This window comes from Myxococcus sp. MxC21-1 (assembly GCF_032612255.1).
Lineage (GTDB): Bacteria > Myxococcota > Myxococcia > Myxococcales > Myxococcaceae > Myxococcus > Myxococcus virescens.
The window spans coordinates 8,266,338-8,322,524 of record NZ_CP123278.1 but is presented as its reverse complement, the minus strand read 5'-3'; the positions used below and the strand labels follow the sequence as shown (position 1 = coordinate 8,322,524).

55 protein-coding genes and 5 pseudogenes (2 of these 60 running past the window's edge) are annotated in these 56,187 nt (G+C 69.8%); 36 read left to right on the top strand and 24 right to left on the bottom strand.

Annotation, left to right across the window (positions count from 1 at the left end):
• Positions 1-567, bottom strand: partial view of a glycosyltransferase family 2 protein gene (locus QEG98_RS37320; RefSeq protein ID WP_090487873.1) — the 5' portion only. 153 nt of this gene lie to the left of the window's left edge; only the first 567 of its 720 coding nucleotides appear in the window; the start codon lies at positions 565-567; its stop codon lies off the left edge, out of view.
• Positions 568-648: 81 nt separating this feature from the next.
• On the bottom strand, positions 649-2,091 hold the full coding sequence (locus tag QEG98_RS37315) for a pyridoxal phosphate-dependent decarboxylase family protein (RefSeq protein WP_316564712.1): 1,443 nt from the start codon (positions 2,089-2,091) through the stop codon (positions 649-651).
• A gap of 188 nt (positions 2,092-2,279) precedes the next feature.
• Here QEG98_RS37315 and QEG98_RS37310 point away from each other — a divergent pair, with 188 nt between their 5' ends.
• From QEG98_RS37310 to QEG98_RS37275, 8 genes and pseudogenes are all read left to right on the top strand, one after another.
• Positions 2,280-2,516, top strand: coding sequence for a SelT/SelW/SelH family protein (locus tag QEG98_RS37310; protein ID WP_238539988.1), 237 nt, complete (start codon positions 2,280-2,282; stop codon positions 2,514-2,516).
• Positions 2,517-3,096: 580 nt separating this feature from the next.
• Positions 3,097-3,561: a hypothetical protein gene (locus tag QEG98_RS37305; protein ID WP_316564711.1), complete on the top strand. Its 465-nt coding sequence runs from the start codon at positions 3,097-3,099 to the stop codon at positions 3,559-3,561.
• A gap of 71 nt (positions 3,562-3,632) precedes the next feature.
• Complete coding sequence (locus QEG98_RS37300) at positions 3,633-3,986, top strand: hypothetical protein (RefSeq protein WP_316564710.1); 354 nt, start codon at positions 3,633-3,635, stop codon at positions 3,984-3,986.
• A gap of 444 nt (positions 3,987-4,430) precedes the next feature.
• Positions 4,431-4,748, top strand: a complete 318-nt coding sequence (locus tag QEG98_RS37295; RefSeq protein WP_244171522.1) for a hypothetical protein — start codon at positions 4,431-4,433, stop codon at positions 4,746-4,748.
• 53 nt (positions 4,749-4,801) lie between these two features.
• Complete coding sequence (locus QEG98_RS37290; protein ID WP_140868529.1) at positions 4,802-5,626, top strand: 2,3,4,5-tetrahydropyridine-2,6-dicarboxylate N-succinyltransferase; 825 nt, start codon at positions 4,802-4,804, stop codon at positions 5,624-5,626.
• 40 nt (positions 5,627-5,666) lie between these two features.
• On the top strand, positions 5,667-6,317 hold the full coding sequence (locus tag QEG98_RS37285; protein WP_316564709.1) for a cupin domain-containing protein: 651 nt from the start codon (positions 5,667-5,669) through the stop codon (positions 6,315-6,317).
• A gap of 25 nt (positions 6,318-6,342) precedes the next feature.
• Positions 6,343-7,430: pseudogene (gene dapE / locus QEG98_RS37280) on the top strand (succinyl-diaminopimelate desuccinylase).
• A gap of 167 nt (positions 7,431-7,597) precedes the next feature.
• A complete protein-coding gene (locus QEG98_RS37275) occupies positions 7,598-7,999 on the top strand; it encodes a cell envelope biogenesis protein TolA (RefSeq protein ID WP_316564708.1) in 402 nt (133 codons plus the stop codon).
• 73 nt (positions 8,000-8,072) lie between these two features.
• Here the strand turns inward: QEG98_RS37275 and QEG98_RS37270 are convergent, their stop codons facing one another.
• The 16 genes and pseudogenes from QEG98_RS37270 to QEG98_RS37190 form a co-directional block, all read right to left on the bottom strand.
• Complete coding sequence (locus tag QEG98_RS37270) at positions 8,073-8,777, bottom strand: hypothetical protein (RefSeq protein ID WP_316564707.1); 705 nt, start codon at positions 8,775-8,777, stop codon at positions 8,073-8,075.
• 64 nt (positions 8,778-8,841) lie between these two features.
• Positions 8,842-9,354: a hypothetical protein gene (locus QEG98_RS37265; protein ID WP_316564706.1), complete on the bottom strand. Its 513-nt coding sequence runs from the start codon at positions 9,352-9,354 to the stop codon at positions 8,842-8,844.
• A 453-nt stretch (positions 9,355-9,807) separates the two neighbouring features.
• Positions 9,808-9,996, bottom strand: a complete 189-nt coding sequence (locus QEG98_RS37260; RefSeq protein WP_316564705.1) for a hypothetical protein — start codon at positions 9,994-9,996, stop codon at positions 9,808-9,810.
• Complete coding sequence (locus tag QEG98_RS37255; RefSeq protein ID WP_316564704.1) at positions 9,993-10,748, bottom strand: hypothetical protein; 756 nt, start codon at positions 10,746-10,748, stop codon at positions 9,993-9,995. Before QEG98_RS37255 ends, QEG98_RS37260 begins: the two co-directional genes overlap by 4 nt.
• 344 nt (positions 10,749-11,092) lie before the next feature.
• A complete protein-coding gene (locus QEG98_RS37250; RefSeq protein WP_090487889.1) occupies positions 11,093-11,404 on the bottom strand; it encodes a 4a-hydroxytetrahydrobiopterin dehydratase in 312 nt (103 codons plus the stop codon).
• 53 nt (positions 11,405-11,457) lie between these two features.
• Positions 11,458-11,985: a hypothetical protein gene (locus tag QEG98_RS37245; protein ID WP_316564703.1), complete on the bottom strand. Its 528-nt coding sequence runs from the start codon at positions 11,983-11,985 to the stop codon at positions 11,458-11,460.
• Positions 11,985-12,818: a hypothetical protein gene (locus QEG98_RS37240; protein WP_316564702.1), complete on the bottom strand. Its 834-nt coding sequence runs from the start codon at positions 12,816-12,818 to the stop codon at positions 11,985-11,987. The genes QEG98_RS37245 and QEG98_RS37240 overlap by 1 nt, the downstream gene beginning before the upstream one ends.
• Positions 12,815-14,303 (bottom strand): annotated as a pseudogene (gene glpK, locus QEG98_RS37235) (glycerol kinase GlpK). The gene QEG98_RS37240 and the pseudogene glpK overlap by 4 nt, the downstream one beginning before the upstream one ends.
• Positions 14,304-14,395: 92 nt before the next feature.
• Positions 14,396-14,620: a hypothetical protein gene (locus QEG98_RS37230; protein ID WP_090487895.1), complete on the bottom strand. Its 225-nt coding sequence runs from the start codon at positions 14,618-14,620 to the stop codon at positions 14,396-14,398.
• 168 nt (positions 14,621-14,788) lie between these two features.
• The gene (locus QEG98_RS37225; RefSeq protein ID WP_316564700.1) at positions 14,789-15,898 is read right to left on the bottom strand and encodes a hypothetical protein; all 1,110 of its coding nucleotides are present in this window, start codon (positions 15,896-15,898) and stop codon (positions 14,789-14,791) included.
• A gap of 682 nt (positions 15,899-16,580) precedes the next feature.
• Positions 16,581-17,456 (bottom strand): hypothetical protein, encoded by an 876-nt coding sequence (locus QEG98_RS37220; RefSeq protein ID WP_316564699.1) that lies wholly within the window; start codon positions 17,454-17,456, stop codon positions 16,581-16,583.
• A gap of 188 nt (positions 17,457-17,644) precedes the next feature.
• Positions 17,645-18,064, bottom strand: a complete 420-nt coding sequence (locus QEG98_RS37215; protein ID WP_410478095.1) for a lipocalin family protein — start codon at positions 18,062-18,064, stop codon at positions 17,645-17,647.
• Positions 18,065-18,193: 129 nt separating this feature from the next.
• Positions 18,194-18,745 (bottom strand): annotated as a pseudogene (locus tag QEG98_RS42490) (lipocalin-like domain-containing protein); the annotation flags it as partial.
• A gap of 138 nt (positions 18,746-18,883) precedes the next feature.
• Positions 18,884-21,424 carry an ABC transporter permease gene (locus QEG98_RS37200; protein ID WP_316564697.1) on the bottom strand — a complete coding sequence of 847 codons (2,541 nt, stop codon included), beginning with the start codon at positions 21,422-21,424 and terminating at the stop codon, positions 18,884-18,886.
• Positions 21,421-22,149 carry an ABC transporter ATP-binding protein gene (locus QEG98_RS37195; RefSeq protein WP_316564696.1) on the bottom strand — a complete coding sequence of 243 codons (729 nt, stop codon included), beginning with the start codon at positions 22,147-22,149 and terminating at the stop codon, positions 21,421-21,423. The genes QEG98_RS37200 and QEG98_RS37195 overlap by 4 nt, the downstream gene beginning before the upstream one ends.
• 65 nt (positions 22,150-22,214) lie before the next feature.
• Entirely contained in the window at positions 22,215-22,970 is a 756-nt protein-coding gene (locus QEG98_RS37190; protein WP_316564695.1) for an alpha/beta hydrolase, read from the bottom strand.
• A gap of 125 nt (positions 22,971-23,095) precedes the next feature.
• Between QEG98_RS37190 and QEG98_RS37185 the strand changes: the two genes are divergently transcribed.
• The 8 genes from QEG98_RS37185 (at position 23,096) to QEG98_RS37150 (ending at position 28,631) form a co-directional block, all read left to right on the top strand.
• The gene (locus tag QEG98_RS37185; protein WP_011556689.1) at positions 23,096-23,386 is read left to right on the top strand and encodes a DUF3467 domain-containing protein; all 291 of its coding nucleotides are present in this window, start codon (positions 23,096-23,098) and stop codon (positions 23,384-23,386) included.
• A gap of 90 nt (positions 23,387-23,476) precedes the next feature.
• Positions 23,477-24,235: a hypothetical protein gene (locus QEG98_RS37180; protein ID WP_090487910.1), complete on the top strand. Its 759-nt coding sequence runs from the start codon at positions 23,477-23,479 to the stop codon at positions 24,233-24,235.
• An 83-nt stretch (positions 24,236-24,318) separates the two neighbouring features.
• Positions 24,319-25,224, top strand: a complete 906-nt coding sequence (hemF, locus tag QEG98_RS37175) for an oxygen-dependent coproporphyrinogen oxidase (protein ID WP_316564694.1) — start codon at positions 24,319-24,321, stop codon at positions 25,222-25,224.
• Position 25,225: 1 nt separating this feature from the next.
• Entirely contained in the window at positions 25,226-25,756 is a 531-nt protein-coding gene (locus QEG98_RS37170; RefSeq protein WP_316564693.1) for a hypothetical protein, read from the top strand.
• A 266-nt stretch (positions 25,757-26,022) separates the two neighbouring features.
• Positions 26,023-26,766, top strand: coding sequence for an Immediate early protein ICP0 (locus tag QEG98_RS37165; protein ID WP_316564692.1), 744 nt, complete (start codon positions 26,023-26,025; stop codon positions 26,764-26,766).
• A gap of 81 nt (positions 26,767-26,847) precedes the next feature.
• On the top strand, positions 26,848-27,462 hold the full coding sequence (locus QEG98_RS37160) for an RNA polymerase sigma factor (protein ID WP_186817864.1): 615 nt from the start codon (positions 26,848-26,850) through the stop codon (positions 27,460-27,462).
• Between the two features lie 72 nt (positions 27,463-27,534).
• The gene (locus QEG98_RS37155) at positions 27,535-28,179 is read left to right on the top strand and encodes an anti-sigma factor family protein (RefSeq protein WP_090487919.1); all 645 of its coding nucleotides are present in this window, start codon (positions 27,535-27,537) and stop codon (positions 28,177-28,179) included.
• A gap of 23 nt (positions 28,180-28,202) precedes the next feature.
• Positions 28,203-28,631, top strand: a complete 429-nt coding sequence (locus tag QEG98_RS37150) for a hypothetical protein (RefSeq protein ID WP_090487921.1) — start codon at positions 28,203-28,205, stop codon at positions 28,629-28,631.
• A gap of 16 nt (positions 28,632-28,647) precedes the next feature.
• Here QEG98_RS37150 and QEG98_RS37145 read toward each other — a convergent pair whose 3' ends face one another.
• The gene (locus QEG98_RS37145) at positions 28,648-29,433 is read right to left on the bottom strand and encodes a hypothetical protein (protein ID WP_316564691.1); all 786 of its coding nucleotides are present in this window, start codon (positions 29,431-29,433) and stop codon (positions 28,648-28,650) included.
• Between the two features lie 59 nt (positions 29,434-29,492).
• Positions 29,493-30,020, bottom strand: a complete 528-nt coding sequence (locus QEG98_RS37140) for a hypothetical protein (protein ID WP_316564690.1) — start codon at positions 30,018-30,020, stop codon at positions 29,493-29,495.
• A 623-nt stretch (positions 30,021-30,643) separates the two neighbouring features.
• Between QEG98_RS37140 and QEG98_RS37135 the strand changes: the two genes are divergently transcribed.
• From QEG98_RS37135 to QEG98_RS37075, 13 genes and pseudogenes are all read left to right on the top strand, one after another.
• Positions 30,644-30,772 carry a hypothetical protein gene (locus QEG98_RS37135; protein ID WP_316564689.1) on the top strand — a complete coding sequence of 43 codons (129 nt, stop codon included), beginning with the start codon at positions 30,644-30,646 and terminating at the stop codon, positions 30,770-30,772.
• A 20-nt stretch (positions 30,773-30,792) separates the two neighbouring features.
• Positions 30,793-32,454, top strand: a complete 1,662-nt coding sequence (locus QEG98_RS37130; protein ID WP_316564688.1) for a phospholipase D-like domain-containing protein — start codon at positions 30,793-30,795, stop codon at positions 32,452-32,454.
• 152 nt (positions 32,455-32,606) lie between these two features.
• Positions 32,607-33,101, top strand: coding sequence for a hypothetical protein (locus QEG98_RS37125; protein ID WP_090487931.1), 495 nt, complete (start codon positions 32,607-32,609; stop codon positions 33,099-33,101).
• Between the two features lie 133 nt (positions 33,102-33,234).
• The gene (locus QEG98_RS37120; protein WP_316564687.1) at positions 33,235-34,650 is read left to right on the top strand and encodes a hypothetical protein; all 1,416 of its coding nucleotides are present in this window, start codon (positions 33,235-33,237) and stop codon (positions 34,648-34,650) included.
• Positions 34,651-34,777: 127 nt separating this feature from the next.
• On the top strand, positions 34,778-35,191 hold the full coding sequence (locus tag QEG98_RS37115; RefSeq protein WP_316564686.1) for a BlaI/MecI/CopY family transcriptional regulator: 414 nt from the start codon (positions 34,778-34,780) through the stop codon (positions 35,189-35,191).
• Entirely contained in the window at positions 35,164-35,772 is a 609-nt protein-coding gene (locus QEG98_RS37110) for a hypothetical protein (RefSeq protein WP_316564685.1), read from the top strand. Before QEG98_RS37115 ends, QEG98_RS37110 begins: the two co-directional genes overlap by 28 nt.
• Entirely contained in the window at positions 35,745-36,959 is a 1,215-nt protein-coding gene (locus QEG98_RS37105) for a M56 family metallopeptidase (RefSeq protein WP_316564684.1), read from the top strand. The genes QEG98_RS37110 and QEG98_RS37105 overlap by 28 nt, the downstream gene beginning before the upstream one ends.
• On the top strand, positions 36,950-37,594 hold the full coding sequence (locus tag QEG98_RS37100) for a hypothetical protein (RefSeq protein WP_316564683.1): 645 nt from the start codon (positions 36,950-36,952) through the stop codon (positions 37,592-37,594). Before QEG98_RS37105 ends, QEG98_RS37100 begins: the two co-directional genes overlap by 10 nt.
• Positions 37,595-37,818: 224 nt before the next feature.
• Positions 37,819-37,992: pseudogene (locus QEG98_RS37095) on the top strand (tetratricopeptide repeat protein); the annotation flags it as partial.
• Positions 37,929-38,267: pseudogene (locus tag QEG98_RS37090) on the top strand (hypothetical protein); the annotation flags it as partial. The pseudogenes QEG98_RS37095 and QEG98_RS37090, both read left to right, overlap by 64 nt.
• A 63-nt stretch (positions 38,268-38,330) precedes the next feature.
• Positions 38,331-38,702: a hypothetical protein gene (locus tag QEG98_RS37085; RefSeq protein ID WP_316568029.1), complete on the top strand. Its 372-nt coding sequence runs from the start codon at positions 38,331-38,333 to the stop codon at positions 38,700-38,702.
• Positions 38,699-38,986: a hypothetical protein gene (locus tag QEG98_RS37080; RefSeq protein WP_316564682.1), complete on the top strand. Its 288-nt coding sequence runs from the start codon at positions 38,699-38,701 to the stop codon at positions 38,984-38,986. The genes QEG98_RS37085 and QEG98_RS37080 overlap by 4 nt, the downstream gene beginning before the upstream one ends.
• 260 nt (positions 38,987-39,246) lie before the next feature.
• Entirely contained in the window at positions 39,247-40,017 is a 771-nt protein-coding gene (locus tag QEG98_RS37075; protein ID WP_090487941.1) for an SDR family NAD(P)-dependent oxidoreductase, read from the top strand.
• 52 nt (positions 40,018-40,069) lie between these two features.
• Here the strand turns inward: QEG98_RS37075 and QEG98_RS37070 are convergent, their stop codons facing one another.
• Both QEG98_RS37070 and QEG98_RS37065 read right to left on the bottom strand, forming a co-directional pair.
• Positions 40,070-41,233 (bottom strand): PQQ-dependent sugar dehydrogenase, encoded by a 1,164-nt coding sequence (locus QEG98_RS37070; protein ID WP_316564681.1) that lies wholly within the window; start codon positions 41,231-41,233, stop codon positions 40,070-40,072.
• Positions 41,234-41,346: 113 nt separating this feature from the next.
• Complete coding sequence (locus QEG98_RS37065; protein WP_316564680.1) at positions 41,347-42,249, bottom strand: DUF1684 domain-containing protein; 903 nt, start codon at positions 42,247-42,249, stop codon at positions 41,347-41,349.
• An 84-nt stretch (positions 42,250-42,333) separates the two neighbouring features.
• Between QEG98_RS37065 and QEG98_RS37060 the strand changes: the two genes are divergently transcribed.
• From QEG98_RS37060 to QEG98_RS37045, 4 genes are all read left to right on the top strand, one after another.
• Entirely contained in the window at positions 42,334-43,224 is an 891-nt protein-coding gene (locus QEG98_RS37060; RefSeq protein ID WP_316564679.1) for a 2-oxo acid dehydrogenase subunit E2, read from the top strand.
• A gap of 30 nt (positions 43,225-43,254) precedes the next feature.
• Positions 43,255-43,482 (top strand): hypothetical protein, encoded by a 228-nt coding sequence (locus QEG98_RS37055; RefSeq protein ID WP_090487959.1) that lies wholly within the window; start codon positions 43,255-43,257, stop codon positions 43,480-43,482.
• Between the two features lie 79 nt (positions 43,483-43,561).
• Positions 43,562-43,909, top strand: a complete 348-nt coding sequence (locus QEG98_RS37050) for a TipAS antibiotic-recognition domain-containing protein (RefSeq protein WP_316564678.1) — start codon at positions 43,562-43,564, stop codon at positions 43,907-43,909.
• Between the two features lie 105 nt (positions 43,910-44,014).
• On the top strand, positions 44,015-44,293 hold the full coding sequence (locus tag QEG98_RS37045; RefSeq protein ID WP_316564677.1) for a cyclic-phosphate processing receiver domain-containing protein: 279 nt from the start codon (positions 44,015-44,017) through the stop codon (positions 44,291-44,293).
• Positions 44,294-44,321: 28 nt separating this feature from the next.
• On the opposite strand, the gene QEG98_RS37040 is transcribed toward QEG98_RS37045, so the two are convergent.
• Together QEG98_RS37040 and QEG98_RS37035 are read right to left on the bottom strand one after the other, a co-directional pair.
• Entirely contained in the window at positions 44,322-44,849 is a 528-nt protein-coding gene (locus QEG98_RS37040) for a bZIP transcription factor (RefSeq protein ID WP_316564676.1), read from the bottom strand.
• A 1,013-nt stretch (positions 44,850-45,862) separates the two neighbouring features.
• Positions 45,863-48,142: a TonB-dependent receptor gene (locus QEG98_RS37035; protein WP_316564675.1), complete on the bottom strand. Its 2,280-nt coding sequence runs from the start codon at positions 48,140-48,142 to the stop codon at positions 45,863-45,865.
• 581 nt (positions 48,143-48,723) lie between these two features.
• On the opposite strand from QEG98_RS37035, the gene QEG98_RS37030 reads away from it, so the two are divergent.
• The 3 genes from QEG98_RS37030 to QEG98_RS37020 all read left to right on the top strand — a co-directional run.
• Positions 48,724-49,176, top strand: a complete 453-nt coding sequence (locus QEG98_RS37030; RefSeq protein WP_316564674.1) for a hypothetical protein — start codon at positions 48,724-48,726, stop codon at positions 49,174-49,176.
• Between the two features lie 199 nt (positions 49,177-49,375).
• Positions 49,376-55,591, top strand: coding sequence for a HAMP domain-containing protein (locus QEG98_RS37025; protein ID WP_316564673.1), 6,216 nt, complete (start codon positions 49,376-49,378; stop codon positions 55,589-55,591).
• Positions 55,531-56,187 carry the 5' portion of a response regulator gene (locus QEG98_RS37020; RefSeq protein ID WP_316564672.1) on the top strand. It continues 624 nt past the right edge of the window, so only the first 657 of its 1,281 coding nucleotides appear in the window; its start codon is at positions 55,531-55,533; the stop codon falls past the right edge of the window. The genes QEG98_RS37025 and QEG98_RS37020 overlap by 61 nt, the downstream gene beginning before the upstream one ends.

Below are 56,187 nucleotides of genomic sequence, written 5' to 3'. Positions count from 1 at the left end.
CGGCTCGAAGCCGAAGCGGTCCTCCTCCACCTGCACGGAGCGCAGCACCTCGGCGCGGAAGGCCTTGTAGCAGGTCTCCATGTCGGTGAGGTTCAGGCCGCTGGTCATGTTGGACAGCGTGGTGAGCACGTTGTTCAGCACGGTGTGCCAGTAATAGAGGACGCGCCGGGGCGTGCCGGTGAAGCGGCTGCCGAAGACGACGTCCGCAACCCCGTCGATGATGGGCTGGATGACGTTGGGGATGTCGCGCGGGTCGTATTCCAGGTCCGCGTCCTGGACGATGATGATGTCACCCGTGGCTTCGGTGAAGCCTCGCCGCAGCGCCGCGCCCTTGCCCTGGTTCTTCTCCTGGAAGAGGACGCGCACCTCGTTGCGGTTGCGCGGTGTACCGCCCAACAGGCCCACGCCCTGCTCCTGAAGCTGGCGCAGGAATTCGCGGCTGCCGTCCTTGGAGCAGTCGTCGATGAGGACGAGCTCCTTCGGGAAGTCGACGGCGACGCAGCGGCGCAGCAGTTCGGCGAGGGTGGGAATCTCGTTGTAGACGGGGATGACGAGTGAGACGAGCATGGCGTTTTGCGGCTGTACCGCATTTTGCGTCACGGGGCGACCTTCTGGCACGGAAGGTGTGGGCCGGGTGGGGCGCGGCGTTCAGCGGAGCGCCGCGGCCCGGAGCGTGTCCATGAGGGCGTCCAGGTCCGCGTCGGTGGTGAGCGGGTTGATGAGGGTGACACGGAGATAGACGCCTCGGGGCAGCTTTGTCTGCACCAGGTAGAAATCTCCGCGAGTCACCAGGCGCTCGCGCAGCTTCGTCTGGAGGGTGTCCCACTGCTCGGCGGGGATGTGCGCGGGCGTGTGGCGGAAGCAGAGGATGTTGCACTCGGGCGGCACGGCGACCTCGAAGTCGCTGGCGGCGGCGAGGCGCTGGGCGAAGCGGCGGGTCTGCCCGTAGGACTCCGTCACCGCGTCGGAGAAGAGCCGGGTGCCCAGCACGGCGAGGCAGGCGTACACCTTGAGGGCCATCATCTCCTTGGTGCACTCCAGGGTGCGCAGGGCCACGTCGCTCCAGGGGCGCTCCGCGTCGCCGTGGAAGATGTAGCTGGCCTCCTGGGAGAAGGACTCGAAGGAGCGGGCGCCGTCGCGGAAGAGGACGGCCGTCACCAGCGCGGGCATCAGCAGCCCCTTGTGGGCGTCCCACACCACGGAGTCCGCCCGGTCGATGCCGCGCACGAGGTGCCGGTGGGCGGGGCTGAGGACGGCGGAGGCGCCGTGCGCGCCGTCGACGTGGAACCAGAGGCCGTGGCGCTCGCAGAAGTCGGCCACGGGTTCCAGTGGGTCGAAGGCGCCGGTGGCGGTGGAGCCGGCGTTGGCCACCACGGCGATGGGCTTGCGTCCCGCGCGCGTGGCGGAATCGAGCGCGGCGTCGAGTGCCTCGGGGCGCAGGCGGAAGTGTTCGTCCACGGGGACGGGCGTCACGCCGCCTTCGCCGAAGCCCATGATGCGGGTGGCGCGGGCGAGGCTGTAGTGCGTCGTCTGGGCGGCCAGCACGGTGAGGGGCGGGCCGGCGTGGGCGCCGCTGTTCCATGCGTCGTAGCCGGCCTTGGCCTGCCGCGCGGCGAGCAGGGCGGTGAGGTTGCCCAGGGAGCCGCCGGAGGTGAGCACGCCGTCGGTTGTTTCGGGCAGGCCGAGCCGCGCGGCCATCCAGCGCAGGACGTTGCGCTCCATGGCGGTGGAGACGGGGCCCATCTCGTATACGGCCATGCCGTTGTTGAGCAGGGAGGACACCGCGTCGCACAGGGCGGCCAGCGGCACGGGGGCCGTCACCTGGTGTCCCACGTAGCGTGGGTGGTGCAGGTGGTTGGAGCCGGAGAGGACGCGGGTGATGAGGTCCGCGAAGTCGCCCGTGGGCGCTTCGGGGAAGGCCGCGGCGAAGCGGTCCACGTTCACCGCGGGAGCGGCCCAGGGGAGCACGGGACCTTCGGCGCGGGTGGTGCGCGCGAGGTAGTCGGAGAGCATGTCCATCAGCCGGTGGGATTCACGGCGGAAGGCATCAGCGTCGTAGGTGGCGGCGATTCGCGCTCGAAAGTCCGTCATGGCGCGGCGGAACGTAACCGTCCCGGTGCGAGGGCGGAATGGTCCCTTCGTCCGTTGCCGGGTGTACGGAGAACCCTTGGCAAGAAGGGGCGAGTGAGCAGGCGGGGTGGCGTGTGGTGGCGGCGCGCACTAAGTCTGGCGCATGGGGCGCGCATGCCGTGTGCCCTGCTCACGTGAGGAGGATGGCCATGGCCGACCCGAAGGTGACGATTACCTACTGTACCGCTTGAGGCTACAGGCCTCGGGCCGCCCGTGCGGCGGCCGCATTGAAGGATGAGCTGGAGGTAGAGGCGGAGCTGTTGCCGGGCCCTTCGGGAAGCTACGAGGTCGCCGTGGATGGCAAGGTCGTCATCCGGAAGGCGTCGCTCGCATTTCCCACGGACCACGAGGTGGTGGACGCGGTGGCGAAGGTGCTGGGGCGGTAGCGGGCAGGATGCCTTGGCCGCTTCGTGCGATGCTGGGCGCGCGTGAGGTGCGGGGCGGCCCCGCGACGCGCCCAGGTTGTGCAGACAGCGCACACTGGTTTGGGGTGGGCGCAATGTCCGCTTGGAGCGCGGCATCTTATTGCCTGAGCGTTGGCGCTCTGCTGATGGGGGCGACGCTGTATGCTGAAGAAAAGTTCGTTCGGCAGAAGAGATTGAGTTGGTGTGCGCAGGATTCGGAGTTGTGAGCTTGTTTGTCGTTGTTTCGAGCCGAGGTGTCCGAGAGGAATGCGGTGTATTGGTTCGGCGCATGGTGTCCCAAGTGTCTGTCTTCCTGAATGACCCATCGTACTTCCTGACGGTGGGATCGTAGGCATGAGCCGATCAGTTGGATGGGGCCAGCTAGCGTATGGGGACTTCAATGAAGCGTTGGGCCGGGATGCTTCTTGCGATGATGTCTGCATGTGGCAGCGGTGATTGGTACACCCGGAAAGGGGACGGCAATTTCTATGGACGGCGCGCAGGGGACGTCTGGGTCCGCGGGCCGTGGGAGGAAATACGCCCGTCGCAGGACGTGGATGACGTGATTGACCAACTGTGCCCGGCCATCATGAAGTTGCCTCGCGCAAGCGCAGGGGTCTATGGCCAGGAGTATTGTGGGGTCATCTACAGCGTCAACGGTGTCTACTATGCGAGCTATGGCTCGCCGCTCGGGAAGACCATCCTGATGTACCCGGAGACGCGCAAGCAGTGCTATTCACCGCGTTTCGTGGTCGACGAGAGAGGGCGCACCTCCATCATCGCGGACTACCACAGTCATCCATGGCAGCCGTCGCCGATGTCTGACCGGGACTTATGGAGTCACAGTCAGCGTTGGTTGCTGCGAATCCAATTCGACACCGCGTGTCGTGTCATGAAGCTCATCCCGTACGTGGGGGAGAGCCGGCCCGGCGAGGTTTTCGCGAGAGAAGGGCAGCGGTGGAAACTGGTCGGGTACATCCTTCCCGAAGACAAGCCGTTCGGAATTGTTACCAAGGTCGAGCCATGAAACGCGTGGTATGGTTGGTGTTTTGCGTTGGTCTCTCGGGGTGCTCGCTGCTCCAGCGTCCCTTCCGTCCCGTGCGGGCTCCACCTGAGGAAGCCGCGAAGGTCACCTTTCCATTCGCACTGTCGGAAGAGGAGAAGCAGGGGCTGATGCGAGTCCCGGGCCCCGTCGCCGCGGCGATCGAACTCGCCATGGATGACTTCCGGCCCCGCGACGTCAAGCCCCACCGAGGTGCCACGGTAGATGAAGTCTGCATGTATCAGCGAGAGTCGTTCGACGTGACGACCATTCCCGGGCCAGAGGGGATTTTGTTCGTCCGCTTCACGCTCCGCCCGGGCGCTTGCGAGCAGGAAGGCGCCATCAATGACGCGGGCGCCACCTACGCGGTGGACACCCGAGGATGGCGCATCCTGGCGGTCCAGCACTGACGGCGCCCCCGCCTACCGCTTGATGTACGTCAGCGCGGGCCGGTCATGTCATCGCGCTGGTCCGACTACCCCTGGTTGCTCATGATGAAGCGCCTGTCTCGGTGCGTGTCGAACAAGCGCAGGCTGCGGTTCTCGATGAAGAACCCGATGGACCGGCCCTTCGTCATCAACTCGTACGACATCAACGCCTGGACGTTGGTATTGGGCGTCTCCTTCGACGGGGGGAAGCGCTCATGTGCCCTCCGTGGGGGACGGGGGGATGAGACAAGCGGCCACGAACATCCGGTGGTCAACCAGCAGGTTGCTGAAAATCCAAGAAAGGAAGGAAAAATCGAGTGCTGCGCGGGGCAGGCGGCCGGGCAGGCGGGCGGCAATCAGGCCCCGGTGGACCGCTCCCGGACATGGCGGGGGGCACCCAGCTTTAGAGCACAGGAGGTGACACTCATGGCGTGGCCGACAGTCGCGTCGCCCTACGAGCGGCGCTCCCTCACCAGTGGACTGCGGGTTCGGGACGAAAGCGGGGCGATGCTGGGCTACGTGGCCCTCATTGGCCGCGAGCACCTCTATGCGCGGCGCTGGCCCTTCAGCCGGCAGTGGACGGAGTTCCCGCTGGCCCGCGTGCGGCATGTCTCCCGGGGTTCGGTGTTCCTGGAGGGGCAGATGCCGGGCCGGGTGGTGGCGGCCGACAAGGGCGCACACGCGGAGATTCCCACGCAGACCCTGCCGCTGGCCGAACTGGACGAGGCGTCCACTCCCGTCTGAGCCCTTCAACCAGGTGCGGCGCGGCGCGGGGTTTTGTGCTTCAAGGAGGCGCCATGGCCCCTATCGAAGAGCTGTCCCAGAGGGTGTCCGCCGCGTTCGCGGATCGGACGTTGTTGAAGGACGCGGCCCACGTGGCCGCCGTGCGCGAGACGCTGGCGCGGTTGGACTCGGGGGAGCTCCGCGTGGCGGAGAAGGGCGTGGACGGCTGGAAGGTGAACGCCTGGGTGAAGGAGGCCATCCTCCTGTTCTTCGCGGTGTCGGAGATGAAGGTGATGGAGGTGGGGCCCTTCGAGTTCTACGACAAGGTGCCGCTGAAGAAGGGCTTGGAGGCGGCGGGCGTGCGCGTGGTGCCCCCGGGCACGGTGCGCTACGGCGCCTTCGTGGAGAAGGGCGCGGTGGTGATGCCGGGCTATGTGAACATCGGCGCGCGCGTGGGCGCGGGCACCATGGTGGACACGTGGGCCACGGTGGGCAGCTGCGCCCAGGTGGGCAAGCACGTCCACCTGTCCGGCGGCGTAGGGCTGGGCGGGGTGCTGGAGCCGCCTTCCGCGTCGCCCGTCATCATCGAGGACGGTGCCTTCCTGGGCAGCCGCTCCATCGTCGTGGAGGGCGTGGTGGTGGAGGAGGAGGCGGTGCTGGGCGCCAACGTGGTGCTCACCGCGTCCACGCCCATCATCGATGTCACCGGCCCCGAGGAGCGTGTCTTCAAGGGCCGCGTCCCCGCGCGCAGCGTGGTGATTCCCGGCATGCGAGAGAAGCAGTTCCCGGCCGGCAAGTACATGGTGCCGTGCGCGCTCATCATCGGTCAGCGGACGAAGTCCACCGACCAGAAGACCAGCCTCAATGCGGCGCTGCGCGACTTCGCGGTGGCGGTGTAACGGCTGAAATCCAGCAGCCCGCGCGCGCCGTAGAAGGCGTGTGACGGCACGGAACGTGACGATGGCGCACCATCTGGACGACATCCTGCCCGAATGGGCACTGGGGATGCTGGAGGCCCCAGTCCGGGCGTCCGTCGAGCAGCACCTCGCGGAGTGCGCGCGGTGCCGCGAGGTGGCGGACCGGCTGGTGTCCACGCACGCGGCGCTGGCGTCGCTGGTGGTGCCGCCGCCCGCGGTGCTGGCGCGGTTGATGGACCAGATGGAGGGTCCGGGGCGGCTTGCCCGCTTCGCGGACCGGGTGGCGGCCTTCTTCGACCTGTCGCCCGAGCGGGCGCTGGCGCTGCTGGACGCCGTGAGCGACCCGGCGGCGTGGATGCCCGGACCGGTGGAGGGCTCGGAGCTGATGCCGGTGGAGACGGGCCCCGCGCGCAAAGGGACGATGGCCGCCATCCTCCGGCTCCACCCGGGGGTGCGCTACCCCCGGCACACGCACCACGGCCGCGAGTGGAACCTGGTGCTGGAGGGTGGCTTCCGCGAGGATGAAGGGCACGAGGTCTTGCCCGGTGAGGAGCTGGAGAAGACGGACGGCAGCGCGCATGGCTTCACGGCGCTGACGGAAGGGCCGGCGTGTCTGTGTGCCTCCGTCCTGGAGGGCGTGACGAGCTTCGAGGAAGCGTTCGCGGACGGCTGACGCCCGGCGCTATGGTGGAAGGCGTATGGCTTCCATCGACCTCGCCACGCGGTTGGCTCGCACCACGCTCGAGCTGTGCCGCATCCCCAGTCCCATCACCCAGGAAGGGCCCATCGCCGACCATGTGGAGCGCTGGGCGTTCCAGCACTTCCCACGGGAAGAGGTGTTCCGGGTCGGCCACACGCTGCTGCTCGGCAAGCTGGAGGATGCGCGCCCCACGGTGGCCCTCATCGGTCACCTGGACACGGTGCCCGCGCACCCCAGCGACGCGGGCCGTGAGGCGCGCATCGAGGGCGAGCGCGTCTTCGGGCTGGGCGCCTCGGACATGAAGGGCGGGTTGGCGGTGATGATGGCGCTCGCGGAGGATTTGCGCCGCGACACGCTGCCCGTGAATCTGGCCTTCCTCTTCTACGAGCGTGAAGAGGGCGCCTACGCCGAAAGCGGCCTCATCCCGCTGTACGAGAAGCGGCCGGACCTGGCGAAGGTGCGGTTCGGCATCGCCATGGAGCCCACCGACAGCGTGGTGCAGGTGGGCTGCGTCGGCTCCATGCAGGTCACCGTGCGCTTCACCGGGCGCAGCGCGCACTCCGCTCGGCCCTGGCAGGGGGAGAACGCCATCCACAAGGCGGGGCCGTTCCTCGCGGAGTTGCTCGGGCGTCAGCGCGTGGAGGTCAACGTCGCCGGCTTCCCGTTCTACGAGGTCATCAACGCCACGCTCGCCAAGGGGGCCGCGCGCGCAACGTCATCCCCGAGGCCTTCGAGCTGAACCTCAACTACCGCTTCGCGCCGGGCAAGAGCATCGAACAGGCGAAGGCGGACGTGCACGCGCTCGTCGCCGGGCGCGCCGAGGTGGAGTTCACCGATGCGTCGCCCAGCGGCCCGGTGGTGGCGGGCAACCCGCTGTTCCAGAAGTTGATGGCCCTCACCGGCCTGCCCGCGGCCTCCAAGCAGGCCTGGACGGACGTGGCGCGCTTCGGCGAGTGGGGCGTGGATGCCATCAACTTCGGGCCCGGTGAGACGGCCCAGGCGCATCAGGCCAACGAGAGCGCGCCCATTCCGCCGCTCGCGGACGCGTACGAGAAGCTCGCGGCCTTCCTCAAGGGCGCGAGCTGACGAGGACTCGTCGCGGGACATGCCCTCCGGGGCATGACGCCCGCGCGCGGTGCACGTCATTCGTCCGCTGTCGTTCATCTGCGTGCCTTCACCGCACACGCCCTGGCGTGCATGGGCGTACCCTGGCCATGCATCGCCTGCAGTCTTCCCCAACCGGAGCCGACTGAATGACGAACGAGTCCGTCAACCCGCAGCTGACCGACGATGTCTCTCCCTCCCCGGCGGAGGCGGGCATTGCGCCCACGCCGCGGCGCCGCACCGCCACGAAGCGCAAGAGCGCTTCACGGACGGGCAGCACGCGGAAGTCCGCGCGCAAGGCCACCACCAAGCGGGGGACTCCGCGCGCGAAGAAGACGGCGGCACGCGGGAAGACGGCCACCCGCAAGTCCGCTACGCGCAAGTCCGCCACGCGTGCCACCGGCCGCGGCGCGCGCAAGGCCACCACGCGGAAGACGGGGACGGCGGGACGGACCGCCCGCAAGACGGGGACGCGCGGCACCGCGACGAAGCGGACCACCACGCGTGGCGGCGCCCGGAAGTCGCAGGCCCGGCGCACGACGCGCCGCTGAGGCGTTCCGCGGACAATCACTTCAGGGCCATGGGGGCTGGACTCCCATGGCCCTTGGTGTTTTCAGGCGCCGCTCAGCGCTTCAGTCGCAGCAGGAAGACATCGCCGCGCGCGGGGCTCTGGCGTCCGGTGCCGAAGTCAGTCTCGCGGTCCGTGTGGCCGAAGAGGAAGACATCCCCGTCGGGCAGCACGCCCATGGAGGAGATGGCTTCCATGCCATACAGCTCGCCTCTCGGCTGGGGCGGGTCCGACAGGAACATCGTCGTGAGAAGCGACGTGCCCGCCGCGTCGTAGCGCAGGGCCACGGGCTGCGCCGAGCCCATGCCGTCCTTGCCCGCAACGCCGTTCTCGATGCGGTTGAAGGTGAAGCCCGCCACCATCAGCTCTCCGGAGGGCGCCAGCGCGACCGCGTCCACCTGGAGCCCGTCCCCCAGACCCTTGGCCCAGGTCTCCTGTCCTTCCGCCTTGGCGGAGACGACGAAGGGGGTGTCCCGGAATGCATGCCCCGGCACCTGCATGTCACCCCAGCGCACGGTGCCCAGGAATGGGCCCGCGGCCACCACGGTGCCCTCGCCGTCAATCGCCACGTCGCGCATGGTGCCGCGTGCCTGGCTCATGGCCTTGGTCCACGTCAGCGAGCCCTGCTGGTAGAGCGCGACGAAGGGACTGCCGCTTTCGGCGGCGCTCACCTGCTGACTGCCGAAGCGCACCGCGCCCTCGTACTGGCCGCCCACCGCCATGCGCCCGGCGCCATCCACCGCCAGCGTCGTGAGCGCCACGCGCCCGCCCCCTGGGGCTGGCCCACGGACACGGCGGATTCGGCCAGCCCGCCGTGGGCGTATGTCACCACCACCGCGCCAGCGCCGGTGACGCCGTTGCCGAAGTCCGTGCTGCCCGGCGCGTTGAAGGCCACCAGCGTCCGTCCCTGGGTGTCCACCGCCGGTCCGCCACCGCGAGGCCGGTGCCCGCGGGCGTGTTCGTCCACAGGACGTTGCCGTCCGCGTCCATCCGGACCACGAAGGTGCCATCCCCCAGCTTGTGACTGAGGAGGTCCAGGACGCCCTCCGTGGTGCCGGCGATGACGATGCCGCCCGCCGGGTCCGCGGCGATGCGGCCCCGGACGAACGCGCGCACCTCCAGCGGCACCTCCGGGGCCCTCACGTCGAAGGACTTCTGCCAGCGAGGCTCGCCCGTGGGCGCGCGCCGCGTCAGCACCAGCTTCGCCCGGTTATCCGTGGGCTGGAGGCTGTCCAGGTCATCAATGTCATGCAGCGACAACGTGAGGAGGTCGCCGCTGGCATCCACCGCCGCGCCCAGCGCCAGGTCGTCCTGGGGGTGCCCTCGCGCTGCATCCACAGCGTGCTGCCCGGCCCCGGTGGTGGCAGTGGCGGACGCGCGGGTGGCGGTGGCACGCCGGGTGGCCTCTCTTCAGGAGGTGTCTCCGAACCAGGTGCTTCTTCGGGAGGCGCGACGCAGTCCCCGGGGGGCCTCCGTACAGCGCTTCTCGCCGGGAAGCTCGCTCGTGTCTTTCCCACCACAGCCCAGCCACAACCCCGCCCCACCCAGAACCGCCGCACTCACGACGGTCCGGACCCATCGCCACGCTGGATGCATGCAGTCCCCCCGCTTCGCCCAGGGGAGGGTCGGCATGCGTGTCTGTGTCAGCAACACCCACTGGGGCGTTTGCCTGCCTGGCCGCCCGGATGCGCGAGGCGGCCCCGCTGACCGTGGGAAATGCCGCCCCAACGGTGGCACTCCCGTTGCCCCATCAGGGGCCTGGCATGCCATGGCCGTGGCGCCCGAGGTGCCTCAGCGCCAGAAGCCCACGGACAGGCCCACGTTGGTGTAGCGGCGCGCCAGGTCGAAGGAGGCCGTCACGGACCAGTCCTCCCAGTAGCGGAAGACGAACACCTCGAAGCCGCCGGTGACGTGGGGGCGCGCGGGCCGCTTGTCGAACGGGGACGGCTCCGCGTACGCGCCGGCCCGCAGCCGAATCATGCCCGGCACCGTGTCATGCTCCACGCCGATGCGCGGCGCGAAGGAGGTGCCCTTGCCCACCATGGCCTCGTCCGCCGTGGACGCGAAGGTGCGCGCGGGCACCGCGTTGTCCACGCTGGAGATGAGGTCCACCTGGGCGCTGATGAGCCAGCGGCCAGCGGGCGCGTCCAGGGGCTCGGCTTCCGGCACCGGCAGCGCGTCTCCCTCCACGAGGAGCTGCCGCCGTGCCGCGGGGGACAGCCGGTTGTAGCGCTCCGCGCCTTCGCCCAGCCGCCAGCTGGCGCCACCGACAGCACGGCGGGGGACACCACCGCGCCGAAGAGGGTCCGCCCCGCCAGCTCCGGGAGCTGGTTCGGCTCGCGCCGCCAGTCTCCCACCACCTCCGGCCGCACCGTCACGCCCATGCGCCAGGGGCGCCCATGTGGCCGGTACAGGATGTCCACCGCCACGCCCGTGTCGCCGTAGCGCAGGTCCGTGCCTCCGGAGTCCAGCCGGAAGGAGGCCTGCGCCGCGTAGATGCCCAGCGCGAGGATGAAGTCGTCCTGGCCAAAGGACATGGCCCCCGCCAGCACCGACTGCGTGAGCGACACGCGGATGCGCTCACCGGGCCCCGCGCACGCGGCCGTGGCGCAGTAGGACACCACGCTGTTGCGCATCGCGAAGCCGATGCCGAAGCGCTTGTACTGGAGCAGCAGGCCGCCCAGCAGCTGCCGGCTGTCGTGGGACTCGTCGGGCTGCCCGTCGTTGTCCACGTCCGCTTGCGCGAGCCGGTGAAGGGCAGGTCCAACCAGGACAGGGTGACGCCCAAATCCCAGTCCTTCTCCAAGGCCGGACCCCGGTGCGCCAGCGAGGCCAGGTTGCTGGGCAGCCCCGCGGCGCCCTCGGCGATGCCCACGTACGCGCCGCCCATTGCCACCATGCGCGCGGAGCCCAGCAGCGCGCCGGGGTTGAGGTACAGCCGCTCCGGGCGCGGCTCCGGCGGCGGGGGCGTCTCCTGCGCCCATGCCGCGGATGTGGCGCCCAGCACCAGCGCGCACCCGAACGCTTTCACCCCCGCCACCGCGTCCTGCCGGACGCGCCACCGACCTGGAGGGACTCACCGAGCGCGCGTGGCCTCCGTGAAGAGACGGTCCGCCTCGGCGGCCAGTGCGGTGTCGCGGGCGGTGAGGCCCCCGGCGTCGTGGGTGACGAGCGCCAGCGTCACCTTGCGCCAGCGGATGTCGATGTCCGGGTGGTGGTCCGCCTTCTCCGCCGCCTGCGCCACCTGCTCCACGAAGGCGATGCCGGCGAGGAAGGTGGGGGCCTCGAAGGTGCGGCGAATCATCCCGCCCTCGTGCTTCCACTCGGTGTGCTGCGAGAGGAAGGACTGGAGCGCCTCGGGTGCGAGCAGCGTGGGTTTGGAAGCCATGGCCGCCTTTCTACCCGCTCCCGGGCTTGAGGGAAGACACCCGCCGTCCATCGTCATGGGGTGGACGGCCGCGCATACACTTTCACGCCGTACAGAATGTTCCAGTGCTCCAGGTGGAAGTATCGCCCACCGACGAAGGGAGGCTGGCGCCCGTCAGGGGACGGCAGCAGCTCCAGGGCGACGGTGCCCGTCTCCGCGCGCCAGCGGGGCACGGCGGAGGGCCTCGAGTAACCGACGGCCGGCGACACCACGGGGACTCCGAAGCCCGTCGTCCGCAGACGCTCGGCGCCCTGCAACTGGAAGGAGGAGGTCATCTCCAGGACGCCGTCCAGGCGCAGGCGGCCGCTCGCCGCCGAGTACCGGAGCAGCTCCAGGTTCTGCGTGCCGGAGGCGGCGCGCGCCCACAACACCCCCTCCTCGTGGCCCACGGGCAGTCCGGGGACACTGTGGCAGGGCTCGTCGGGGACGGGCTGCGGCGCGCCCGCGGCGTCGAGCTGGTAGGGGCAGGCCTCGATGGCCATGGTGGCGGGCGCTGGCGCCTCGGCGATGCGGACCACCAGAAGCCGCTCGCCCGCGCGCATCAGCAGCGAGGGGAGGTCATCGCTGAACGTGGCCAGCCGCGAGGGGGAACGGGGGTGGGGCCCATGGCGCGCAGCCCCTCCTCCTCCGAGAAGGCGTAGCGGTGCAGATGCGTTTCATCCAGCAGCAGCAACTCAGTCGCGGTGGCGAGCCGCGCATGGGGCGGCGCATCGGCGGGCGCGCCCGTGGCGGGGAAGGGCGCATCGGCGGAGGTCGCGAGGGGCCCGTTTCCCGTGTCGACATAGCGGCGCACCCGGGCGGCCTCCGTCACCCACACCACGTCGCCGGCCACGACGGCGGGGGCGAAGTAGTCACCCAGGGGCTGGGGCTCCTGGTCCGGCGTGCGCAGCGCCTGGCTGCCGCACAGCCACGTTCCCGACGACGTCCGGTCCACGCTGAGGCACTCCACCACGGTGGACAAATCCGCCAGGGGTGCCTGGGCGCTGTGGTCCTCCACCACGTAGAGGGAGGACTGGCGCACGCTGCCCACCGGAGAGAAGGAGACGACGAGGTGGTGGCGCCCCGTCTGCTCCGGCGTGAACCGCACGATGGCGGACGTCCCATGCACATCCAGCTCCGCGGTGGCGGGGACCACGCGGTTCTGCGGGTCCCTCACCTCCACGGAGACGGACTGCGCCCGGTCTTCCTGTGAGGAGCCACACCTGCTGAAGACGCCGTGGACGGTGAGCGCCTGCGGCTGGCCCACGCCGACCATCGCGCCGTCGAAGAGAGGGGAGGGCGCGTGCTCCTCGCAAGGGCCCATGGGGCACCCCACCCCCGTGCCCACCGCCAGCAGCGCCGTCAGCAACCGAAGGACCTGGGGGGCCTGTCTCACGCGCGCTCCACGGCCCGCTTCCACTTCGCCGGTGCCGCTCGCGGGCATCCGACTTCATCTTCGGCTTGAACGTCTTCTCCGCCTTCCATGCGCGGCGGATGGCCTCGGGGCTGTCCCAGATGCCCGCGCCCAGGCCGCCGAGGAAGGCCGCGCCCAGGCTCGTCGTCTCCAGGTTGCGCGGGCGAACCAGCGGCACGCCCAGCACGTCCGCCTGGAACTGCATGAGGAGGTTGTTGGCCGCCGCGCCGCCGTCCGCCTTGAACACGGGGATGTCCCGCCCGCTGTCGCGGCGCATGGCCTCCGCCGGTCATGAATCTGCAGCGCGATGCCCTCCAGCACCGCGCGCGCCATGTGGGCCACGGTGGTGGAGCGGTCGATGCCGGCGAAGAGGCCGCGCGCCTCGGGCCGCCAGTGTGGCGCGCCCAGTCCGGCCAGCGCGGGCACGAAGACGACGTCCCCGGAGTCTTTCACGCTGGCGGCCAGCGCCTCGATGTCCGGCGCGCGCTTGATGACCTTGAGCCCGTCGCGCATCCACTGCACCGCCGCGCCGGCGATGAAGCTGCTGCCCTCCAGCGCGTACGTGGTGGTGCCGGCGCCGCCCAGCCGCCACGCCACGGTGGTGAGCAGGCCCGCTGACGAGCGCACCGGCTCCGAGCCGGTGTTCATCAGCAGGAAGGCGCCGGTGCCATAGGTGCACTTGGATTCGCCGGGCTCGAAGCACGCCTGGCCGAAGAGCGCGGCCTGCTGGTCTCCCGCCATGCCCGCCACGGGGATGCCGTCCGGCAGGCTGCGCATGCCACGCGTGGTGCCGTACACCTCCGCGGAGCCGCGAATCTGCGGCAGGCACGCGGCCGGGACGGACAGCATGGCGCGCATCTCGTCGCTCCACTGGAGCGTCGTCAAATCCATGAGCAGCGTGCGGCTGGCGTTCGACACGTCGGTGACGTGCGCCGCGCCGCCGGTGAGCTTGTAGACGAGCCAGGTGTCGATGGTGCCGAAGCACACGTCGCCCTTCTCCGCCTTCGCGCGCGCGCCCTTCAGGTGGTCGAACATCCACGTGAGCTTGGTGCCGGAGAAGTACGGGTCCACCACCAGCCCCGTCACCTCGCGCACGCGCGGCTCCACGCCCTGCTCCTTGAGCCGGCGGCACTGCTCGGCGGTGCGGCGGTCCTGCCAGACGATGGCGTGGGACAGCGGCTGTCCGCTGCCGCGCATCCACAGGCCCGTTGTCTCGCGCTGGTTGGTGATGCCGATGGCGGCGATGTCCTTGCCGCGAAGGCCCGCGTCCTTCAGTGCCCGGGCGATACACCATTCACTGCTGGCCCAGATTTCATCCAGGTCGTGCTCCACCCAGGACGGCTTGGGGAAGTGCTGGGTGAACTCCTTGTAGGAGCGGCCGACCACCTGCAGCTTCGTGTCGAGGATGGAGACGTGCGTTCCAGTGGTGCCCTGGTCCAGGGCCAGGACGTACTTCGCCTTCGGCATGGGGTGTGCCCTCCCTATGGTGGATGCCAGCGGGGAGGGACCCTACTCCAGTCGAGGGGCCGGGCAGGCGAGCTTCCTGCCCGGCGGCGCGGCTAGTAACCGTAGGGGCGCCGGTTTCCGAGCACCTTCCGGAGACCGAACGCGGCCAGCCCACCCAGGGCGATGCGGCCCAGCGAGCTGCCGAACACGCCGCTCGAGGCCGCCCGGCCGCGGCCGTAACCGCCGTGGCCCCTGCGTCCATACCTGCTCCGGCCACGGTTCCATCCACCGAAGCCCGAGCTGCGACGATTCCCCAAGATGTTGTCCAGTAGCGACATGGTGGCTCCTCTGTTCGTCGATGCGTTGAGCGCTCCCGCCGGGGCGAAGATGCCCCGCGGGCGCGGAGTGCCCTCAAGTTGACGCTTCCCTCCGCCGGGGGCAGCCCTGGCCGAAGGAAGTGCCTCCCGGGCCCCCTGGCAGGCACGGGAGGCAGCCAGCCGGTCTGCCTACTTCCCGCTGTAGACGCCGATGGCCCCAGGGCGGACGATGGCGCCCGTCGCGTCCCGCTGGGCGCTGAAGGCCACCAGCACCTTGCGCGCGTCACCGCTGCCCACCATCTGGATGTCCCAGACGGGCAGGGCGGACAGCCCTCCGAGCGCCGGGTTGTGGCTGACGAAGGCCCCCTCGCCGTGCATGCGCCTCAGGCCCTTGCCCCAGCGGTGGCCAATCCAGAGGCTGCCGTCGCGCGTGTCCAGCTCCAGCGAGGAAATGTTGCGGTCGCCGTCGCCCTCCAGCAGGTAGCCCGTCACCAGTCCGGCGTCGCTCAGCTTCGCCAGGCCCCACGCGAAGCTGGACACCCAGACGGTGCCGTCCGGCATCAGCACCAGGTCGCTCACCAGGTCGTCCTTGCGCTGCGCATGGGTGGGGAACTGGGGTTCGGCCACGGCGTCCGGCCACAGGTCGATGCGGTTGGCGACGTGCTTCTTCTCCTCGCTCTGCTTGCGCGCCATCTCGAAGTTCCATGGCGCGCCGGTGCCTTCGTGGCCCACGGCGTTGGTCATGATCTTGAACCGCGTGGTCCGGATGTGCGTGCCCAGCCAGACGTCGCCGTCGGGCCGCACCGCCACGCCCCAGACGTCTCCGGCGAGCCGGCTGTCCTCGCTGGTGCCGTCGCCCATCGCGATGGCGGGATGGACGTGCTCCATGACGCCGAACTTGCAGCGCTGGCGCTTCTCGCCCCCCGTGTAGACCCACGCGTTGGCGGCGACGACCTCGGCGTTGGCGCACGCCTCGCCGCCCTGATAGTCGGGCTCACCCCACGCCAGGCCGTGGTTGGACGCGAACCACAGGCTGTTGCGTGCCTTGTCCCAGATGATGCGGTTCACCGAGCAGAGCTTCTCGCGGTGGCCGTAACCGGGCACGGAGTGCGCGGGCGAGTGGATGTCGTAGTGCACCACGCGGAGCGTTCCGTCCGGCTGGAGCTCCACGCGGTCCGCGTCACCGCTCTTGTAGATGGCGGGGTCCTCGAACACGCCGGGGGCCTTGTAGAACTCGCTCTCGCAGTTGGGCCGGCCTTCGTAGCCGACGAAGACGGTGCCCGCGGGGCCCCCCGTCACCGAGAGGACCTTGAGGTAGCGCGCTTCGGGCGCTGGGTCCTTGCCCTTCCACGGCGCCCAGGGCTTCAGGCCGTCCGCCAGGGTGTAGCAACGCAGGGCGGTGGCGCCCGGACGCAGGAGGCACAGGCCGTCCTCGCCGCCCGCGACCCAGATGTTGCCTCCCTCGTCCTGGGTGACACCCAGGACCTCGCGAGGCCGCCCTCGGCGGTACCCCAGAAGCGCCAGCTCGCGCTGTCAGGGGGAATGGGTTCGCCGCCCACGGGACCGTTCGTGCCCGCGTCGGGCTCCACCGGGGTGGGTCCACGGGCGTCCCCGAGTCCGGACCCTCTTCGGGCGGCGGCTCCTCGCCTTCGCCCGGTGGTGGCTCTCCGGGCGGCTCGGTGGGGGTGGTTCGTTCCCTTCGCCAATCCCATCGTCTGTGGACGGCGGCGACTGGAGCTGCTCGCTGCCATGACAGCTCAGCAGCAACGTCAGCCCGAGCACGCCCGCCCACCATCTGCCCTGTCCAAGTCCGCTCATACCTGGGTCCGCCTCCGGCGTCTGTCTTTGGACGCGTCACTTCGCGTCCTGACTCCAGAGGCAAGCAGGGTGCCAGGGGGGAATGTCAGGCAGTGGGGTGGGGCAGGGGAAGGCCGAGGAAGCGGCAGGGCTCCGCGCTGCTCTCACGAGGAACCCGGACGCCTCACCCTCGGGGACGTGCCGTGTGTCCGTTGGCCGCGGAGGACAGGACGCGAGGCCTGCGCACGAGCGGGAGCGCGTCGGGGTCCACGTGGTGCGCCACGCAGCCGGGCCGGAGCCGCTCGAGCTTCCGGGCCTCCTGGAGCCCCAGGCCCGGGTTGCCGTCGAACCAGACCTCCCGCAGGTTCTTGAAGGCGGCCAGGATTTCGACGCCCTCCGCGCCCACGCGGGTCTGCACCAGCCGGAGTCTTGGGACGGCGCCGATGTCCGTCTGCTCTCGCAGCGTGTGCAGCATCGCCGTGTCGACCGCGCCGCCGAGCATCTGGAACTCCTCCGTCGGCGTCAGCGCGCTCAAAATCTCCATGTCCAGGAAGCTCGCGTCCCGCAGCACCAGCTCCCGCAGGTGGCCGTCGTCCCGCGTGTTGAGGCCGTAGACGAGCTCACCCTTCAAGCCCCGGCGCTGGATGCGTCCGTCGGGGAACCAGGACGTGTACTCCCCGCCGTCCACGTGCATCTTGGGTTGTCCCGACACGTACCAGCGCCGCTCGGATACCTCGGTGGCGAAGCCGCCCGCGTATTCCACCTCGGAGGTACAGTAGCCGTTGCGCGTGAAGGCATAGGCGACGCCCGTGAAGGGCCGGCCCTGGAAGAGGCGAGGGCCGTAGTCCTCGGGCATCTCCAGCAGCGCGCTGTTCACGCGCAGCCCGCCTTCGGGCAGCGGGAGCCAGTCGGGGGAGGGGCCGGTGATGACACCTTCCGCCGCCGCCATCAGCGAATCCAGCGTGCCGTCGTGCCTCAAGGAATACGCCAGGCCCGAGAAGAGCGCCTTGCCGTGTCGCAATCTTCCGTCCACGCCCCGAATCAGAAAGCTCGCTCGCATCCGTTGCATGGTCCGCTCCCGTTCTCACCGGGCACGCGCCGGTGAAGGCCCTGGCACCTGCTTCGTGCCACTGGAGCGGAGGCCCGGGCAATCCAGGCAGGCGGCAAAGCGTTTGCCCTGGCCGTTCGGCGATTCCGGCTGTCTGGAGTTGGCGAACGGGATGCCCCCGGGTTGGAGGCGAGGATGCGCTACCGGATGTTCCGCGGGGTTTGCGCCTCCGGCGTGCCTCGCGCCTGGGACTCCCTGCGCTGAGGCCCCTGCGTGTCCGCGTAGCCCGTCAGCTCCACATACCCGCGCCCCGTGAGGGGCTGGCCCGCGCGCGTCCCCTCCAGGCCTACCGTGCCTTCCCAGTACAGCACGCTGACGGGGAGCTCCTGGTCCGCCAGGCGCGGTGTCACGGTGAGGTCCAGGCCCAGCGAATCCACCTGCATGCGCCAGCGTGACGGGTACTCGCCGCCACTGCGCGGGCTCTTCCAGGTGTCCAGCACCGTGAGCTTCATGTCGTCGCGGCCGACGCGCACCGCTTCACCCGTGCCTTCGGGAGGCACCCACAGGCCGGTGCTGAACGCGTCCGGCGAGCCGTCCCGGTGACGGAGCTGGTAGTACATCAGCTCGCTGCCATCGGAGAGCTGGAGCGAGAACCAATCCCAGCCCACCTGGTTCGCGCCGAGCGCGCTGGTGCTCCACTCGCGGTCCATCCAGCTGTGGCCCTTCACCGCGTACGTGCGCCCGTCCACCCGCACCGTGCCGCGCGAGGGCATGCGCGTCATGGAGTAGTAGTAGGACGCGTTGCCGCGCTCCGCGCTCTTCTGGCTCAGGCCCCGGTCGCCCTGGAGCACGGGTGCCTTGCCCGGCTCCAGGAGCAGCTCCAGTGTCACCGCGTCGGTCCGCGCGCGCAGCCGCATGGGCGGTGGACGGGCCCGCGCTGGCCGCCTCCCAGTCCTCCAGCCACACCTTGAACGGTTGCGCGGTGGCGCCGGACAGTCCCAGCGCCACGCGGCTGAAGCGCTCCGAGGCGTGGAATCCGCCACGGGCCACGTCCGTCACCGCGAAGTGCCCCATGTAGACCGGCTCGCGCCCCAGGCGGAGTCACGCGGCGCGGCCTCGGGGGCCAGCGCGTTGCGGAACAGGGTGAACTGGTAGCCGAAGGCGCGCCCGTCCTCCGTCTCCAGGTTGCCCGTCCAGTACCACCACTCCGTGCGGTACTCCGGATGCGGGCCGTGGTCCTCGGGGAAGTGGAAGTCCCGAGGCTCCTCCGCGCGCGCGTAGCCCTCCGTGCTGCCGCTCATGGCGCTGGCCACGGTCAGCGTGCCGCCCTGTCGCAGCGCGGGCAGTGGTGGCTCGCGGGTGATGGCCACCACGGCCGCCGCCAGCCCCACCAGCACCACCGCCGTTCCCACGACGAGTCCCCGGCCGTTGCTCATGTGTCACTCCTCCCGCAGCGCCAGCGCGGGATGGGCGCGCGCCATCTTCCAGGCGGGGTAGAGGCCCGCCAGCGCCGCCGCCACCAGCGCCAGCACCACAGCCTGCACCAGCGTCTGGGGCGTGAGGGCCAGTTGCAGCGTCCAGCCGAAGGAACGCTGGTTGATGACGTGCACCAGCACGTAGGCCAGCCCCACGCCCAACGGCACGGAGAACAGCCCCGCCAGCAGTCCCAGCAGTCCTGTCTGCAGTGACACCAATCCCCAGAGTTGCTCCGGCGTCAGGCCGGTGGCGCGCAGCACGGCGAACTCGCGTGCCCGCTCCAGTTGCAGCGCCATCAGCGCGCTCAGCACGCCCACGAAGGCCACGCCAATGGCGAGCAGCCGCAGCACCTGCGTAATCGTGAAGGTGCGGTCGAAGACGTCCAGGGACGCCTGCCGCAGCGAGCGGTTGGCGCGCACCAGCAGCGCCTGGGCGTCTCCAGCGCGCTCGCGCACCGAGGTCACCAGCGCATCCACGTCCTGGCCGGGCGCCGCGTACAGCGCCACGCCGCTGATGCCCCGGTCGTCGAACCAGTGCTCGTAGGTGGTGCGTGGCATCAGCAGCGTGCCCACGTCGGAGCCGTAGTCGAAGTACACGCCCACCACGCGGAAGTCGCGGGGGCCCTTGTCCGTGGCCAGTCGCACGGTGTCCCCCAGTTCCACGCCCCGGTGGAAGCCGAAGGGCTCCGAGACGAGAATCGTGTCGGGCGAGGACTCCAGCTCACGCCACGCCGTCTCCGCGTCGCCCTGCTTGAAGGTGTAGGGGCGCACCGGCGTGCGCGAGAAGTCGACGGCCATCAGGTCCGTGGGCACGCCGTCCACGCGCACGTTCGCCACGCGAAGGGTGCTGCTGCCCGCGACGCCCGGCGTGCCGCGCAGCGTCTCCGCCAGACCGGGGAGCAGCGTCGCGCCTCCGCGCCGCGCCACGAGCGAGGGCGGCGAGATGAACACGTCCGCCTGGAGCGAGGTGTCCAGCCACGACACCACCGTGCCCCGGAAGCTGGACACCATGAGGCCCACGCCCACTGTGGTGGCCACCGCCACCATCAGCGCCGCCAGCGCCACGGAGGTGCGGCTGAGGCTGGTGTGAACACCCCGCGCGGCCATGCGCCCCAGCAGACCAAAGGCCATGCCCAGCGGCCGTGCCGCCAGCGAGGACACCGTCTGCGTGGCCCAGGGCACCAGCAGCGCCGCGCCCAGCAGCACCGAGAAGAGGCCGCCATACGCGGGAAGCAGCGCCTGGGTGGGCCACCGCAGCAGCACGGTGCCCGCGGCCAGCACCCCGAGGCCCAGCAGCGCCAGCCGGGGCGCCCGTCCGCGCGACACGTCCTCCAGCGTGGACCTGCGCATCGTCGTCACCGGCGGCGAACGCGCGGCCTCCCACGCGGGCACCAGCGCGGCCAGCAGCGTGGCGCCCAGTCCCAGCGCCAGCCCCTTGAACAGGGTGAAGGGCTCCAGCGCCAGCCGCCGCACGCTCACCACGAAATACAAATCATTGAGCGTCTGGGTGACGAGCTCCACCAGCCCTCGCGCCAGCAACACGCCCAACAGCAAGCCCGCCACGGTCCCCACCGCGCCCAGCACGGCCGCTTCGCCCAGCACCAGCGCGAAGAGCTCGCGCCGGGTGATGCCCACCGCGCGCAGGCGGCCCAGCAGCCCGCGCCGCTGCACGACGGAGAACGTCATGGTGTTGTAGATGAGGAACATCCCCACCACGAGCGCCAGCAGCGACAGCGCGGTGAGGTTGGTGCGGAAGGCCCGCGTCATCTGCTCCACCGTGCCCGCTCGCGCGGCGGCGCGCACCAGCTCCAGGCCTTGCGGCAGCGTGGCCGCCACTTCGCGCTCCTGCGCGTCGCCGCCGGTCAGCCGCAGGTCCACGCGCGTCAGCCGGCCGGTGTGCCCCAGCAGCTCCTGCGCGGTGGACACGTCGGTGAGCACCAGGGCCTCCAGGGCCCGCGCGGTGTCCTCGTCCGCGGGCTCCAGCAGCCCCACCACGCGCAGCGGCTTCTCCAGTCCCTCCAGACGCACCGGCAGCGTGTCGCCGGTGGACAGGCCCAGGGCGCGCGCGGCGCGGGCGCTCAGCATCACCGCGCCCGGCTCGGTGAGCAGCGCGCTCACGTTCCCCACGGCCTCGCCCCGGGCGTAGTCGCGGAAAGGCCCTTCCGCGAAGGGGTCCACGCCCAGCACGGTGAGCGTGCGCTTGTCGCCCACCGCCGCCTGGACGTAGCCCTCCACCACGGGCGCGGCCACGGGGGCGCCGGGGCGCACGCGCAGCGCCTGGTACACCGCCTCCGGCACGCCCGTGGAGCCGCCCAGGAGCTGGTGCGTGGCGCGTCCGGCCACCGCGTCGGTGGAGCGCTCGAAGGCGCGCAGGGCGCTGCCGCTGGCCAGGTCGATGGACACCACCACCGCCACGCCCAGCGCGATGCCCAGCAGCGACAGGGCCGTCAGCCACGGGTGGCGGCCCAGGTGGCGCAGGCTGGAGCGGACCAGCAGCCCCTTCACAGCGCCTCCTTCATCGCGCGGATGGGCGTGTGCTCCACCTCCACCAGCCGGCCGCCCTCCATCGTCAGGACGCGGTGAGCGCGGGCCACCAGGCCGGGCTCGTGGGTGACGACGAGCGCGCAGGTGTTGCCCTTCCGGGTCAGCGCCTCCAGCAGGTCCAACACCTGCCGTCCCGTGGCCTCGTCGAGGTTGCCGGTGGGCTCGTCCGCCAGCAGCAGCGGGGGTTCATGGGCCAGCGCGCGGGCCACCGCGACGCGCTGCTGCTCGCCGCCGGACAGCCGGTCTGGGAAGCTGCTGGCGCGGGTGCCGAGCCCCACCTGCTCAAGCAACGCCCGCGCCCGCGCACTGGCCTCCGCGCCGCCCTGGCCGTTGAGCTCCAGCGGCAGCCGCACGTTCTCCTCCACCGTCAGCGTGGGGAGCAGGTTGAAGGCCTGGAAGATGAAGCCGATGCGCTCGCGCCGCAGCAGCGTGCGCTCGCGCTCATTCATCCGTCCCAGGTCGCGGCCATCCACGCGGACCTCGCCCTGACTGGCCAGGTCGATGCCGCTGATGAGGTTGAGCAGCGTGGACTTGCCCGAGCCGCTGCGCCCCAGCAGCACCACGAACTCGCCTCGACGCAAGGAGAGCCGCACGCCGGAGAGCACCTCGCGCGTGGTGTCGCCTTCGGCATAGGCCTTCGTGACGTCGCGCAGTTCGACCAGGGGAGGGGAGTCGGGCGGGGACATGGGGGCTTCTCCATACACGGATGCCCTGTCCGTCGCTCGACCTTCAGCGCATGCCCGCACCCCGTTCAGGCGCCAGCGGCGGGCGACGCGGACACCCACCACGGGGCGCTCCGCTGCTGCGCCAGGAAGTCTCCGACCTCCGCCGCCAGCAAGGGCCCCGCCGTGTCCCGAGGGATGACGTGATACCCCTGCCGCAGCGACAGGACGCGCACCGACGGCGCCGCGGTGAGGCGCCGTGCGAGCCACCGCCCGCCCTCCGGGTCCACGACGTGGTCCTGCTCCGCCACCGCCACCAGGGTGGGGCAGCGCACGCGGGCCGCGTCCCGGATGGCCAGCGCCTGCAACGTGCACAAGTCACGCAGCCGGGCCACGGGAAAGGCGGGCAGCACGGGCGCTTCCGCCAGCGCCTCCGGGTCCGAGATGTCGGTGCCCGTCTTCGCCACCCACGGACGCGTCCACTCCAGGACAGGCGTGCGCGCCAGTTGCCGGACCAGGAACATGCGCGGCCCCCGGAAGCGCACGGCGGGCGCCATCAGCGTCAGCGCGCGTATCTCTTCTGGATGCCGCGCGGCCAGCTCGAGCGCCAGCAGCGCGCCCATGGACAGGCCCGCCACGAACACACTCCGGTGGCCCCGGAGCGCGTGCAGGGCGCGCTCCGCCGCCGCCAACCAGTCACGCCAGGTGACGTTGAGCAGGGCCTGCGGGGTGGTGCCATGGCCGGGCAGGCGCGGCGCCACCACGCGCAGACCACGGACCGCCAGGGCTTCGCCCAGGGGCGTACGTCCCAGGGGCTCCCCGTGAAGCCATGCAGGAGCAGGCACACCTCCTGGCCGCGGCCCAGCTCGAAGGGCGCCGTCTTTCTCGGGTCCATGGGGGCGGCTTCTGGGAGCGGGCTCACGCCGTGACACTGGCCACGCGCGAGCGCAGGCGCTATGCCCCCTGCCTCATGGCGGACACTCCGAAGCCCCCGGACATGCAGTTGCAGATTCAGATGGACGAAGACGTGGCCAATGGTCAGTACGTCAACATGGCCCTGGTGAACCACTCCGACACCGAGTTCACCCTGGACTTCATCTACGTCCAGCCCCAGCAGCCCAAGGCCCGGGTGCGTTCGCGCATCATCACCAACCCCAAGCACATGAAGCGCCTGGTGGCGGCGATGCAGGACAACATCCAGCGCTACGAGGCGAAGTTCGGCCCCATCGCGATTCCAGAGGAAGACGGCGGCATGCACTGAGCGCCGTTTTCGCCGGGGGAACCCACACGTCGCGTGTTTCCTCGGGCGCTTCGCTGGCCTTCGGGCCCGGTGGCGCGCAGACTCGGGGCCATGGTGCTGAGACTCCTGGTCCCCTTGCTCGTATCGCTCTACGCCTCTTCCGCCGCGGCCCAGTGCCTGGGGGATGGCGTGCAGCTCTTCCCCACACCGGGCTCCATCATCCCCACCAACTCCCGCTTCCTGTTGGAAGGCGTCGGGACGGCGCGCCCCCAGGTGGCCGCGCTGGTGGGGAAGAAGCTGCGGCTGGTGTCGGACAGCCACGTCGTCGAGGTGGCGGTGCAGCGCGGCTGGGAGAGCAGCCTGGGCCGCGTCACCGTCATCCTCAAGCCCGCCGGGGCCATGGAGGCGGACAAGCGCTACACGCTGCGCGTGGACGAGGCGCTGCCCAACGTAGCGCTCCTCAACGGCCGGGGCACCATGCTGCCCGAGTGGCGCACGGGCAAGGGGCCGGACAAGCAGGCCCCTCGCTGGCTCAAGCGGCCCGCCGTCTCCGAGGGCTTCCTTCGCCGCACCGCGCAGGGCACCGCCCGCTTCGTGCGGCTCAACCTGTCGCTGAAGGAGGACAGCCCGGCGTACCTGGTGGTGAAGCTGGAGCCGCGCCGTCCTGGCCCCAGCGTGCAGCAGTACGTGGTGCCGGTGAGCAACAACACCGCCTTCATCGGCCATGAGGCCTGCAGCGGCACCTTCGCCATGGAGGACGGCCGCAGCTACCGGGCCCGCATCCAGGCCTTCGACGCGGCGGGACAGATGGCGCCGGCCGTCCCGCCCGTGGACTTCGAGGCCCCGGACGAATACTCGATGCAGCAGTAGTGCGCGGGAGTTCTCCGCGGGACCGGGAAGTTGGTGTAGGCCTGACGCGGGCGCCCCCGCGCGCCGAGCCTTCGGGAGAGCGAATGACGACGGTGGACGTGGAGAACCTCAAGGAGCGGATGACGGGCTTCATCCGGTCGCTGCAGGACGACATCTGCGGCGGCCTGGAGCGGCTGGACGGCTCGGCGCGTTTCCGCGAGGACTCCTGGACCCGGCCGGGCGGCGGCGGTGGACGCAGCCGGGTGCTGGAGGACGGCGCCGTGCTGGAGAAGGCCGGCGTCAACACGTCCGTGGTGTACGGCGAACTGGAGGAGCAGTTCGCGCAGAAGCTCCAGGGCGAGGGCCGCCACTTCTGGGCGGGTGGCATCTCCCTGGTGCTGCATCCGCGCAACCCGCATGTGCCCACCGTGCACGCCAACTACCGCTTCATCCATCAGGGCGGGAAGGCGTGGTTCGGCGGCGGCGCGGACCTGACGCCCTACTACCTCTATGAAGAGGACGCGGCGCACTTCCACCGCGTGCACCGGGCGGCCTGTGACAAGCACGACGCGGGCTACTACCCGCGCTTCAAGAGCGCCTGCGACAAGTACTTCTACCTGCGCCACCGCGAGGAGACGCGCGGGGTGGGCGGCATCTTCTTCGAGAACATGGGTGGGGAGCTGGAGAAGGAGTTCGCCTTCATCCAGGACTGCGGCCGGGCCTTCCTGGACGCGTACCTGCCCATCGCCGAGCGGCGCAAGGACACGCCGGTGACGGAGGGGCAGCGCTTCTGGCAGGAGGTGCGGCGCGGGCGCTACGTGGAGTTCAACCTCGTCTATGACCGGGGCACCGTCTTCGGACTGGAGACGCGCGGGCGCATCGAGTCCATCCTCATGTCCTTGCCGCCCCAGGTCCGCTGGCGCTACGACTACCACCCCGAGCCCGGAACGCCGGAGGCTCGGTTGGTGGAGGTGCTTCGCCAGCCACGCGACTGGGCGAGAGGAGGCTGAGATGGGTTTGAATGAGCCGGACTGGAACGCGCCGGTCCGGAGGACGAGGAGGCGGGCCCATCCCATCGTCGTCGTCGGCGTGATCGCGGTGACCGCGGGCCACTTGCTGGTGACGCAGTGTTCGGAAAGGCCCCCCGCCACACAGGCGGCGCGCCCCGCCACAAAGGCGGCGCCCCCCAGCGATGCCGAGGCCCGCGTCAACGTGCTCACGCTGTGTGACGCCGTCCAGGCCTACCGCGATGAGCACGGCGTCTACGTCACCGCGGGCCCCACGCCGAAGGAGGTGCCGCGCGGCGGCAGGGCCGTGGCTTTCCCCAAGGACGAAACCTTTCACCGGATTGGTTTCGAGCCCGACGGAAAGGTCCACTTCCAGTACCAGGTGGTGGTGCAGGAGAGCCCCGTGGGCGAGCCGGAGGTGTCCTGCATCGCGCGGGGTGACTTCGACGGCGACGGGCTGAACTCCCTCTACCGCGTTCGTCTGGATGCCAACGGAATGACGAGGCCCATCGAGGTGGAGCGCGAGGGCGAATAGTCCGTCGCGCAACCCCGCGCTTCCGTCCGCAGAAAATCAGGGAGCCGGGCCTCCCCAAGCCAGAATGAGGCATTGCCCATGCCCTCCTTCCGCATCCCCAACGTGATTGACCGCGCCCTCCGCTCGCTGGGGGGCGGTGGTGGCGCCAGACGCCCCGAAGGTCGGGGCGCGCCGGGGCCTCGGCTCCAGGACTGGGGCCCGCCGGCGCAGCCGCCCCGGCCGGGGGACAACTTCCGCCCGCGATTGCCTCCGCCCCTGCACCCCCCATGGGCGGCCAGGAGCGCGCGCCGGTGAAGTCGGTGGCGGAGCTGGTGCCACCGGGTCTGGAGGACACGCCGGGGCAGGAGGCCTTGGGGCAGCGCTTCGGGGCGGACGCGGCGCTGCTGGCCTCACATCTGTCGCCGCCGCAGGTGCCGGGCTCGGAGCGAGCCACGCGGCTGTGGGCGTTCTACACGGCCTACGCCACGGCGGCGGCGCGGCACCCGCCCCAGCCCGAGGCGCGCCGGGCCTTCCGCGAGGCGCTGGAGGGGCAGGGCTTCGCCGAGCTGCGGGACGCGCACACCGGCGAGGACGGCGTGACGCGGGGCCTGTGGGTGATGGAAGCCCGCACCCCCGCCGAAGCCCGGACGCGGGCCGCCCAGGTGCGGCTGGAGCCGCCTCCCGAGGTGCGTCACTCCGAGGAAGCCGCGGCCCGGCCGGCCGAGCAGCCGCTGGTCCAGGCGGCCGGCGCTCGCGCGGCCACGGCTTTTCACGGCCCCGTCATGCCCGCGCTGCGTCCACGCGACGAGGCCTCTTCATCAGAGGACGCGCAGCAAGCCGGGGACGCCCCGCGCCGACGTGGGACGAACCGCCGCCTGGGCGCGCGGATGCTGTGGAACGTGCTGCACCGCTTTCGCGCGGGGCCAGACGACGGGGCGGTGGCGGAGGGGCAGTGGGACCGGGTGACGTTCGGCGCACTGCTGGTGCTGCTGGCCATCGCGCTGGCCGTGACGGCGCTCGTCAGCCTCTAGGCCCGTCGGCCCGCCGGCGGCGCCTTCGCCGGCGCGAATCTCCTTGGATTGTGTCCGCTTGTGCTAGGTTGCCGCACCTACTTGGCAACCGACGACCTCACTCTCGTCAAGCGCGTCCGGACCGGCGACCAGCGCGCTTTCAAACTCCTCGTCGAGCGTTACCAGCGCAAGGTGTACGCCGTTGCGTTGGGCATGCTGAAGGACAAGGAGGAAGCGATGGACGTCTCCCAGGAGGCGTTCGTCAAGGTCTACAAGTACCTGGACCACTTCAAGGGCGACTCGTCCTTCTACACGTGGCTCTACCGCATCACCGTCAACATCTGCATCGACGTCATCCGCAAGCGTGGCGGGGGCGGCGAGGCCGTGGAGTTCGACGAGAGCCAGACCATGGACCTGTCCGAGGCCCGAATCGGCGCCCTGGGCAGCCGGCTGGGCACCAACCCCCAGAAGAGCGCGCTGCGCCGCGAACTGGCGGAGAAGATCCAGGAGGCCCTGGCCACGGTGCCGGAGAAGCACCGGGCCATCCTCCTGCTGCGGGAAATCGAGGGCATGTCCTACGACGACCTCGCACGCACCCTGGACATCCCCAAGGGCACGGTGATGAGCCGGCTTTTCCATGCCCGGGCCAAGGTCCAGAAAATCCTCAGTGAATACCTGGAGTTGGACGAAGCGAAGAGCGGCGTGGGCAGTGAGTGAGCGGGCCTCGAATATCTGAGGGACCTGCCCGTCCCAATTTTCGCAGCCCCTTCCAGCAAGCAGGTGGAACCAATGGCCGGTAATCCCGCGTGTGAGCGTTTCGTACCCATGCTGTCCCCGTACGTCGACGGAGAGCTGAGCTCCGGCGAGCGCGTCAACGTGGAGCGGCACCTGGCGGCCTGCCGGGACTGCACCGGGCGGGCGGCGGACCTGCGCGCGGAATCCGGGCTGCTGCGAGTGGGCCTGGACATGGCCGTGGACGACGTGGACTTCAAGGACTTCACCCAGCGCGTCATGGCGCGGGTGACGCCGGACAAGCCGCCCCTCATGGAGCGGCTGAAGCTGGCAGTGTCCGAAATGTTCCTCTACCAGCGCACCGCGATGATTTCGTCGCTGGCCACCGCGGCCGTGCTGGTACTGGTGGGGGTACCCCTGCTGACGAGCGACCGGGCGCCGGTGGGGTACGCCTCCGAGCGCATGACGGTGAAGTCCATCCAGCCCTACCGCAACGCCCAGGTGGCGCCGGTGGTGATGGAGACGGACAATGGGGGCACCATCATCTGGCTGGTGGACGAGGACTCGGACGTCCTGTCTCCCGGCGCGGAGAAGGGTGAGCGGCAGGACCAGACAGGTGTCGGTCAGCCAGACGCAAGCGGGCGCAACGTCCCCGCGCGCCCGGCCCCCGACGCCCCCAGGCCGTCGGGAGGTTCCTTGTGAGAAGACACGTGTCGTCGGGCCGGATGCTGTGGGCGCTGCTGGGGCTGGGCCTGCTGCTGCCCATGGCCGCCAGCGCACAAGACGCGAAAGTCCAGGTCCAGGTCGAGGTGGTGCTCGCCTCGAAGAAGGGCGCCGAGGTCGACCCGCCCGAGCTGGAGAAGATGAAGGAGCAGTTCCAGAAGCAGAACTTCAGCTTCACCTCGTTCAAGCGCCTCTCGAATGAGGTGCTGACGGTGAGCGCGAAGAGCGCCTCCGAGGTGAAGCTGCCCAACGGCGCCAACGCGACGTTGCAGCTGCAGGGCATCAAGGACGGCACGGCCACGGTGCGCGTGGCCATTCCCCGTCAGCCCACGCTGGACGTGGAGCTGGGCCGCCAGGGCGCCGTCTACCAGAAGGCTGGCAAGTACGTGGGCGGGGAGCTCATCCTCGTGCTCTCCCCTCCCGCGCGGTAGCTCCCCCAGCGCCGCCTCAGGCGGCGCGGGCTTCCCCGTCCTCCTCCAGGACGATGATTTCCAGGTCCTCTTCCATCTCCAGGGGGAGGACTTCGGCGGTGGCGGTGTGCGCCTGGAGGCCCGGAGCGGGGGCCTCGGCGTGCTCCCGCTCCAGGTTGACGCGCAGCCCGTCGAACATGGTGTCGAACGCCGCGTAGATGCGGTCCACCATGGCCAGGGCGTCCGCGCGCACCTCCGGGGACAGCTGCATGGCCTCCAGCTCCGCCGCCAGCTCCTGCTCGAACATGGCGTGCTGCGCTTCGGCCTGCATGTGGTGGTCGGAGAAGTACTTCAGCCGGTCGTCCGCGCCCTGCGCCGCGCTGATGATGGCGGTGCGGCTGAAGAAGACATGGCTGGTGGACTCCAGCGCCCACAGCAGGACGATGCGCAGCCGGTCATCCACCGGGCGGTACACCTCGCTGATGATGGCGTAGGCCGCGTCACGCGTCTTCACGTGCGCGCGGCCGTACATGGCGCCGATGCTCAGCGAGCCGCCCGTGAGCGCGGAGATGTCGTCCTCGAACCACTGGTCATGCCCGCCCTCCTCAGCATGGTGCCGCGTGGCCAGCGCCTTGAGGTGCGCGTCCTGGATGAAGTGTGCGTTGAGGCGCAGCACGTCCTGGAACGTCATCACCCAGAAGGTCAGGCGCGGCGCGAAGGCCATCACCTGTTCAATGGGGCGGTCCATCCGCATGTCGGAGAAGAAGGGGTGCGCTGCGAAGCGCGCCTCGCGCACGGCGATGTGTTGGAGCACTTCCTTCATGATGGACCTCCCTGGGGTGTCTGGTGATGCGCCGCCCCCGGCCCGCTGGCGGGACTCCGCTACCAATTGATGGTGTACGTGCAGGCGCTGTCGCCGCGCCGCCGGCAACTCTTGGCCTCATGTTCAATACGCACCCAAAGCGAATCCTTGGGACGGAACCGGTCGCCAATGGCTTCGATGAGCCCCAGGTCCAAGTCACACGGATAGGGGTTGTCACACACCATGCGAGCGTTTCGCTTATCCACCGGCTCGAAGCGGTAGCCGCCGATGGCGCCCTTGCCGCGGTGGTTCATCCGGTACGCCATGTCCACCGCGCGCAGCCCCTTCTCCAGCGTGTCGATGTCCGGCGGGAAGTGCGCGCTGTCCGGAATCTTCCGGCCAATGGTCCTCACCGTGCTGGGACCAATCTTGTCGAACACCAGCCGGAACGACTTCAGCAGGGCGGGCATGGGGTACCAGGCATCCGCCTTCAGCGGCGCGATGCCGTTCTCCCCCAGGATGCGCAACGCGCGTGACTGGGCGAGCTCCATGCCGTTGACGATGGCGAGAATCGACTGGCCGATGACTTCGATGCCCTGGAACGACATGGGTTGAAGGGTCGGTGCGGTGGCGCTGATGGGAGTCTTCAATTCCATACGGGTTACGCCCTCGTGAGGAGTGACACGTATTGAAGCGGCTTTTTCCTATATTTTCAAATAGACTTACATGTCTGTAATTTTCCGGAATATTCGATAGGGGATTCCCCGTGGGCAATAACGACCCGCGCGGTCGGTATGAAGCCAGGTGACCTGGGTTTCGCTCTGAGTGAGCGTGTGCCCACGCGGCGCGCGGGAGCGAGCATCCGTGGGCCGCGTGGGGCGGGATGCCCCAGCGGGGCAACCTGCCCCGGCGGAGCGCCCCAGCGGCCGGACGCCGTCATCAGGCGGCAGGGAAGAACTTCCGTCGGAAGCCTGCCGGGACAGGGCTGAAAAAAGTCAGAAGTCCGGTCCCTGGGGCGGGGGCAGGCAGCCGGCCTTCGGAAAATCGCGCGGTTGGCGCTCGGCACGCCGGTTGCTGAAGGGAGCAGCACAAGCAACCCTCTCACCCTTGGAGACGAAATCATGGCGAAGACTCAGAAGCGTGGACAGGTCATCCGTCGTGAGGCCCAGCAGATGAAGGTGTCGGCAGCGAGCGCGGTGAAGGGGCTGGCCGGGGCGCCCGCCAGGTGCAGGTGACGCTGGGCGACCTCATCGCGGCGGCCTTCGACACGGTGGGCGGCGAGGTGAAGAAGGTGGCGCAGGTGATGTCCTCCAAGGACATGGCGGTCGCCACGGGCAAGCACATCGTCTTCGTCGGCTGACACACGCCAATCCGGGGCGTGTGCGGTGCAGGAGGACCTGGCGGTGGCGCCAGGTGAGGGCGGCCGAGGCGGGGACGGGAAGGGACGCACCTGTGAGACGCATCATCAGTCCCGGACGGAATTGCTGGACGGTGGAGGAGGCGAGCGACGCGGGCGTGCTGGTGGACGCGCGCGACTACTACCGGGAGCTGTACCGGGCCGCGCAGAAGGCCCGTCGTTACATCGCGATTACCGGCTGGCAGTTCGACAGCGACGTGGCGCTGCTGCGAGGCGAGGACCTTCGCGAGGCGCGCGGCGAGTCACGGCTGCTGCCGATGCTGGACGAGCTGTGCCGGGCCAACCCGGAGCTGCGCGTCTACGTGCTGGCGTGGGACTTCAGCCTGCTGCTCGCCATGGAGCGCGAGTGGATGCAGCGGCTCATCTTCAATTGGACGGCGAACGGGCAGGTGTGCTTCCGCTTCGACGCCTCCAGCCCGTTGTATGGCGCGCATCACCAGAAGCTGGTCGTCATCGACGGCGCGCTGGCCTTCACCGGGGGCATGGATGTCTGTGATTGCCGGTGGGATGACCGGGAGCACCGGGTGCACTCGGAGCTGCGCTGTGACAGTGGGAGGGATCCACACGGCCCCTACCATGACGCACAGTCCGTGCTGACGGGGCCGGTGGTGGACCGTCTGGCGGAGTTGTTCGAGGCGCGCTGGGCGCACTCGGGCGGCGGTGAGCTGCGGCTGCCCAGGGTGTCTCGGGATGACGTGGACTTCACGCCGAGCCTGCCAGCGCCGCCGGGGCCGGTGGCCATCAGCCGCACCTTCGGCAAGACGCTCCTCCCGCCGCAGCCCGCGGTGCAGGAGGTGGCCATGCTGTATCTGGACGCCATCGCCTCAGCCGAGCGCTTCATCTACATCGAAAACCAGTACTTCTCCTCGCGGGCCATCTTCCAGGCGCTGGTGAAGCGCATGCGGTCCTCCTGGCGGGGACGGCTGCAGATTGTCCTGGTGCTGCCGCGGCAGCCGGAGGCGCTGCGCGAACAACTGGCCATGGGCATCGCTCAGGTGCGGCTGCTGCGCACGCTGGAGCGCGTGGCGCACGAGACGGGACATGCCTTTGGCGTGTACTGCTCCGCGGGGCACGACGCGCGCACCGGCGAGGACATCTACACGTACATCCACTCGAAGGTGATGGTGGTGGATGACCGCTTCCTCACGCTGGGCTCCGCGAACACCACCAACCGCAGCCTCGGGTTGGATTCGGAGCTGAACCTGAGCTGGGAGGCGGAGGCGCCGAACGACGCGACGACGCGCGCCATCCGCCGCATCCGCGTGTCGCTGATGGCCGAGCACGCGGGGCTGGAGGGCATGGCGGCCCTGCGCCTGCTCGCGGCCGCGGACAGCGGGCTGGTGGAATGGCTGGACGACGTGGCCGTCATGGGGCTGCGGCGCCTGCGCGTCCACCCGATGTCGACGGTGTTCGACCAGAGTCCGCTGCTCAAGTCGCTGGAGCCCGAGGAGCTCATCATCGACCCGGAGCAGTCGGTGCTGGACGAGTCCCTCTTCGAGGCGCTCCACCGCGCCGAGGATGGGCTGTTCGCCTCCGGTGTCCGCCTGCTGTCGCGCTGGCTGGTGGGCACGGGCACCGAGCGCCCGCACCGCGCCATCCTTCCCTGCGCGCAGGACGACGGGTAGCCGCGCGCGGAGGCGGGAGGCGGCCAAGGGCCTGCTCGCCCGCCTGCCTTGGGACGGGCCCGGGGGCACGGGCACGGCCGGCGGGTTGTCCCTGCCGCGCGGGGCGCCACCTTGTCGAGAGCACAACTTCTCTCACGCAAGGGGGATTCACCATGAAGCTTCCTCTCATGGCCGCAGCGGCGGCGCTGGCCTTCTGGGGTTGTTCGAGCAACTCGGCGAACACGCGCGCGGATGACAGCGCCATCGGTGGTTCGGGCACGGAGACGACGGCGCCCGAGTCCGTGGACACGTCTTCTGAGTGGGATGACCGCAGCGCGGGTGAGGCCGCGGACGTGACGAAGAACGAGCGCCGGGACAGGCAGGACGCGCCCACCGTCTACGACGGCGAGGCCACCGGTGGCAGTGGCCCCGGCATGGGCGCGGGCACCTCGGTGACGACGCCAGAAGGCGAGAAGTACGACGTGCAGGACGGCCCGCTCCTGGGGGGCCAGCAGAGTGAAGAGGCCCGCAAGGATGGCGTGGGCGGCTCCGGCAACATCCAGCGCGAGCCGGTGGACGGCAAGTCCGACGTCAAGGAGCTCGACGCCAGCGACGTCGAGACGCGGGAAGTGGAAGCCGACGAGGTTGAAGTCGACGGCAACCGTTGACGCGGTGTGAAGGTCGCACGTCGCCCGCTGACGCCAGGCGGGGGCGCGTGTACCGACGGTCCGCAGTGGCACCCACACGCGGATGCAGTCACCTGCTTCGTCTCGCGCCATGGACAGGTAGAGTCGGGGGACGATGACTGGCGCCCCCCTCTTCGCTCTTCTCGCCCTGGTGTCCACGCAGTACGACGGCAGCTCTACCGTGGAGGAGGTCTCTTCGGAGGAGGAGGTCTCCTCGACATCGCGGAGGGAAGGTGCCCCCGTCTCCGCCGCGCGGCTGGATGAGCCCGCGCCTCCGGGCAGTACCCACACGGGCGGCGTGGGCTTCGGCTTCAGCGGCCAGTTGGAGGTCGGTGGCCTGAGCCTTCCCTCAGGGCCTCGTGGCGGGGGGCAGGACTTCTTCGCGCGCATCTACCCCTCGTTGGGGCTGACGCACGGGGAGACCTTCGTGCTGCGGCTGGGGGCGAACCTGCGGCTGCGGGTCGTGGACGAAGCGCCCACGACCACGGAGGACTACAGCGGCGGCCTGCGACGTGAGGACTGGGATGAGCTGAGTGACTTCGGGCAGGTGGTGCGCATGCTGCGCATCGGCCAGGAGGGTCGCCCCTTCTTCCTCCGCGTCGAGCCTTTCTCCGAAGAGACGCTGGGCCGCGGCTATCTCGTGGGCCGCTACAGCAACGTGCTGGCGCCGGACTATCACCCCGCGGGTGGCTCGCTCACCTTCGTGAAGGGCGCGGTCCGCGCGGAGATTCTGGCCAGTGACGTGCTCGCCGCGCGCATCTTCGCGGGCGAGGCGCTGCTGGACATCGGCCGCATGGCCAGTGACGACGCCAATCGTTTCGACCGCTACCTCATCCGGCTGTCCGCGGCGCATGACGCGGGCCGCGCGGGCGGCACTTCGCCCGACCTCACCCTGGCGTCCGTGGGCGGAGACGTTGCCCTGTACAAGGGTGAGCGCCTGCGCGCGTGGGCCCTGCTGGGCGGCGGCGCGCGCTTCACGCGGGCCTACACGCCGGCCTTCGGCGGATTGCTGGGCGTGGCCTTGGAAGGACAGATGGCCAGTGGCACGCAGGTGAGCGTGACGGTCCAGGGCCGCAAGCAGGGGGGCCGCTTCCGCTTCGGCATGTTCGGTCCCGACTACGAGCTGGGCCGCTTCTCCGGCGTCGGTCTGTCGGAGACGCCCATCGCGGACGAGGTGCTTCCGTCGGGCTTCGCTGGCTACGCGGAGCTGAGCGTCGCGAAGGGGAACCCCAACGAGCTGCTCCTGCTGGGCAGCGTGGCGGCGCAGTACTTCGGCTTTGGCAGGACGGACACGGATGTGTCCGCTGGCTTCGAGCTGCCGGGCGGCAGGACGCGGGCGCTGGCGCGCGTGGTGCTGACGGGCCTGGGAGACCGGCCGCGTTACTCGGCGGGCGTGGAACTGCGGCAGCGCATCGTCAACCACGTCTATGCCTGGGGCTCCGGCGGAACCGTTCATTTCCCACAACCGGACGGTACGCTCGTGCGAGGTGTCACCGCGGGCGCCGGCGTCGGCGTGGACTTCCAGCGCTGAACGGCTGTGACTCGAGCGGCGAGTGGGCCTTCAGGGGCCTGCCGCCGCTGTCTTCTTGCCCGGCTTGACTACGGTTGTAGTCAGTCGTACCTTCTTCGTGACTACAGTTGTCGTCACGGGACGGTCCATGAAGAAGCCGGTGGGAGAGCAGGAGCTGTTGGTGCTGCGGTACGTGGCCGAACACGGTCCGGCGACCGTGGGCGAAGTGGCCGAGCGCTTCGGCGAGGCGCAGGGGCTGGCGCGCTCCACCATCCTCACCGTCATGGAGCGGCTGCGGCTCAAGGGCTACCTGACGCGGCGCAAGGTGGAGGGCGTGTTCCAGTACGCCTCGCCCGTGCCGGCGTCGGAGCTGCTGCGGGACGTGGTGGGGGACTTCGTGCAGCGCTCGCTGTCGGGCTCGCTGTCGCCGTTCGCCGCGTACCTGTCCGAGGCGGAGGACGTGTCCGACGAGGACCGCGCAGCTCCAGGACGTCGTGGCGCGGCTGCGCTCGAAGAAGCGGAAGGGATAGCGACATGGGCACGGACTGGCTGTCGCACGTAGGGGCGTGGGCGTCGTCGGGTCTGTGGCGGGCGTCGTGGCAGGGGGCGCTTTGCGCCGTGCTGGTGTGGGCGGTGGCGAGGGCGTGGCCGAAGCTGCCGGCGTCGCTGCGAGCGGGGCTCTGGTGGCTGGTGGCGCTGAAGTTCGTGGTGGCGCTGGGGTGGCTGCCTTCCCTCGCGTTGCCGGTGCTGCCCGCGTCGGTGGCTGCTGGCGTGGCGCGGGTGGAGGCCTGGTGGGGCGGGAGTTCCGCGCGGGAGACGGTGCCTCGTGTCTCGGAGCCCGTGGTGGTGGACGCTCAGCGACACGTGTCTCCGAGGGAGGGCTTTGACTCCGAGAGGTCCGTGGCCGAAGCAGCCACACACGGGCCCGTGCTCTCTCCGCAGCGGGATGGCTCATCGTGGGAGCGCACGGGCTTCGCGACGTCTGGGGCGGAGGCCGCGCGACGTGGCGCCCTTCAGCCCGGTGCTGTCGATGCGGGCACGGTGGCCGAGCCTGGTGCTCCCTTTCCGTGGGGCCGCGCCATGGTGGGGCTGCTTCTGGCGGTGTGGGGGCCGGCGTGCTGTGGCAGGTGTATGGCCATGTGAAGGGCGGGCTCGCGGTGCGTCGCCTTCGCCAGTCCGCCCGCCCGTTGGTTCACCCCGGATTGGAGGCGGAGGTGCGGGCGCTGTCCGCTGCCGCGGGACTGCGGCGCGTGCCGGGACTCCTTGTCTCCGAATCGGTGGCCAGCCCGCTGGCCACGGGACTGCTGTCTCCCGTCGTGGTGCTGCCCGAGAGGGCGGTGCGACGGTTGCCCGTGGCGGCCCTGCGCATGGCGCTGGCGCACGAGTTGGCGCACCTGCGTCGCGGTGACTTGTGGCTCGGCTGGGTGCCGGCGCTGGCGGAGTCGCTCTTCTTCTTCCATCCGCTCGCGCGGCGGGCGGCTCGCGAGTACGCGCTGGCCCGTGAGGAGGCGTGTGATGCCGAGGCCATCCGGCTCACGGATGCGGAGCTCGCGGACTACGGCGAGCTGATTCTCGCTTTTGGAATCGCCAGAACTCCCGGCACGGCTGCTGCGCTGGGGGCGTCCGCTCATGTTGATGCGTTGCACAGGAGGTTGAGCATGTTGGAGCACGTCGATGCCGTTCCCCCTCGAATCCGGCGCCTGTTGAGGGTGGCGCTCTCCGCCATGGGCGTTGCGGCGCTGGTGCCCTTCCAGGTCGTCGCACGGGAAGCGGGTGGTGCACCTCGCCTGGCGCCCGAGCCGGCGGCGTCTGGACAGAGTGGCACCGCGTCGTCGAAGCCTGCGCCCACCGTGGCCCAGAACGCGCCAACACCGAGCACGCAATCCGCGTCCCCCGTTGCCAAGAGCGCGCCGTCACCGAGTGCTCGGCCCACGACGGCACCCGCATCCGCGCCGGAGGCACGGCCCGCCCCCGCTGCGACCCCGGCGGACGCACAGGCCGAGCGCACCGTCGTCAAGCAGGGCGTGGTCGTGTCGTACTCCACGGGCGTGATGACCTCCGAGCCCGTTCCAGTGCCGCCCGCTCCGCCCGCGTCACCCGGCTCCGCTCCGGTGCCGCCCGTCCCGCCCAGCGTTGCTCTGTCGCCATCCGTTCCCAGAACGCCGCCGGCGCCTTCTGCTCCGCGTCTCGCTGTCGTCACGCAGCGGCACATCGTGGGGGGCACGCCGCACATCGCGGCCGTTCCGCCGACTCCTCCGTCTCCACCCTCGCCGCCCGCGCCGCCGCGCCGCCCGCGCCCGGCGACCCGGACCGCGGTTACGTGCTGCTGACGGACGGCATGGCGATGATGAACGGCAGCACGGTCGACCTGGAGCTGGCGCGCACCTTCAAGCAGAAGAACAAGGAGCTCCTGTTCGTCCGCCGCAAGGGCGAGGCGTTCATCATCCGCGACGCGGCCACGCTGAAGTCCATTCGCGAAGCGCACTCCGTCACCCGCGAGCTGGGCGAGGCGCAACGCGCGCTGGGAGAGAAGCAGGGCGCTCTGGGGCAGCAGCAGGCGGTGCTCGGTCAGAAGCAGGCCACCCTGGGCCACGAGCAGGGCGGGCTGGGACGCAAGCTGGGTGACCTGGCCTACAGGCAGTCCGGGCTCCACCTGGAGGAGTCGCGTCTGGACGCCCTGCCCGAAGCCGAGCGCGAGCGCCGCCGCTCCGAGCTGAAGAAGCAGGACCGCGAGCTGGAAGCGGAGATGAAGGCCCTGGAGACGAAGATGGCGGGCCTGGCCGAGAAGCAGTCCATCCTGAGCAAGGAGCAGCACCAGCTCAGCGAGAAGCAGCACGCCCTGCACCTGGAGCAGTCCAAGTTGAGCGAGCAGCACCAGGCCCGCGCGAAGGAAGCGGAGGCGAAGATACAGGGCCTCATCGACGAGGCGCTGCGCAAGGGCCTGGGCCAGCCGATGCCCACCTGAGGCGCCCGGGGTGCTCGAGGGGCTGGGGAGCGCGTCATCCGTGCGCTCCCCAGGGTGGGTCCTCGATACCTCCCGCCGGAATGGCAGGCAGCGCCCTCGCACTTCGAGGGAAGGCGGATGCCGCTGCGAGTATGGGCGTGCGCTCGGTCCCGCAGGCGCGGACCGCACGGGCAAGTGGCTCCGTGAACTGCCGGGACTCGATACCCCGTGGTAGATGCTGATGCATGGCTTCGACGCATGCTCAGGAAGGGGGTCGCTTCCTTCAAATGGGACAGACCCAGGACGCGGTGAAGAGCTTCCAGAAGGGGCTCTCCATTGATCCGAATGACGTGGAGTGCCTCCTGGGCCTGGTCCGTGTGCACCTGAGCACCGGCGCGGCGGCGGATGCGGAGGCCGCCGTGCTCCGCCTGCTGAAGGCGAAGCCGGACCACACGGAGGGGCAGGCGCACCTCGCCATGCTGCGCGCCCAGGCGGGCAACCCGGAGGCGCTGGAGTCCCTCAAGGCGCTGGCCGCCGCGCCCACCGCGGGCTACTTCGAGCGCTTCAACCTGGGCTCGCTGCTGTTCGAGCGCGGGGACCGGCGGGAGCGCGCGCCGCCTTCGAGTCCGTGCTCCAGATTTCTCCCGGCAGCACCCACGTCCACTTCGAACTGGGGCGCATCCGCCTTCAGCAGAACGAGCCGGATGGCGCGGTGTCGCACTTCCTGCGTGCCGCCGAGGGCGCGCCGCAGGAGGCCATGCCGCTGCTGATGTTGTCGCGGGCCCATTCCGCATGCGGCCAGCTGGGGCTGGCCATCCAGGCCGCCACGCAGGCGCTGGAGAAGGCGCGGGGTGGGCTCCAGCGCGCGGTGCTGGAGGACCTCTTCAGACTGTACCTGTCCGCCGGCAGCTCGGATGGCGCCAAGCGCGTGGCTCAGGAGTTGCGCAAGCTGGACCCTTCCAGCATCACCTATCTCTACCTGCTCGGCCTGGCGACGATGAGCGCTGGCGCCTTCGTCGAGGCCAAGGACGTCTTCGCGGAGGTGCTACGGCAGGCGCCCGGAAGCTGGCAGGCCCAGCACGCGCTGGCGCAGATGCACCGGCCCTGGGCGAGCGCGCCGAGGCGGTGACGCTGCTGGAGGCGGCCGTGGCCACGGTGCCGACAGACCCCGGCCCCACCAACGACCTCGCGGTGGTGCTGATGCAGGACAACGGGCACTCGCGGGTCGCGGCGTTGCTGGCGCCCGTGCTGGGCGCGCACCCGAATGACGCGGGCACGCACCTCAACATGGCCCTGGGGACCTTCCCCGCGGACAAGGAGCTCTCAGCGCGCCACGCGAAGCAGGCGCTGGCGCTGGGCGCCGAGGACGTGCGCGCGCAGGCCGAGCAGCTGTTGAAGCAGCTCGGCGCCTGACGCACCGGCGGGAGGGCGCCAGCCCTCCTCGTGCGGCTCGAAGTGCAGGCGTGGGAGGATGGGTTCGCGCGCGACGTTGACGGGCAGGCCGATGCGCCCGCGCCCGCGCGAGCCCCTGGCCGCCTGGAATCACGTGCCAAGCTCCGCTTCGAGCGCCGTCGAAACGGTGTGTCGGAGCGCAGCCCCTTTCTCAATCCGCTCACGGATCCCAATTCATGGGCAGGTGCGGCGCACCGCCGCGTCACCGGAAAGGATTGGAGATGAGCACCTCGAAGAACATGCCCGTGGCTCTCATCACGGGGGGAAGCCGTGGACTGGGGCGGAACATGGCGCTCAAGCTGGCGGCCCGGGGCACCGGCATCATCCTGACGTACCGCACCGGCGCGGATGAAGCGGCGGCGGTCGTGAAGCAGATTGAAGCAGCAGGCGGCAAGGCGGTGGCGCTCCCGCTCGATGTGGGGGACACGCGGGGCTTTGGCGCCTTCGTGGAAGCGGTGCGGACGGAGCTGGGCCGTCACTTCGGGCGCGAGCGGCTGGATTTCCTGGTGAACAACGCGGGCATGGGCATCCAAGTCAGCTTCGCGGAGACGACCGAGGCCCAGTTCGACGCGCTGATGAACGTCCACCTCAAGGGGGCGTTCTTCCTCACGCAGCGGCTGTTGCCGGTGCTGGCGGATGGGGGGCGCATCCTGAACATCTCCTCCGGGCTCGCGCGCTTCACCCTCCCTGGCCACGCCGCCTACGCGACCATGAAGGCGGGCGTGGAGGCGCTCACCCGGTACCTCGCCAAGGAGCTGGGACCTCGGAGGATTTCCGTCAACGTGCTCGCGCCGGGCGCGACCGCGACGGACTTCGGGGGCGGCGTCGTCCGTGACAACCCGGAGCTGAACAAGACCCTGGCCGCCCAGGTCGCGCTCGGCCGTGTGGGGCAGCCCGACGACATCGGGGATGCGGTCGCCATGCTGCTGTCGCCGGAGAGCGCGTGGGTGACGGGCCAGCGCATCGAGGCCTCGGGCGGGATGATGCTCTGACGGCGCGCGCTCCAGCGCCCTTGGGCAAGGCCGGAGCGCTGAAGGCCCGTGCTCAGCGCTTCAGGCGGAGGATGACGTCCTTGTCCGGGCCGCAGTCACCGCGTCCGTCGCAGTTGCTGGTGGTGACGTAGAGGTGGCCATCCGGCCCCATGATGACCTCGCGCAGCCGGCCGTGGGTGTTGCGCAGGTACACTTCGTGTTTGGCCACGCGGCTCGAATCCGGCGCGAACTCCACGCGCTGGAGGTGGCGTGAGCCCAGCGTGCCGATGAGCAGCGAGCCCTTCCATTCGGGGATGGCCGTTCCGGTGTAGATGGCGGCGCCGCCTGGGGGCATGGCGTCCTTGTAGGTGATGGACGGTGTGATTTGCCCCTCGCGCGTCTCGCACGAGTAGATGCCGGGCCAGCCCAGGTTGTCACCGCGGTGGGCGACGCTGACCTCGTCGTGTCCCCGGCGCAGCGTCTCGCCGCTGGGGCCGTGGTCCACGATGTACAGCGTGGAGGCGTCGCGCCAGTCGAAGGCCTGGAGGTTGCGGATGCCGGTGAGGAACGCGGGCGAGCCCGGGATGGGATTGTCCTGGGGCACCGCTCCCTCCGGCGTGAGGCGCAGCAGCTTTCCGGCCGGGTCGTTCGCGTTCTGCGAGCGGTCCGGGTCTCTCGCGTCGCCCGTGCCCGCGTACAACATGCCATCCGGGCCGAAGCGCAGGCGCCCGCCGTCGTGATACTTGGCGGAGGCGATGCCGCCGAAGATGACGCGCTTGTGCGTCGCCGTGGTGTGGTCCTCCGACAGCGTCCACCGCTCGATGCGGTTCTCCTCGGCGCCGCCCGCGTCCGTGGTGACGTAGATGTAGAACTGGCGGTTGTTCGCGAAGTCCGGGTGGGCCGCGATGCCGAGCAGGCCGCCCTCCGCGGCGTCCGCGACGGGCACCGTCGCCACGGGCCGCGGCTGGAGGACACCGTCCTTTAGCAGACGGATGCGGCCCGGGCGCTCGGTGACGAGCGCGTCGCCTCCAGGGAGCCACGCGATGCCCCACGGCGTCTCCAGGCCCCGCGCCACCACCTCGACGTTGAAGGGCACGGTGCCGGCGGCGCCCCAGCCTTTCTCCACGCGGATGCAGTCCTGGGGAGACGCGGTGCCTTGCGCCTGACTCTTGCGGCAGGCGGAGGCGGACAGGGCGAGCACCACGAGAGCGGGGAGGAGCGTCAAAGAGGCGCGCATGAGCGAATGAATGTCCGCGGGCGCGAGGATGCGCCAGCCTCCTGGGCACGGAGCGTCCAGGGACGGACGCGCGTGCCGGGCTGCTTGCTTGAGACCTGGAGGCAGGCCCGGCGTCAGTGGTCCGCGTAGCGTTTCTCGCCGGCCTCCACGCGCGTGGCGAGCCGGTTGCCGCGCGGCGGCAGCGGGCAGGTGGCGAACCGGGTGAATGCGCAGGGCGGATTGTAGGCCCGGTTGAAGTCGAGCACGACGCGCCCGTCGGTGGGCATGTCCGCGGAGAGGAAGCGGCCCGCGCCGTAGGTCGCGTCGCGGTTGGTCTCATCCGCGAAGATGATGAAGAGCTTGCCCGAGCCGTCCTCCACGGGCGTCAGCCGGTGCTCCTTGCCCGCCACCGTGAACACGAGCGTGCCGGGGGCCTTCATCTCGTCGATGGTTCCCAGCACGTTGGGGACCTGCAGCATCCGAGGCGTCTGCGCGGGCTCGAAGCGCGCCTCGATGCGCCAGTCGTTGCTCGCCGGGTACGTGGGGATGCCCTGGAACTGCTTGCGCGCCGCCGCGCCGGAGTCCCTCACGCGGACGCCCAGCTTGTCGCCTCGGAGGATGAGCTGGAAGCTGACGTTGCCGAGCTTGAGCACGTCCGGCGTGCCCTTCTCGTCCGACTGGAGCGCGCCGCCCGTGAAGGGCTGGCCGTTGCGGGTGAAGGTGACGCCGGACGCGGGCTGGAAGCGCGCGGTGTTGCCCTGCCGCGTGAAGGTGCCCAGCTTCGCGGGCGTGCCCGCGGGGAAGTCCAGGTCGTTCTCGGGCGCGGAGCCCGCTGTCTGCTCGCCTTCCTTGAGCCAGAACAGCCCCACGAGGGTGAGCCAGCCGTCCTCCGCCTGGAGTCGCTGGACGCGCTGCTCGTGCCAGGCGCGGGTGGACGTCTGCAAGTCATCGGCGGTGGGCGCGGTGGTCTGGGACATGTTCTGGGGGGCTGGCGAGGCTTGGAGGGCGAGAGACAGGGCCAGGGCGATGGGCGTCATGTCGGGGCCTCGGGGGAGGGAAGCCCCTGTCTAACAGGGCGGCGAGTCAGGCGCAGGGCCTACAGTTGCAGGGGACCGGGCTCCGTGCGAAGGCGGACGCTGCCCGTGCACCTCGACCTTCAGCCCGCACCGCCGGCCGGTGCCTTCCGCAAGCTCGCCCTGGGGACATGGCGTTCGCCGGGAGACCCGAGCGCCTATGCGGCGGTGGAGGTGCGCATGGAGCGAGCGGTGGCCTTCCTCGAGGCCTTCCGCGCCCGGACGGGACAGCGCCTCACGGTGACGCACCTGGTGGCCAAGGCCGCCGCGGATGCGCTGCGCCGCCATCCCGAAGCGAATGTCCTGATGCGCTGGAATCGCCCCTGGCGGCGCAAGGAGGTCGGCGTCTGCGTGTTGGTGGTGCAGCCCGCGGAGACGGGGCGCGCGGACCTGACGACGGCCACGGTGCATCGCGCGGACTCGCTGTCACTGGGGGCTTTCGCGGAGACGATGGCCTCGCGCATCGCAGCGGTCCGAGCGCGCCGGGATGCCGTCATCGAGCGTGGCAAGCGGCGCTCCTCGCTCATCCCTGGCTTCCTGATGGGCTTGGCGCTGCGGATGTTGTCCTTCGTCTGGTTCACGTTGAACGTGGACCTGCGCTGGGTGGGCATGCCGTGGGACCCGTTCGGCTCGGTGGCGGTGACGAGTCTGGGCTCGTTGGGGCTGGAGCGGGGCTATGTGGCCCTGGTGCCGTACACGCGCGTGCCCCTCCTGCTGGCGCCGGGCGCGGTGCGGACGGAGCCCGTGGTGGATGCGGGCGCGCTGGTGCCTGGGCAGGTGATGACGCTCACTTGCACCTGGGACGCCCGGCTCATCGGCGTGGAGGACGTCGCGCGTGTCTTGCGCGACATCGGCGCCGCGCTGGAGGCGCCGGAGGGGACGTGGGGCTCGGCTTCGCCAGACGGGGGCAGGGCTGCGAGCGGCGCGGAGGTGGGGTAGCATCGGGCCGCTGCTTCGAAAGGGGCCTTCATGTCCGTGGATACGAACCGCCGTGTCATTGCTTCGCGCCCCGTGGGGCGCGCGCTCGGTGGGCAGGACCGCTTCGAGAAGGAAGCGCTGGAAGGGCCCGCCGAGGGAGGCCTCGCGCTGGCGCGGCGGCAGCGGATGGCGGGCGGGACGCTGCGGGCGGGGGAGGAGAGCCCGTTCGCCGCGAAGCTGCGGAAGCTCGCGGGCGGCGCTCCGGATGACGAGCGTTGAATCCGCTTGAGCCTCACGCCGCGTGAGGCCGTACCCATCTCATCACGCCACACTGCCGTGGCGGGATGAGGTGTGAATCATGTTCGAGAAGCACTACACGCCGGAGCAGCTCCAGCAGTTGAAGGCCCGCCGTGAGGCCCTGGGCGAGGAGGCCATCCGCCAGGTCGAGGCCGAGTGGCCCCAACTCATCGCTCGCGTCCGCGCGGAGATGGACCAGGGCACAGACCCCACGGGCGAGCCGGTGCGCTCGCTGGCCATGCGCTGGCGGGAGCTGCTGAAGGCGTTCACGGGGGGCGACCCTGGCATCGAAGGGGCGCTGAACGCGACGCATCAGCAGGAGCCCGAGGTCGCGGCGAAGCACGGGTTGGACCCCGCGCTCTTCGCGTATATCGGCAAGGCGATGGCCAGTCTGGAGCAGCAGGCGTAGCCGTGGTGAGGCGTCTTCGCTGGATTCAGTCACGGCGCTCCAGGCGCGTCCCTGGGGCCCTGTGTCACCGAACGCGAGGCCTGGATGTCATGAAGGTCTATCTGGATGACGAGCGGGCCACTCCCGACGGCTGGGGGCGTGTGGGGTGGGCCCGAAGAGGCGATTTCGCTGCTGGCGTCCGGGCAGGTGACGGAGCTGAGCCTGAGCGACGATACGCATGGCACGGGATACGACGTCTTGCTGTGGCTGGAAGAGGCCGTGGCGACCCGTGGCTTCGTGCCGCCACGGGTCCAGGTGCATTCGGCGAACAGCTCCGCGCGACAGAAGATGACGCTGGCCATCACCCGGATCGGGCGCTTCGTCCAGGATGGGCAGGGTGGTTGAGCGCGTCCCCAGGTGAAGGGGCGAGGCATCAGCGCCTGCGGCCGGGATAGGCCCGAATCTGCGTGGCGTAGGTGTCACCATCCGCGATGTAGTTGAACGCGGCTTGCACGGGCGTGCCCTCGGAGAGTTGCTGCGGTGAGACGCGCTTGCCGTTGGCGCTGATGCGGGTGGTGTTGGTCACAAAGAGGTTGAAGGTGTCTCCGGACTCGGCGTCGCGGACCACGACGTGGTCCTTTCCGACGGAGGCCACCCGCCCTTGCATGACGACGCTGGCCAACACCGTGGTCCCCGTATCCGCGTCAGACGCCGTGGCCTGCGTCCCTGAGCCTCCCGTCCCCGTACCCTCACGCCGCAATGTGTTCACCTCGGCTTCGAGCCGCTGGACCTGGTCGCGAAGCCGCGCGACCTCTTGCTCGAGGTTCTCGTGCCCCGCGCCGCTGGCTGCCTGAGTCTCTGCTGCGCCGCCGCTGACCGCGCCGCCCGTGGGCGCGCCAGCCGGTGATTCACGGCCAGCTGTCGAACTGCCCTGCCCCGTAGCAGGGGACTGGGTTCCCATCGTGTCGCTGCCGGCCGTGCCGTCCGTCGCGGAGCCGGCCGATATGCCGCTGCCTCCGGCTGCCGTACTACTGCCTTCAGAGGCGGGGGCTGCCGACATGCCGCTGCCTCCGGTCGCCGTACTGCTGCCTTCAGAGGCGGGGGCTGCCGACATGCCGCTGCCTCCGGCCGCCGTACTGCTGCCTTCTGAAGCGGAGCCTGCCGACATGTTGCTGCCTCCGGGGGCGGGCCTGCCGTGTTCGTGCCTCCGCCAGTCGTGCCCGCTCCTGCGGTGCCGCTCAATCCCGCCCCACCTGTGCCGGCCGTGCTCGTGGAAGGAACGTTCATTCCAGTTCCCCAGGTGCCGCCGTCGGCGTTCGCGGGTGCCTCGGGTTGCCCGCTGCCGCCGATACCCGGCTGAGGGTGTACCCACGTGTCGCGCCCGCGGGTGGCGCGGCAACGGGCTCCGCGCCGGTGTTGGTCTCAATCGTGTCCATCGAGCTTCTTTGCGAATCGGCGGGAGCCAGCTGCGGCGGAGGCGTGAAGTTGCCTGGTTCGTAGGCGCCCTGTGGCTGGACGACGCCCGGCGTTCCGCCGGACGCCGCGCCTCCGGCAGAGCCACCGCCTGCTGATTGGGCAAGACCGGCCGACGACGTGAGAAGGCTGAAGGTCAGGGCGGCATGGGTAATGGCGCGTCGCATGGTCGGTTCCTTTCCCTTTTCCTTGAGAAGGTGCGGTCCGGGGGCGAGGCGGCAAGCGCGGGAACAGGCGAACAGCCAGGAGGATGGCCGCATGTAGGGAGCGCTGGCGTCAGGAAGCCACTGTCGAGTCCGCCTCATGGGCGTCTCAGCGCCGGGGACAGGCCTGGCCGCATTCCCATGGGGACTCCGGCGCCCAAACGAATGAGCGCGTGGCGAGCCCGGCCCTGGACGGGCTTCAGAGCTTGCTGTTCGGAAATGTCGGGACTTTTGAGCGGGCGAAATGTCCCGACATTTCCGAACAGCAGCCGGCACCCTCGGCCAGAGGAGGTCTGCCTCAGAAGGCGTAGCGAACCCCGAGGCGGAGCTGTCGTGGCGTCTGGTACTGCAAGGGCAGCAACGTCTCCTCACGGAGAACAGTTTGTGCATTGAGCACATTGAACGCGTCGATGCTCAGCGTCACGATGTGCTGGTCGGCAGTGCCGTAGCGCGCGCTCAGCTGGGCATCGATGGTGTGTACCCACGGCGTCCGCGCATTGCCCGCTTCGCGTGGTGCGCCAGCCGCGCCCAGGTAGGCGAGGCCCGCGTTGAGCGTGAGCCTCCGCGTGAGCGTGAACTCCTTGGATGCAAAGGCCTTGAAGACATGGGGCCGGTCCGCTGCGAGCAATCGCGACTGCGACAGCGGCCGTCCGCCATCAGTGCCGAAGGGGCCTGTGTAGTTCCCATGGAGCCGAGACCATGTGTAACGGAGCTGGGCCTGCCAGCCGTCCCAGAGGCTGCGGCCAAGCTCCACCGTGACGGCATCATAGGTGCGCGCTGCCTTCGGCAAGCTGGCAGCAGGGCCCGCGCCGGGATTGACGATGAGGAACCCGCCCGCACCGTCGTCCGCAATGGTCGCGAGCGCATCATCCAGGCGGCGGCGCGTGTAGGTCACACCCGCCTTCGCGAACAGCGAAAGCTCATGCTCCGCGCCCGCGACGAACTCGGAAGACGACGTCGGACCGAGCCGCGAAGCGATGCGCGCGTCCGGCGTGAGCAACCCCAGGGGAACCATCCCCTGATACTTCGCGGCGTGCGCGAACAGCTTCATCCGGCCGTTCCCACCGGGGTCGAAGACGAGCCCGACTCGCGGTGAGAGCTGGTGGTGCGTCATGTTCCCACGCACGTCCGCATCGAGGAGCTGCGCGTCGTAGCGAAGACCTCCATTCAGCGTGAGCCGGTCGTTCAAGGTCCATCGGTCCTGCACGAACCCGCTCAAGCTGCTGCTGGTGATGTCGGCGACCTGCGATGGGCGTTGGACGACATGTTCGAGCTCCAGGCCCGTTGCCAGCGCATGGTGTCCCAGTCCCTTCAGCCAATAGGAAGCCTGCGTCTTCGCCTGGAATCGGTCAGTGTCGACGCTCGCAGGGCCAGCAGGCGACAGCCGGGTGACATCGTGGCCCAGCCAACTCGCCTTGGCATCGAGCGTGACGCGTCTGTCGAGGACCAAGGCGTTGTAGGCGAGCACGGCCATGACCGTGTCGCTGTCCACCGCCCACGGAGCCTGCGCGCCTTCCATCCCCCGCATGAACGCGGGAGCGGTGACAACAGTCAGCGATGTCCAATGTCTGTGTTTGAGGGCATACGTCAGCCTGGCCAGTGCCTGGAGGCTGCGTTGGTCCATGAAGCCGGCGTCCTGTTCGACGCGGCTGAGCGCGGGGACGATGCCCGCGAAGAACCAGAGCCGGTCCTTGAGCAGCGGTCCGCCCAGTGTTCCGCCGAAATCCCCCAGGTGACGGAGCGCGCCGTCCGAGGAGACGGCGGGGCGGGGGCCTGTCGCGGGCTTCCATGCCCCTTCCAGCGCGCCCGGTGCCCAGTTCGCGAAGACCTCACCACGCAGTTCATTGGAGACGGCCACTGGCTTCAGGTCGATGATACCGCCCGTGGTACGTCCGTACTCCGGCATGTATCCGCCGGTGAGCACGCTGATGTCGCTGACCAGTTCCTGGTTCAGCGGGAGCAGGTTGCGGCCCGTGGTCGGATCGCGAGTCGAAAGCCCTTCCAGCAGGTATTCGTTTTCAAAGGGAGTGGCGCCGCTGAAGGACCGTCCGTCCACGCTGTCCACCGTGCCGGGTATCCACTCCGCGAGGCTGTCCGAGGTGCGCATGGCGCCAGCCCACTTCGTTGGGCGGCTGACCGGAACGCGCGAGACGTCTTCCCGCCACTGGATGAACCGAAGTGTCGAGCTGCTCGTGTCGACAGTCGGGCCTCCGCAGAACAATCCAACGGCCTCTCCTGGCTCCGTCGGCTGGAGCTCGACGTTGACGCGAAAAGCGCGCCCTTCACTGACGGAGAGGGGGAGGGAGTAGGGCTCGAACAGCTCGCGCTCGAAGCGGAGCGTGTAGTCGCCCGGGGGCAGGTCGGGAATCCGATACCTTCCGTTGGGCTGGGTCACGGCGATGCGCTCACCGCCCTGCGCGGACGGGCTCGCCGTCACGACGACCTCCGCGACGGGCTGCCGTGACTGGGCATCGATGACCGTGCCCAGAATGGCACTCCGTGGATTCTCCGCCGCACCGGCCGTCAGCAACGCGGCCAGGGCGACTCCCACGATTCGCAGCGCCTTCTCCCCCACCATGCGGGCGTTGTCTCCCCTCCAGAACAGTATGGCACGGCCACCCTTCGGCCCCGTTCTGTGCTGTCGTGGGGAAACGAACTGGGACGTGGCGCCGGGCCGCTGTTGATTCCATCCCCGGCAAGGTCAGGAACACCGCCGCGAGGAGCCGCCGTGAGTGGACGCGAGAGTCCGGTGTCAGGAGGCAAGGCGGCGCGCGCCTCCGCGAAGGAGGCTCGCCTGCGCCGAGCTGGCCCATGGCCGCTCACTGTGGCCACCGCCGCCGCGCTCGGGTTGCTCGTCTACGTCGCCACCACCAGCCTGCCCTACCTCATCTCCGCGCCCACCTCGGATCCGCACTTCGGCGCGCTGAACCACTGTCTCGCCCGTCTCCTGCAACGCCCCCTGCTGGGCTGGGCCGTCTCGCCGGATGCCTCGCGCGCCGCCGTCTACGGCGCCCAGGCCATGGCGGTCTGCACCCTGCCGGAGGGCTCCCAGCGGCTCCCCTGGCGGGCGTACGCGCCATCACCTTCGACCGGGAGAATCGCCTCTGGTGGTCGCAGGCCGGACAGCTCTGGCGCGACGACGGTGCCGAGCCCATGCGCATGGGCGACTTCTCCCCAGTATCACTCGTCAGCCACGGGGGCGGGGTGCTGGCGCTCGATGCGGAGGGGCAGCTCGTCTCGGTGGCGCCTGACGGAGCGGTGCTGGGACAGGTGCCGGTATCCGGGGCGGAAGCACGGCTGTCCGTGGGAGCGGAGGGCACCTTCGCCGCCGTGCTCGACGAGGCCTCGCTCCGCTTCTACGAAGCGCGAACCCTCACGCCACTCCCCATGGAGTTGCCGTGTGAAGCAGCGGACTTGTGGTGGCTCGAGCGCCCCGAGCGCGTCCTGATCGCCTGCGCCCAGGGGGCCGAGCAGGCTTTCGCGGTGGATCTCCGGACCGCCCGGTACGAGCCGGCGCAGCGCCCGCCAGGGGCGCCTGCTCGGAGGCTCCTCGGACGGCCCCTCTATGTGCACGGCTGCGATGGATTTCCGTGCACGGCCCCTGCCCCCTGAGATGTTGGTAGGAGGTGCGGCGCCGGGTGCCTTTCACGGGCGGTCCGGGCCTCTGAACCACTGCGTTCATTGGCGAACGTTCAGGGTTCCGCGGGGCCTGCATTGAATCGACAAGCCCGCGAACTCCCTGGAGATTCGCCCCAGCCCGGGCGCCGCTCAGCGCAGCCAGCAGCGTTCATCCCGATCAGAGGTTTCTCGCGTGGACGACACCAAGGTTCCCCAGTCCCCTTCCAACGGCCGCAAGCGTGCCTCCGCGCGCAAGCCTTCGGGGAACGGCACTTCCCGACCGGAGGCGCCCACCCGCGAGGTGGCCCCTTCCGAGCACCCCGTGGCCAACCGCTTGCGCGGTGACCGAGGACGAACCCGCTCCACCTCGCCAGCCGACCTCGAAGTGGCGGCACCGAAGCCCGCCCGCCGCAACGGCCGGGGCCGTGGCGCTCGCGCGTCCACCCCGCGTGGCCAGGGACGCGGCGACCATCCGCTACAGCCCCTGCTCGCCGCGCTTCGTTCGGTGCACGGCGGAGACTTCTCCGTGCGGCTCCCTGGCGGCGACGCCGACCCGGTGATGGAGGAGATTGCCAGTGCCTTCAACGCCGTGGTGTCGCTCAACGCCACCCTGACGCAGGAAGTGGTCCGCGTGGAGCGCGTGGTCGGCCGCGAGGGCCGCATGGGCGAGCGCGTGTCGCTGGGCGACGTGCGCGGCGACTGGGCCCACAGCATCAACTCCATCAATTCGCTCATCGGCGACCTGGTGCAGCCCACCACGGAGGTGGCGCGCGTGCTGGTGGCCGTGGCACAGGGCGACCTCACCCAGAAGATGGCGTTGGAGATTGATGGCCAGCCCGTCAAGGGCGAGTTCCTCCGCATCGGCACCACCGTCAACGCGATGCTGGATCAGCTCAACTCGTTCGCCGCCGAGGTGACGCGCGTGGCGCGCGAGGTGGGCAGCGACGGAAAGCTGGGCGGTCAGGCCGAAGTGCGCGGCGTATCCGGCGTGTGGAAGGACCTCACGGACAACGTGAACCTGATGGCCAACAACCTCACGGCCCAGGTGCGCAACATCGCGGAGGTGTCCACGGCGGTGGCCAACGGCGACCTGTCCAAGAAAATCACCGTGGACGCGCGCGGCGAGGTCTTCGAGCTCAAGAGCACCATCAACACCATGGTGGACCAGCTCAACGGCTTCGCCTCCGAAGTGACGCGCGTGGCGCGTGAAGTCGGCACCGAAGGGAAGCTGGGCGGTCAGGCCGCGGTGCCCGGCGTGTCCGGCACCTGGAAGGACCTCACGGACAACGTGAACTTCATGGCCTCCAACCTCACCACGCAGGTGCGGGGCATCGTGAAGGTGGTGACGGCCGTCGCCAACGGCGACCTCACTCAGAAGCTGATGGTGCCGTCGCAGGGTGAGATTGCCGCGCTGGGCGCCACGCTCAACGCGATGACGGACACCCTCAACGTCTTCGCGCAGCAGGTGACCAGCGTCGCGCGCACGGTGGGCGTGGAAGGCAAGCTGGGCGCCCAGGCCCAGGTGCCCGGCGCCGCCGGGACGTGGAAGGACCTCACGGACAACGTGAACCTGATGGCCAACAACCTCACGGCCCAGGTGCGCAACATTGGCGAGGTGACGACGGCCGTCGCCAAGGGCGACCTGTCCAAGAAAATCACCGTCGACGTGCGCGGCGAGGTGCTGGAGCTGAAGGACACCATCAACACGATGGTGGACCAGCTGCGCGCCTTCGCGTCCGAGGTGACGCGCGTGGCCCGCGAGGTGGGCACCGACGGCAAGCTGGGCGGTCAGGCCGACGTGAAGGGCGTGGGCGGCGTGTGGAAGGACCTCACGGACAACGTGAACTACATGGCCTCCAACCTCACCACGCAGGTGCGCAACATCGCGCTGGTGACGACGTCGGTGGCCAATGGCGACCTGTCCAAGAAGATTACGGTCGACGCGCGCGGCGAAATCCTGGAGCTGAAGAACACCATCAACACCATGGTGGACCAGCTCAACAGCTTCGCCTCGGAAGTGACGCGCGTGGCGCGCGAGGTCGGCACCCACGGCAAGCTGGGTGGCCAGGCCGAGGTGCGCGGTGTGTCCGGCACCTGGAAGGACCTCACGGACAACGTGAACGTCATGGCCGTGAACCTCACCACCCAGGTGCGCGGCATCGCCAAGGTGGTGACGGCGGTGGCCAACGGTGACCTCACCCAGCGCCTGAAGATGGAGGCCAAGGGCGAGGTGGCCGAGCTGGCCGACACCATCAACGCAATGACGCAGACGCTGTCCATCTTCGCGCAGCAGGTGACGGACGTGGCGCGCACGGTGGGCGTGGAAGGCAAGTTGGGCGCCCAGGCGGTGGTGCCGGGCGTGGCGGGCACGTGGAAGGACCTCACCAACAACGTGAACCTGCTCGCCAACAATCTCACCGACCAGGTCCGCAACATCGCCGAAGTCACCACGGCCGTGGCGAAGGGTGACCTGTCTCGCAAGATTACCGTCGACGCCAAGGGCGAGGTGCTGGAGCTCAAGAGCACCATCAACACCATGGTGGACCAGCTCAACAGCTTCGCCGCCGAGGTGACGCGCGTCGCGAAGGAAGTCGGCACCGAAGGGAAGCTGGGCGGTCAGGCCGAAGTGCGCGGCGTGTCCGGCGTGTGGAAGGACCTCACGGACAACGTGAACTTCATGGCCGTCAACCTCACCACGCAGGTGCGCGGCATCGTGCGCGTGGTGACGGCGGTGGCCAACGGCGACCTGAACCAGAAGCTGACGATGGATGCCAAGGGCGAGATTGCCGCGCTCGCGGACACCATCAACGCGATGACGCAGACGCTGTCCATCTTCGCGCAGCAGGTGACGGACGTGGCGCGCACGGTGGGCGTGGAAGGCAAGCTGGGCGCCCAGGCGGAAGTGCCGGGCGTGGCGGGCACGTGGAAGGACCTCACCAACAACGTGAACCTGCTCGCCAACAACCTCACGGCGCAGGTGCGCAACATCGCCGAAGTCACCACGGCCGTGGCCAATGGTGACCTGTCCAAGAAAATCACGGTCGACGCCAAGGGCGAGGTGCTGGAGCTCAAGAGCACCATCAACACGATGGTGGACCAGCTCCGCGCCTTCGCCGCCGAGGTGACGCGCGTCGCGAAGGAAGTCGGCACCGAGGGCAAGCTGGGCGGTCAGGCCGACGTGAAGGACCTGTCCGGCGTGTGGAAGGACCTCACGGACAACGTGAACGTGCTGGCCGGAAACCTCACGGACCAGGTGCGCAACATCGCCAAGGTGACCACGGCGGTGGCCAACGGCGACCTGTCGCAGAAAATCACCGTCTCCGTGAAGGGCGAGGTGCTGGAGCTCAAGAACACCATCAACACCATGGTGGACCAGCTCCGTGCCTTCGCCTCCGAGGTGACGCGCGTCGCGAAGGAAGTCGGCACCGAAGGGAAGCTGGGCGGTCAGGCCGCGGTGCCCGGCGTCGCCGGCACCTGGAAGGACCTCACGGACAACGTGAACGTGCTGGCCGGAAACCTCACGGACCAGGTGCGCAACATCGCCAAGGTGACCACGGCCGTCGCCAACGGCGACCTGTCGCAGAAAATCTCCGTGGAGGCCCGGGGCGAAATCCTGGAGCTCAAGAGCACCATCAACACCATGGTGGACCAGCTCCGCGCCTTCGCCGCCGAGGTGACGCGCGTCGCGAAGGAAGTGGGGACGGACGGCAAGCTGGGCGGCCAGGCCGCGGTGCCCGGCGTCGCCGGCACCTGGAAGGACCTCACGGACAACGTGAACAGCATGGCCTCCAACCTCACCGCGCAGGTGCGAAACATCGCGCTGGTGACCACGGCGGTGGCCAATGGCGACTTGTCCAAGAAGATTACCGTCGACGCCAAGGGCGAAATCCTGGAGCTGAAGGACACCATCAACATCATGGTGGACCAGCTCAACAGCTTCTCCGCGGAGGTGACGCGCGTCGCTCGCGAGGTCGGCACCGAGGGCAAGCTGGGCGGTCAAGCCGAAGTGCGCGGCGTGTCCGGCGTGTGGAAGGACCTCACGGACAACGTGAACTTCATGGCCCGCAACCTCACCACGCAGGTGCGCGGCATCGTCAAGGTCGTGACGGCCGTCGCCAACGGCGACCTGAAGCAGAAGCTGGCCGTGGAGGCGAAGGGCGAGGTCGCCGCGCTGGCGGAGACCATCAACAATATGACGGACACGCTGGGCACCTTCGCCGAGCAGGTGTCCACGGTGGCCCGCGAGGTGGGCGTCGAAGGGAAGCTGGGCGGTCAGGCCCGCGTGCCCGGGGTCGCGGGGACATGGAAGGACCTCACGGACAACGTGAACTTCATGGCCTCCAACCTCACCACGCAGGTGCGCGGCATCGTCAAGGTCGTGACGGCGGTGGCCAACGGCGACCTGACGCAGAAGCTGGCCGTGGAGGCGAAGGGCGAGGTCGCCGCGCTGGCGGAGACCATCAACAACATGACGGACACGCTGGGCACCTTCGCCGACCAGGTGACGACGGTGGCCCGCGAGGTGGGTATCGAAGGAAAGCTGGGCGGCCAGGCCCGCGTGCCCGGCGCGCGCGGCACGTGGCGGCAGCTGACCGACAACGTGAACCAGCTGGCCGGCACGTTGACGAGCCAGCTGCGCGCCATCTCCGACGTGGCCACCGCGGTGACGAAGGGTGACCTCACGCGCAGCATCACCGTCGTGGCCGAGGGCGAGGTCGCCGCGCTGAAGGACAACATCAACCAGATGATCGTCAACCTGCGTGAGACGACGCAGAAGAACCAGGAGCAGGACTGGCTCAAGACGAACCTGGCGAAGTTCAGCGGCATGATGCAGGGCCAGAAGAGCCTGGACGCCGTCAGCCGCCTCATCATGAGCGAGCTGACGCCGCTGGTCTCCGCGCACCACGGCGCCTTCTTCCTGGTGGACGGCGCCGAGGCCGGCACGCCGCTGCTCAAGCTCACCAGCACCTACGCGTACCGGGAGCGCAAGCACATCGCCAACCGGTTCCGCTTCGGTGAGGGCCTGGTCGGCCAGTGCGCCCTGGAGCGGAAGACCATCCTGCTCACCCAGGTGCCGGAGGACTACATCACCATCTCCTCCGGGCTGGGTGAGGCCGCGCCGCTCAACATCATCGTCCTGCCCGTCCTCTTCGAGGGCGAGGTGAAGGCTGTCATCGAGCTGGCCTCCTTCCACGCGTTCAGCGCCATCCACCAAATCTTCCTGGATCAGCTCACGGAGACCATTGGCGTGGTGCTGAACATGATCATCGCCAACATGCGCACGGAGCAGCTGCTGCTCCAGTCGCAGGACCTGACGCAGGAGCTCCAGAGCCAGTCCAAGGAGCTGACGCAGCAGCAGGAGGCCCTCAAGCGCAGCAACATCGAGCTGGAGGAGAAGGCGACGCTGCTGGAGGAGCAGAACCGCCGCGTCGAGGAGAAGAACAACGAGGTGGAGCGCGCCCGCGTCAGCCTGGAGGAGAAGGCCGAGCAGCTCACCGTCATCTCCAAGTACAAGAGCGAGTTCCTGGCCAACATGAGCCACGAGCTGCGCACGCCGCTCAACTCGCTGCTCATCCTGGCCAAGCTGCTGTCGGACAACAAGGACGGCAACCTCAGCACCAAGCAGGTGGAGTACGCGAACACCATCTACGCCTCCGGCGGAGACCTGCTCAGCCTCATCAACGAAATCCTCGACCTGTCCAAGGTGGAGGCCGGGAAGATGCAGGTGGAGCCGCGGGACATCGTCCTCACCGAGCTCAATCAGTTCATCGAGCGCAGCTTCCTCCCTGTCGCGGAGCAGAAGGGCCTGTCCTTCACCGTGGAGGTGGGGCCCGGCGCGCCGCGCCACATCCGCACCGACCCGCAGCGGCTCCAGCAGGTGCTGAAGAACCTGCTGTCCAATGCCTTCAAGTTCACCGACGAGGGCAGCGTCCAGCTGAAGGTGAAGCTGGCCGAGGTCGGCACGCACTTCGACCACGAGGTCCTGCGGCGCTCGCGGTACGTGCTCGGCTTCGCGGTGTCGGACACGGGCATCGGCATCGCCCGGGACAAGCAGCGCCTCATCTTCGAGGCGTTCCAGCAGGCGGACGGCTCCACCGCGCGCAAGTACGGTGGCACGGGCCTGGGCCTGTCCATCAGCCGCGAAATCGCCAAGCTGTTGGGCGGCGAAATCCAGGTGACCAGCGAGCCCGGCCGCGGCAGCACCTTCACGCTCTACCTGCCGCCCGAGTACGTCAGCCCGGAGGAGGAGGGCCTGCCGTCCATTCCGTCCTCGTACGAGCCTCCGCCCCGGCTGCCGCCTCCTCCGGCGCCGGAGTCGCCGCGCGCGGAGCCGCCCCCGCGCCGCCGGTGGTGGACAGTGGCCACGTGCTGGACGCGGCGCTGCCGCCGCCCATCGAGTCGCTGCTGACGCCCGTCGCCGTGGAGGATGACCGCGACCACATCCGCGAAGGGGACCGCGTCCTGCTGCTCATCGAGGACGACGTGAAGTTCGCCCGCATCATGGTGCAGATGGCGCGGGAGAAGGGCTTCAAGGCCCTGGTGGCCACGCGCGGCGACACCGGCCTGTCCATGGCCAACGAGTTCCAGCCGCACGCCATCACCCTGGACATCCAGCTCCCCGTGGTGGACGGCTGGAGTGTGCTGGACCGGCTCAAGCGCAACTCGCGCACGCGTCACATCCCCGTGCACGTCATCAGTGTCATGGACAAGAACCAGGGCAACTCACAGGGCGCCTTCGGTTACCTCACCAAGCCCGTCAGCAAGGAGGGCCTGGAGCGGGTGTTCAACCAACTGGCCAGCTTCCTGGAGCGCAAGGAGCGCCGGCTGCTGCTGGTGGAGGACGACGACGTCCAGCGCGACAGCCTGGTGAAGCTGCTCAGCGAAGGCGGCGATGTCGAGGTGACGGCCGTTGCCACCGGCGAGGAGGTGCTCGAGAACCTGGAGACGGGCGAGTTCGACTGCGTCGTCATCGACCTGATGCTGCCCGACACCGACGGCATCCGG

Coding starts and splice junctions, on each gene's coding strand:
- QEG98_RS37315 (WP_316564712.1), bottom strand. CDS start 2,091: ATGACGGACTTTCGAGCGCGAATCGCCGCCACCTACGACGCTGATGCC.
- QEG98_RS37295 (WP_244171522.1), top strand. CDS start 4,431: ATGGCGTGGCCGACAGTCGCGTCGCCCTACGAGCGGCGCTCCCTCACC.
- QEG98_RS37290 (WP_140868529.1), top strand. CDS start 4,802: ATGGCCCCTATCGAAGAGCTGTCCCAGAGGGTGTCCGCCGCGTTCGCG.
- QEG98_RS37275 (WP_316564708.1), top strand. CDS start 7,598: ATGACGAACGAGTCCGTCAACCCGCAGCTGACCGACGATGTCTCTCCC.
- QEG98_RS37260 (WP_316564705.1), bottom strand. CDS start 9,996: ATGATTCGGCTGCGGGCCGGCGCGTACGCGGAGCCGTCCCCGTTCGAC.
- QEG98_RS37250 (WP_090487889.1), bottom strand. CDS start 11,404: ATGGCTTCCAAACCCACGCTGCTCGCACCCGAGGCGCTCCAGTCCTTC.
- QEG98_RS37245 (WP_316564703.1), bottom strand. CDS start 11,985: ATGCGCGCGGGCGAGCGGCTTCTGGTGGTCCGCATCGCCGAGGCGCCA.
- QEG98_RS37230 (WP_090487895.1), bottom strand. CDS start 14,620: ATGTCGCTACTGGACAACATCTTGGGGAATCGTCGCAGCTCGGGCTTC.
- QEG98_RS37220 (WP_316564699.1), bottom strand. CDS start 17,456: ATGCGAGCGAGCTTTCTGATTCGGGGCGTGGACGGAAGATTGCGACAC.
- QEG98_RS37215 (WP_410478095.1), bottom strand. CDS start 18,064: ATGTACTACCAGCTCCGTCACCGGGACGGCTCGCCGGACGCGTTCAGC.
- QEG98_RS37195 (WP_316564696.1), bottom strand. CDS start 22,149: ATGTCCCCGCCCGACTCCCCTCCCCTGGTCGAACTGCGCGACGTCACG.
- QEG98_RS37185 (WP_011556689.1), top strand. CDS start 23,096: ATGGCGGACACTCCGAAGCCCCCGGACATGCAGTTGCAGATTCAGATG.
- QEG98_RS37180 (WP_090487910.1), top strand. CDS start 23,477: ATGGTGCTGAGACTCCTGGTCCCCTTGCTCGTATCGCTCTACGCCTCT.
- hemF (WP_316564694.1), top strand. CDS start 24,319: ATGACGACGGTGGACGTGGAGAACCTCAAGGAGCGGATGACGGGCTTC.
- QEG98_RS37170 (WP_316564693.1), top strand. CDS start 25,226: ATGGGTTTGAATGAGCCGGACTGGAACGCGCCGGTCCGGAGGACGAGG.
- QEG98_RS37165 (WP_316564692.1), top strand. CDS start 26,023: ATGGGCGGCCAGGAGCGCGCGCCGGTGAAGTCGGTGGCGGAGCTGGTG.
- QEG98_RS37155 (WP_090487919.1), top strand. CDS start 27,535: ATGGCCGGTAATCCCGCGTGTGAGCGTTTCGTACCCATGCTGTCCCCG.
- QEG98_RS37150 (WP_090487921.1), top strand. CDS start 28,203: ATGCTGTGGGCGCTGCTGGGGCTGGGCCTGCTGCTGCCCATGGCCGCC.
- QEG98_RS37145 (WP_316564691.1), bottom strand. CDS start 29,433: ATGAAGGAAGTGCTCCAACACATCGCCGTGCGCGAGGCGCGCTTCGCA.
- QEG98_RS37140 (WP_316564690.1), bottom strand. CDS start 30,020: ATGTCGTTCCAGGGCATCGAAGTCATCGGCCAGTCGATTCTCGCCATC.
- QEG98_RS37125 (WP_090487931.1), top strand. CDS start 32,607: ATGAAGCTTCCTCTCATGGCCGCAGCGGCGGCGCTGGCCTTCTGGGGT.
- QEG98_RS37120 (WP_316564687.1), top strand. CDS start 33,235: ATGACTGGCGCCCCCCTCTTCGCTCTTCTCGCCCTGGTGTCCACGCAG.
- QEG98_RS37115 (WP_316564686.1), top strand. CDS start 34,778: ATGAAGAAGCCGGTGGGAGAGCAGGAGCTGTTGGTGCTGCGGTACGTG.
- QEG98_RS37110 (WP_316564685.1), top strand. CDS start 35,164: ATGGGCACGGACTGGCTGTCGCACGTAGGGGCGTGGGCGTCGTCGGGT.
- QEG98_RS37085 (WP_316568029.1), top strand. CDS start 38,331: ATGCCGCTGCTGATGTTGTCGCGGGCCCATTCCGCATGCGGCCAGCTG.
- QEG98_RS37075 (WP_090487941.1), top strand. CDS start 39,247: ATGAGCACCTCGAAGAACATGCCCGTGGCTCTCATCACGGGGGGAAGC.
- QEG98_RS37070 (WP_316564681.1), bottom strand. CDS start 41,233: ATGCGCGCCTCTTTGACGCTCCTCCCCGCTCTCGTGGTGCTCGCCCTG.
- QEG98_RS37065 (WP_316564680.1), bottom strand. CDS start 42,249: ATGACGCCCATCGCCCTGGCCCTGTCTCTCGCCCTCCAAGCCTCGCCA.
- QEG98_RS37055 (WP_090487959.1), top strand. CDS start 43,255: ATGTCCGTGGATACGAACCGCCGTGTCATTGCTTCGCGCCCCGTGGGG.
- QEG98_RS37050 (WP_316564678.1), top strand. CDS start 43,562: ATGTTCGAGAAGCACTACACGCCGGAGCAGCTCCAGCAGTTGAAGGCC.
- QEG98_RS37045 (WP_316564677.1), top strand. CDS start 44,015: ATGACGAGCGGGCCACTCCCGACGGCTGGGGGCGTGTGGGGTGGGCCC.
- QEG98_RS37040 (WP_316564676.1), bottom strand. CDS start 44,849: ATGGGAACCCAGTCCCCTGCTACGGGGCAGGGCAGTTCGACAGCTGGC.
- QEG98_RS37035 (WP_316564675.1), bottom strand. CDS start 48,142: ATGGTGGGGGAGAAGGCGCTGCGAATCGTGGGAGTCGCCCTGGCCGCG.
- QEG98_RS37030 (WP_316564674.1), top strand. CDS start 48,724: ATGGGCGACTTCTCCCCAGTATCACTCGTCAGCCACGGGGGCGGGGTG.